Genomic DNA, 57,093 nt, shown 5'->3' with positions numbered 1-57,093 from the left:
ACGGTGGTACTGACCCGTCAGTTTCGCTTTCCGATTTTCCTGAACGGGCATGAGGGCTTTCTGATTGAAGCGGCCGCCGGTCTGCTGGATAACGCTTCGCCGGAAGCGCGTATTGTTGCCGAAGCTGAAGAGGAAACCGGTTTTCGCGTCAGCCATGTGCAGAAGGTGTTTGAAGCCTTTATGAGCCCCGGTTCGGTTACTGAAAAACTCTACTTTTTTATTGCCGAGTATGGCGATCAGCAGCGTAGCGGTGATGGCGGCGGAATAGCGGAAGAGGGTGAAGATATCGAGGTGCTTGAGATCGGTTTCGACCAGGCGTTACAGGCGATTGACCAGGGTGAGATTGTGGATGCCAAGACCATCATGCTGCTGCAGCATCTGCGGCTGAAAGGCATTTTATAAGAGAACGGGCAGAACGCCGTTAATGCGGTCTGCCCGTTAAAGCTTACTGATCCTGCGTCAGGATGCCTTTTACATCGTGCGGTTCGGAACGCAGATACTGTGGCGGAACCTGGACTTTGCCATCCAGCACAGCGGCTGCGTGCCACGGCCAGCGCGGATCGTAGAGAATACCGCGCGCCAGCGCCACCAGGTCAGCTTCACCCTGTTGCAGCAGATCTTCTGCCTGCTGCGGCTCAGTGATTAAGCCGACCGCAATCACCGGAATCGACACCTGCTCACGAATATCGCGGGCGAACGGTACCTGATAATTGGGTCCGACGCTGATTTTCTGATCTTCCGACAAACCACCACTTGAGACATGAATATAGGCACTGTTCAGTGCTTCCAGCTCACGCGAGAAGGCGATTGACTGATTGATCTCCCAGCCGCCTTCAACCCAGTCAGTGGCAGAAATGCGCACGCCTACCGGCACGGAAGCGGGTACGGCATCGCGAACGGCTTTGAAGACTTCCAGCGGGAAGCGCATACGGTTTTCCAGCGAGCCGCCATATTCATCACTGCGCTGATTCGACAGCGGCGACAGAAACTGATGCAGCAGGTAGCCGTGTGCGGCATGAACTTCGATAAGTTGAATTCCCAGACGCACCGCACGCAGGGCGCTGTCGACAAAGGCCTGTTTTACCCGCGCCAGATCGTCAGTGTTCATGGCAACCGGTTTCACTTCATCCGCGCTGTAGCTCAGTGCGGACGGAGCCACGGTTTGCCAGCCGCCGGCTTCAGGCGCAATCTGCTTACCGCCTTCCCAGGGTACGGCACACGACGCTTTGCGTCCCGCATGGCCCAGCTGAATACCAACCGGAATAGAGGAGTAGCGGCGGACATCTTCCAGAACCGTTTTCAGCGCAGCTTCATTATCATCATTCCACAAACCGAGATCGCCGGGGGAGATGCGACCAATATCCTCTACGGCGGTGGCTTCAATAATCATCAGACCTGCGCCGGAAAAGGCCAGCTGGCCAAGATGGATCCGGTGCCAGGCGGTCGCATTGCCCGCTTCAGCGGAGTACTGGCACATCGGCGCAATCACAATGCGGTTATCCAGCGTAAGTTCGCCCAGCGAGACAGTGGAAAAAAGTTGGCTCATGTTATCTCCATGGTTTTATGACTGATGTGACAGGCAATAACTATAGCCGGGGATTTGCCAGGTGGGTGTTTCTTCAACGTGACATTTTATGACGGCGTGCCGGATTCAGGTTACAGATCAACGTAGTCTGCTGTCTCAGACAGGGATTGATCCGTTAACGGTTCAGCCTGGCGCGCTTTGCTGCACACGCCCGGCGAACCGGGATTCTGCGTAACGGATAATGACAATCGCCCGGGTCTGATATTTAGCTACAGGGTGACTGTCAGACCTGTGCCATTCCGACATCGACAAACAGTTCTGCGGCATTGAGTTTGGTGTGCCCGCCTATCCTGATGAACTGCGCAACGGTCACCGGCTGGTGAGTTATCTCTCGCCGCAAACCGGCAAGCCATTTCCGCTTCGGTTCGAACGTCAGGGAGAGAAAATTGAGATCACCTGTGCGCATCGCATTGGCGTCAATGAAAGCAACGCGCATCTGGCCGCGGGACTGGCAGGGCCTGGGATCATTCAGACATTTGATTATTCGCTGTCGTCGATTCTGCGGCAGGGAGAAAGGGTTGAGATCCTGCACGAATGACGTCCTGCGGGTTATCCGTTTCATCTGGTTTATCCGCAAAACCGGCACGTGACGCAACGGTTTCGGGTATTTATCGACTGGCTGGTGGAGTGCTTTCCGGCGCGGGTAGCGGGAGAGGGGAAATCCGGCACCTGAGTGCCGGATCGGAATCAGTTGCCGCGATAGGTAGAGTAACCAAACGGGCTCAGCAGCAACGGGATATGGTAGTGCTCACCGCTGGCTTCCATGTTGAACTCAACCGGGATCTCCGGGAAGAAGGTTTTCTGGTTGTTCTTTTTATAGAAGTCACCGGTTTTAAACACCACGCGGTAGCTTCCCGCGCTGGCCATTTTGTCCTGCGGGAACAGGGCGCTGATGCGACCATTGTTATCGGTGACGCCTGACGCCAGTTTCACCCAGTTATCCTGCTGCTTCTGATCCAGTTCAACTTCGATGCCTGCCGTTGGCTGGCCGGTTTGCAGGTTAAGAACGTGCACGCTCAGTGGGTTTTTAGCGGTAGCAGGCTGAGCTGCGATAGCGGATGCGCCAGAGGTCATCAGTAATGTTGCGATCAAGGCATATGAAGTTTTCATCAATGTTTCCTTTATTGATTGTCTGAAGTCGGGTGACAGTGCAAAGAGAGTAATATGCCTGAGGGCAAAGAGATATTTAGCCGCAGGAAATGTGAAATTTCTGAGAAGAGAGCATGTTTTTTTAGTTACATCATACAGAATCTCTTTCATTCATCAATCAACCCTTATGCGGCTATTGCTCATCAGCAGAAAAAAAGGCGTCAGCTTCGCCGATACTCAATTCAGTCACAAAAGCAGGGCAGTTACCTGCTTAACTCTGCTTTATATGACTTAAGTCAATAAGTTACAGGATCAGCTAATGAAAATAGCCAGAGCGGCGCTGCATCATAAGCAGCGCCGCGCTTTTTTGTCATCACTGTGGTCCTGCTCTGGCATTGCATTGCAGCGCAGACGATCCCTTACAGGCGCTGCCGGGAAGGAACATCAGGCAGCCAGGCATCAGAGTGATGACCTCACATTCAGGACGACAAGTAATGAGAATGAATAAACTGGCGCTGGCCATTATGTTACTGGCTGGCGCTAACGGCGTTTCAACTGCAATGGCGGCAGAGTTGTCAGCTTCTGATCCCGCAGACAAAAGCGTCGTAGGCACCCAACCTGAACCTGCAGCATCCGCTGTTTCACAGCCGGACACGAGCTCGCAACCGCCAGCCATTTCTGATTCGTCAGCCACGTCAGCGACACCAGACGCTTCGGCACTGCAGCAACCCGCTGATTCCGTAGCAACAGCGTCATCCGGACCCACAGCAGCAGAGCAAGAGTCTGTCGCGACTGCGCCAGTCGCTGCATCCGGTTCGGCTCCGGCACCCCAGGAAGCCACGATAGGTGCGCCGGTTCAGTCACAATCTGACAGTAATAAACCTTCACCGGCTGTTAATCCGACAGCTGATGCACCTTCCGCGGCAGAAAAGAGTGAGCCGCATCCGGCGGCAATAGCAGAGCAGCACAAAACGGATGGGGATATCCCGCAGAAACATGCTGAGACTGCAGCCACCGCCGATGAACCGCTGTTTACACCTGAACAGGAAGCCCGTATTGGCGAAATAGCGAAAGCCTTGCTACTGAAGCACCCGGAATTCCTGATTGAAGTCGATCAGAAACTGCAGAAAATTCAGTATGACGAGCAGATGAAAGCGATGACCACTGCGGCAATTCAACATCAGGATGAATTGCTGAATGATAAAACGGTGCCTGCCATTGGGCCTGAGAACGCTAAAGTCGCGGTTATAGAATTCTTCGATTATCAGTGCAGCGTCTGTGCCCGTCAGGCACCCGTCATTCAGTCATTGATGAAAAATAACCCTCAGGTGCGCTTTATTTTTAAAGAGTGGCCGATTTTTGGCTATCGCTGGAAACCCTCTTTTGAAGCAGCCGAAACAGGTTTAAGAATCTGGCAGCAAAAGGGCGGCGATACCTATATGAATTACCACAATGCACTGTTTGCCAGTGGTCATATTGAAGGGGCGCTGACACACAAAGATGTCACTAAGGCGGTTTCTGCAGCGGGTGCCGGTAAGTTAAAAAACAACGATATGCTCGGCACATTGTCGCGCACGGATATCCTGGCGAAAAATTCAGGCTTTCAGGGCACGCCGGGAATCATTGTGATGCCTGTAGCGGGTGCGACCGCAGAGACCGTAACGGTATTCCCTGGTGGCGCAATGGAATCGATGCTGCAGGATGCGATCGATAAAGCTCAGGGTCAGGCCGGTGACTAACAGCGGCATATACAGAATTATCTCGTCAGTTATCAACTGCCGGACATCTATCGACTCGCAGGCGGGCTGTTTTCCGGCGCGAATGGCGTGAGAAAGTGAATCCGGCACGCCTGATCAGCGAGCCGGATGCGTTCAAAAAATTTACCGCGACAGGTTGTAATAAAACCAGACGGACTCAGCAGCGGCAGCGGGATAGGGTATCGATCACCGTTGGCGTCCATGCTGAACTTAACCAGAAAAGTACCATGCTTTTAACTTTTTTAGTCGTTCAGGGGTCGTGCTTAATTGCTGAAAATCGATACAGATAGCAGCAAAGTAGTTTGTTAAGGGCGAAAATAGTCAGAAGGAGTAAAGGCATCACATAAGTAGCGTGCTATTTAGTAGTTTACAATAAAGATTCGCCGTGTCATTGTCGCGCCAACCAGATAGCACACTACTTAATAGCAAGTTAATTGGAGTCCTGTGATGAAAATGAAACTGATCGCCAGTGCATTATTGTTAGCCAGCCAGATGAGTACCGCGTTTGCTGCACCCACTGAAAACAGTCCGCAACCGACCGCAGGCGTGGCCGCTTTCCTGAAGGCGCTCAACAGCGGAAGTGGTAAACCGATTGAGCAACTCCCCGTCAAAGATGCCCGAGCAGTGTTGACGGGTGCGCAGAAGGGCGCAGAACTGCCGCCGGCACAGATTTCACAGAAGATCATCACTATACAGGGCAAGCCTCTGACGCTGACCATCGTTAAGCCCGGGCACGCCAGCAGCACCTTGCCGGTGTTTATGTTCTTCCACGGCGGTGGCTGGGTGCTGGGTGATTTTCCGACCCATGAGCGACTGGTACGTGACATGGTGAATGCATCCGGCGCTGCTGCGGTATTTGTCAATTATCAACCATCACCAGAAGCCCATTTCCCGGTGGCAATTACTCAGGCCTATGAAGCCACTAAATGGGTCGCCGAACATGGCGCTGAAATTGGCGTTGACGGAAAACGTCTGGCGCTGGTTGGTAATAGCGTCGGCGGTAACATGGTGGCGGCGGTAGCCTTGCAGGCGAAACAATTTAAAATGCCGGCCATCCGTTATGATGTGATGCTGTGGCCGGTTACCGATGCGCGTTTCGACACCGCGTCGTATGATCAATTTGCTGACGGTCATTTTCTGACGAAAAACATGATGAAGTGGTTCTGGGATAACTACGCCGTTTCGGAAAAAGATCGTAATAACATCCTGGCATCACCGCTGCGCGCCACGACTGAACAGCTGAAGGGGCTGCCGCCAACGCTGATTCAGACTGCGGAGCTGGATGTGTTACGTGATGAAGGTGAAGCGTTCGGTCGTAAGCTGGATGCAGCAGGCGTGCCGGTTACCGTGACGCGTTACAATGGCATGATTCATGATTACGGTTTGCTCAACGCGTTAAGTCAGGAACCCACGGTCAGAACAGCTATTAATCAGGCGGGTGAAGAGTTGCGTTCGCATCTCAAATAACTGACCGGTCATGAAACCAACCCCGGACCGAATCGTCGTCCGGGATTGGTTTCAGGCAGTAAGTTTGAAGGAATCAGTTCGAAAGCGCAGGGCAGTGCCATTGGTGGAATACCAGGAAAGAACGGAGCAGAATCCATGGCGATAAATGCGCTGTTAATATCTTATTTAACATAATATACATTATGCGATCTTTAGTTCGTAGTTCATTTTGATGCCCGGGCATCGCTGGATTCACAGATTCTGGCTCTTAACGTCCCTTGTCTCGGTCAGCTTATCACATCTATCAAACTGCTCGATTTTCACCACCGGCATCTTTGCCATCCGCCGTCCTTCCAAAGCAAATCACGCTCCGTCATTTTTGGGTGTTCGTTGTGGCCATTAACCTTTCACGCTAAGCGCGTTATTCTCATGACTTTGCACCATAGCACTGCTGCGCCATTCTGCTTTGAAAGAGATTTCCGCTGTTCGGCTTCCTTGTTTAACATCACCGTTTCTGCGCTGCGCCGATTGGAGTCGCCTCTGTGTTTTAACATTCACGCACACTTCTAGCTGATGCCTGATTCATTCACGCCAGCGGTTCTGTTGTTGATGACGGATGTTTGTCATCCTGATGCTCACCGTCCCGCCATCAGGTTTGATAACGAAAATACCGCTCTGGCCATCTCATCCAGAATGTCATGCTGAGCCAGACTCGCCTGACTGCCTGACCTGAATGGCAACGCTACGTGAATTCTGAGACTGCCGCGTGGCCCTTGGGTAGCAGAATTTGTCACAGTGCGTCATTTCAACCTGCGCTTTCTGCACATATCTTCAGCCATTCGTAAAAATCCCTACAGCCACATGACATCAGATTTCATGCACGTTAAAGTTGCTGGCTTCCACTGTTTCAACGACGAGAAAAAATGAAACGCTTATTTGTCTATGGCACGCTCTGTCCGGGCCGTGAGAATGCCCATATCCTGGAAAATATTGGCGGAGAATGGCTGGCCGGTTCGGTGAACGGCACCTTCTATCAGCGCGGCTGGGGCGCAGCGGCTGATTTTCCGGGCATCGTTCTGGATGAGCATGGCCCCGACGTGCCGGGTTATCTGTTTCTCTCCGACCAACTGGATGCCCACTGGCCGATGCTGGATGCGTTTGAAGATGGCTACGATCGCGTCGAGGTTTGTGTTTCTGCCGAGGATAATCGGCAATACAGTGCGTGGATTTATCAGCTCCAGCCGCAGGATAACAGCTGAGTTATTACCGTTGAACGTTTCCTGCATGCACCCTGCTTTCGTGCATTGAGATGCGCGTGCCCTGCTCTTATTGCAGACTTCTGGCGCATCGGGACGCGTTTATGACCTGTATCAACCAGGCGTTTCTGGCTAGAGAATTGAATGCAACAGTCTGAATTAAAAGCGGTATAATGCCTGCGCTTCACGCTCAGGCCATTGCTGGCTATTTTTACCAACCAACCAACCAACCTTTCCACTCAGCTGATCTTATTTTCCTGCCAGACATGATAAACAGGCACGTTGCCTGACTTCTTATCTAAATAAAAGTTAATGTATGATGTAACTAAAACACTACCATCCGCTTTGGTCCCGGCAAGCGCTCTCTTAGCCCCACCAGCCAGCCCTGTTATACCGGGTTAATCTGGCCAGCGCTGATGTGGAAACAGTGATACCCGAATATTAAACAGATGGATTAAGGGCGCAACAGCCACACTCTCCTGTCGGGCGATCGGCTCCAGTCTTAGCAGCAACAGATCCAGCTCTTCCAGCAGATCCTGATGTGGCGCTAACTGCAGCGACTTCATCTTGCGCTTCAGGTATAGCGCCAGCTCGTGAAACATCTGACCACTATCAATCTGATGACTCTCCAGCACCTCACGATAACGTGCGTAGAAGTCATAACAGTTGGCGCCCAGCCAGGTTTCAGTAATCAGATAGCCCCCTACCACGATATCCGGCACCGGATCGAGCCTTTTACGCGGCAGAATGATATTCACCCGGTCGAGCATCCGCGCAATAAATTGCTGCCGTGACAGTAGCGTGGCGGAATTGCGCTCCACCATTTTAATAAACCCTAACAGATCGCGCAGCCCCCGTTGCACCGCTCTTCTGGCGATCCATGACGGCCGTTTGTTGCGAATCAACGCCGTCAGCACCACCGCAAACATAATCCCCACCATCGAGGAGATGGCCGCATTCAGCGTGACGATCAGATTGGGGACATAGTGATGGCTTAAGCCGATAAAACCGGGGATCTGAATGGCGACACTCAGCCCCACCAGATTGGTCGCCGGATTAGCAATGACCAGGCTCAGCAGCATCAGACCGGGCAGCAGTATGATCATCAGCGCCTGTAAGGTATTGGCCTGCGGGATCAGAAAGGCGATGTAGAACAGGCTGACCACCAGCGCAATCATCACCCCTTTCACGAACAGCTTCATTGGCGTTACCGGGGAATCGACACCAGCAAAAAATGAACTGATGATCGCCGCCATTAGAGGTGCATTCGCCCCATCGGCCCAGCCGCTGCCGATCCAGAACAGGCTGGAGAGGAAAGTCGCCAGAAATGCCGTCAGCGCGGACAGGCGTAACAGTCCCTTGTCGATATGCCGGTGTTCCCGGATATTGCGGATCGCCGCCCCATCCCCGTGGCTGTAGAGATCCCCTGCGCGCGCACTGACATTCTCATAAGCATCGGCAATGCGCACAAAGTTAGCCAGCCGCTCCAGCAGCCCGATCAGCAGCAGGCTCTCTTCGGTTGCCAACAGCCCTGCCCGCCATTCGTGTTCCAGGGTTGCCTGACTGGCAGCAATCGCTTCACGCAGTCCGGCAATATCGTTAATCCGGTCGTGATGCAGCCACAACAGAAACTGCTGAAACACGTCGGTGACGCACGGCGGAAAACGAATATTCAGTTCGGCCAGCACACCCAGCCGTGACTCAATCGCGGTCAGTGTCGGCAGCAGATATGTCAGATGCTGATACTGTACGCTGACCAGACGGATGACATTACGCGCCGCTTCGCCCTCATAGACGCAGTGGGTCAGCAGCGTTTCAACATTCAACGGATAACCTGCCATCTGAATCAGGATATCTTCCCGCTCCAGCGATTTGTTCTTTGCCATTCCGCTGATGAGTTCATCACAGAGTTTGCGCGCGTTCTGAAACCAGAGATTAACGCTCTGCCCCAGCAGATGATGCATCGAAACCGGAAACACCAGCCGGTGAACCAGCGTGCTGCAAAGGATGCCCAGCGTAATCTCCTCAATACGTGAAACTACGGTGTTGATGATTGCCGACGGTGACTCCACGTCAGGAAAGCCCATAATCGCCGCGCTGTAGCCGGCCAGCATAAAGATATAGCTCTTCGGCGTGCGGTCATGCAGAGAGAGCCAGAGGCAAACCGTCACCCACAGCGATACGCCCAGGCTGAATAACACTGGCGACTGCACCGTTTCGGGGTAAATCAGCAGAATAAAGATGCCGCCCAGCAGCGTGCCCAGCAGGCGAAACAGCGATTTCGAGACGGTCGATGCTGCATAGAGTTGCGAGGTGACAAACACCGTGGTCAGCGCCCAGGCGGGTTTTTCGAAGTTAAGAATGAGCGCCACAGAGAGTGCGATAAACGCGGCAAGGGAGGTTTTGCAGGCAAACAAAACCGCGTTTTTGGTAAACCATTTCATCGAATGAGAGCAACCAGGAACTTTCTGAGGCGCGTATCCTGACAGAAGCGCCTGCGTTTTACTCTCAGTTAAATTTTACAAATTATTACCGGCCGCCTCAGGCCGGTTAATCCCCTGCTGGCGCACCAGCGCACGGCGCTTATCCAGTAAAAAAGGGCGCAGATAGCCTACCGTGTTCGACAGCAAAATCACCTCTTCAGCAAGCTCAATCCTCAGCATGTCTGTCAGGTACGCTTTGCGCTGAGTCATTCGCTGCCAGAGATCGGGAAAACGACACGCCAGCTCATCACGCAACGCCGCGTCCGCCAGACCGACCGTATCCTCGATACTGCAGCCGCCATAACCTGGCACCGACGGGATAATATCGATCTGCAGCAGCATGCCGCTTTTCAGTGTCACGGCTGAATCGGGATAGATGGGCGAGCTTAGCCACTCCTCGTCAGCCACCAGATGCCCCGGATTAAGATGCCAGCCATACTGCGCTTTCGGCAGCACCGTTTCGATAAGCGAATAGAGTTCGCCGCCAGCGATCCCGATCCGCAACTGCTCCAGCCAGCTGACCACCGCGTGATAATAGGGGATTGCCAGCCGGGTCAGCCAGTCGAATACGTTACACTGTAACTCTGAAGCGTCACTGACCACGTAAGCCGAGCGGCTGGTCAGCCCGCCTTTGTAGCCGGTGGTTAGAGAAAGCTTGTCGCCTGTTGCAATCCGTTTATCAGACGGATAGAGCCGGGCCTGGGCGAAACGATCGCCGGTCGCGGCAATCGTCACCACCGTGTTTGGCTGCCCTTCTGCGTTCAGACGTGCACCTAACGCCTTCTCTGTGACACCCGGCGCTACGCTATCCAGCGCAGCCAGCATCGCGGTTGAAGCAAGATTGGCCCCCGCCTCATAAAACGCCACTTCATCGGCGCAGTTAACGCAGCGTGCACCGTTGTCAGGCGAGATAAACAATCCGGTGGCGTTTACCAGTTGCGCATCGCCGCCCGCTGCATGCGCCGCCGCGGCATAGATGAACTGCGGCAGATCAAACATCCCTGGCTGCCTGCCGGTAAATAACTTCCAGCCCACCAGCCCGGTGCATTCTCCCGCCACAATTCCCGCCTCTGTTAACAGCTGAGCCAGGGGCTGCTCCCCGCGCATGGGCTGGTTGGGCAGAGAAAAGACCGCCGCATGCAGGCAGCGTCCCGGATTGCGGGCAAACGGCACCAGCTTGAGGTTCTCATTACCCATGATATAGGTGAGTTTGCCCTGCTGAGTCACCACCAGCAGCGCCTCCTCGAAGCGCGGAATGAATCCCGCCAGATATTCAAAATTGCTGCCGTGCTCTTTGTCGGCATAGATAATCAGTTGCGCAATCTGCTGCTGCTGCATCCGCTCAATAATGGCGGCCAGACGGCGATGCAGTGTTTCATCAGACATCACAGGGCTGGCAGCACCGGGAAATACTGGCGGTGACGGGATTGTTTCCAGGGCATAGCGATTGGCATCCATAACGCACTCCGGTGGCCAGATTGACGGGGTTTGATTTCCGTTCCCAGGGTAAACCTGAGGATTACCCTGTAGGGTGCCACAATCACACAACTTACTCGTTGCGTGTTATCAAAAGATGGACATCCCCCTGTAACGATTTCGCCTGCCTTGTGCAGGCTTTTTTATTTGCGCTTCGTCGCGCGGCGTACAGTGATAGCAGAAACCCGCGACGGAAAATGGCCGAGATACCGAAACCTATATCTTGCCGGCAGGTGAATCATCAGACCCGGTTTGCAGACAAGCGGTGAGCAGAGACAAGAAAGCCCGCGCTAAGCGGGCTTTCTATGTTATTTGATGGGCACGCCTGCATTCTCGAGCGCTTCAGCCTTTTCGGGATATAACTCCGACGTTCCGGCATTCATAATCACTGCTCCACAGCGGATGCAGTGATCGCCCTTCACATCTGGCACAACGTCCTCCGGATTACCCGTATTTAGACTGACGTCGCGCGTGGCGTACACAAACGCCTCTCCTTCACATCCCGGACACTTCATACCATGACTCTCCTGTTAAGCCTGTCAGATAAGCATAGCCGACAGGCTTTTAGCCATACACAGAAGGAGAGGTTTTTCAGGATATTGCCAGCTCATAAGCGCCATCACTCTTTGTGCCGCAGCCGCTCCAGCATAATCAGTGAATGACTGAAAATGGCGTCGGCGATGTGCTGCGGGAAATCTGGCGGCAAAGCATCGCGCACCGAGACCACCGCCTGGGGAAAGGCCTTAATAAAGAAGTCGAAGATCTGCTGCAAACTGTCACGATCAAAACTGACGCTTTTTGCCGTGGCGATAAAATGGCGCGGGAAGATTTTGTCGATCTCTGTCTTCTTCCCCTTAGTGGCACGCAGACCCATCGCCAGTTTCAGCGCTCGCTTGTTCAGACCGGTGCCGCCCAGTACCGGGTAAGCGGAGATCACATCATAAAAGGGAGTCAGTCGATAACTGCCGCCGCGCTCAATAAACAGTGAGAAGTTCTTGGCGTGACCGTCGGTTGCGCCAATCAGCCACTGAAACACCTGGAACATCATAAAGCGATAGCGATCTTCGATGGCGTTGCTCGATCCCATCAGTATCTGCATGATCTCCGCAATGCCCGGCCCGCCATCCGACTCATATTTGGTTGAAGATGGCAGTCCCAGCGCCTGACAGAAATCCTCCTGCGGCAGGCGGATCAACCGGGTTTTATCGCGTGACCAGCGGCGGTCGAAACGTTCTACCGCCAGGGCGCGCATCTGTCCGGCACGGATAATCGTTGCCTGCGGCACATCGATACCGAGTGCACGGGCCAGCGCCAGACAGAGATACTCATTCTCCACACTTTCGCGCATATCCAGCGTCGCGGTCGGCTGTTTAATCTCTCCGATCGGCAGCTTAATGATGTGCGAGGTGGGCGTGGCACCGGCAGGAATGCTCCAGCCTTCATCGGTCAGCAGCAGTGCAGTTTTCTCCTGCGCCCCCGCGACCGAGATGCGGAAATCGGTCTCTTCACGCAGCATCCCCAGCGGGATATCTGACTGATAGGCCGACAGCACGCTTTCAAGCCGGGTTTCATCCAGCACTTCATAGCGGGCCTGCAGTGCGGGCAGTGGCATATCGGGCGGCAGCAGCATGGTTGCCCCGACGCTGTCACGTCCCACTTCCTGCAACAGATCAAACGGCTGACGGGATTTAATCTGGTAACGCGCCACGATTCTGTCGCGAATCAATGGGCTATCCGGCAGCAGGTTATCGAAGAAGTTAATCACGGCGTGTGAGGTTATCGTCTTAACCTGCAACGGCATCGAAAGTGACAGCGGCCTGGAGAGCGGATTACTCAGCCAGGCGGTATCATACTGAAACTCATGAGCGCCGTTTCGCTGGCGGGTGAGTACGCCTATCCGCTCGCCGTTCATCCACGCAATCAGCCTTTGCATTACCACTCATCCTCATCATGCAGCTGAGGCGCACTGGCCTCCTCTTTCTCCTGAACTTCCAGACTCAGCTCCAGCGACTGTAACAGCTTAAACAGCGTTGCCAGCGAGGTGCTGTCAGGGGCATTTTCAAAGTGAGAGATGGTAGCCTGTTTCAGGCCGACCTTTTTCGCCAGCTCACTCTGGGTCCAGCCATTGCGCTGACGAATGAGCTTTAGCCGGTTTGCCAGCTGTAGCGGGCTGTATATCATGGGGTGACTCCTTCTGGATCACAGGCTGTAAGCATAGCGCAGGTATATTATCCTCGATAGGGTATAAAATACTATTTATCCCCTGCACAGGATAATAATCACTTTATACCCTTTAGCGGATAATTGGGCAATTATCCTTTGAAGGGGATAAACCGGAACCACGATTAAAAGAGGACGAGGATGAGCACATTTACCCTTACCCATCAGGTCAACGACGACGATAGGGAAGAACTGCTGGCAGGACTGGGGGCTTACAACCGGCAATTTATCAGCCGCGATAACTGGGGACCGCTGTCGGTTTCTCACAGGGACGAACAGGGAATGTTGCGCGGGGGAGTGATCGCCGCACGCATAAGGAAACTGGCTCTGTATCGATTATCTCTGGGTGGACGAAACGCTCCGTGGCAGTGGTCTGGGCAGCGCACTGCTGGAAGCCGCAGAGCAGGAGGCGGAAAAGATGGGATGTCTCTATGCGCTGGTGGATACCTTTAGTTTTCAGGCCCTGCCGTTTTATCAGAAACAGGGTTATCAGCCGCAGATGTCCCTGCCCGATTTTCCGCAAACCGGTATGCAGCGTCACTATCTGACCAAAACGCTACGGCCTGAGGCATCACGCTGACCGCAGCGCAATCAGCGTGACAGGGTCACATAATTATAAACCGGCAATGCGCCGCAGATCTGCTTCGGCACCCGGTGCCACGGCCAGGACCTGCGCGCCTTTAGTGATGCGATCGCCATCGGTGTTAAACGGGTGGTACCAGCCGCCCGCCTCTTTCACCAGGCAGTAACCCGCCAGGCAATCCCAGGCGTGCATATAGGGTTCGTAGTAACCCACGACCCGACCGGCGGCAACCCAGGCCAGCATCAGTGCGCCGGAACCAATACGGATAAAGTTACCGCCTGCCGTCAGCAGCGCTGCCACAATCTCGCCTACCTGCTGCGGGCTGACATAGCTGTTGGCACCAAAACCGGTAACGTGGTTTTGCAGCGTGCGTGTGGGATCGACCTGCAGACGATGACCGTTGAGCGTCGCGCCCTGCCCCAGTGCCGCCATGTAGCACTCCTGATAGGTCGGCGCGAAAATCACCCCGATGACGGGCACATCGCCGCGCAGCACCGCGACGGAAACACACCAGCTCGGCATCCCATTGAGAAACGGACTGGTGCCATCGATCGGATCAACCACCCAGGTGTAGTCAGACTCTCCCGCCTGCAGTCCCGACTCCTCACCCAGAAAGCCATCATCGGGAAACGCATCCCGTATACGGCTGGCGATAAGCTGCTCCACTTCACGGTCAGCAATCGACACCACATCCTGCAAATCGTACTTGGTCTCCACCACCAGCGTCTCGCGACGGTTGAAGTAAGATAACGCCGTCGCGCCACCTTCACGGGCAACGGCTTCCGCTAAAGCCAGACGCGCCATTATTTCATCATGCGATTCCATGCGAACTCCTTGAGTTAGTCAGATTAACGGGCAATCAGGGCAAGGCCCTGCGGCTTGAAGTTGACGCCAACTGTGGTGGCGAGCGGCAGACGCTGTTCCATCTGCGGATCGATAATGAACAGCGCGCCCAGTTCGGTGGCGACTTCATATTCGATATGGTCACCCAGCCAGGTGCTGTGAATGACCTCCCCCTGTAGCGCCCCCTGACCGTCGCCGGACAATGTAATAAACTGCGGTCGCACCGCCAGCTGAGCACTGCCGGTTTTTGCACCGGCACCTCGTACCCGGAAGCGCTGATTACCCAGGCGGACCAGCGCGTCGTCCGCATCCGCCTCTTCCACTTCACAGGGCAGAATGTTCGCCTCTCCCATAAAGTCCGCGATAAAGACCGAATTGGGTGAATGGTAAAGCGTCTCCGGCGCACCCTGCTGGGCAATATCCCCCTCTTTCATGACAATAATCTTATCGGAGACTGCCAGCGCCTCCTCCTGGTCATGGGTCACATAAACCGCCGTAAACCCGAGCCGCTGCTGCAAATCGCGGATGTCGGTGCGCACCCGACGGCGCAGACGCTCATCAAGGTTCGACAGCGGCTCATCGAGTAGCAGCACCTGCGGTTCCAGCACCAGCGCGCGGGCGACCGCAATACGCTGCTGCTGTCCGCCAGAGAGCTCCGACGGCAGCCGCTGCCCCTGACTTTCCAGACCCACCAGCCTCAGCCCCTCGCGCGCTCTGTCCTGCGCCTCGCGTTTGTTCATGCCCGAGGAGAGCAGCCCGTAGAGAATATTGTCGATGGCGTTCATATGGGGAAACAGCGCGTAGGACTGAAACACCATCGCCACGTCGCGCTCGTTGGCGGGCAGATGGGTGACATCTTTGCCGCCAATCAGAATCCGCCCCGCGGTGGGATGCTCCAGCCCGGCCAGCAGTCGCAGCGTGGTGGTCTTGCCGCAGCCGGACGGCCCGAGCAGCGTCACCAGCGTACCCGGCTCTACGGTGAGCGACAGATCCGGCACGGCAGTAAAACCGGCAAAACGCTTTGCGACATGTTCAAACACCACCGATCCGGCGTTAATGGTCGTCATACGGCTCTCTCCTGAGTCAGAGTGGATGCAGAGGGTGCGGCAATAATCACTGCCGGTTGGGTTGCACGACGCAGGCGACGTTCGCCCACCAGCAGCTGGAAGAGGCCAATGATCAGCAGCATCACCACTATCAATACCGAGGAGTAGGCAATCGCCACGCCATACTCACCGTTCTCCACCAGCCCGACAATGTACGAGGTCGCCATGTTGTACTGGGCGCTGACCAGAAAAATCACCGCACTGATAGAGGTAATGGCCCGCACAAAGGCGTAAACCAGCGCGGCGCTGATAGCCGGCTTCAGCAGCGGCAGCACCACTTTGCGCAGGGTGCGGAAACTGTTTGCGCCCAGCGTCAGTGAAGCTTCATCCAGGCTTTTATCCAGCTGGCTCATCGCCGCAATACCACCACGCACGCCGACCGGCATATTACGGAAGACAAAGCAGGCGATCAGGATCATCGCGGTACCGGTGATCTCCAGCGGCGGCAGGTTATACGCCATCACATAGCTCACACCAATCACCGTGCCGGGAATGGCAAAGCTCAGCATCAGCATGAATTCAAAGGTCTGACGACCCGCAAACTTCTGCCGCACAATCAGCCAGGCGGTCAGCAGTCCGACAATGGCCGTGAGCGGCGCGGCAATCAGGGCGATCTCCAGCGTGGTCCAGAAAGAGCTCCAGGCGACGCCGCTCCAGACCAGTTGCCCCTGATTAACGCTGACGCTAAAGGCGCGGATGTAGTGATCCAGCGTCAGGTTGTTATTCAGCCCCCAGGACTGCACAAAGCCGCCAATCATGATCATGCCGTAGATCAACAGGGTGAACAGACCCCAGGGTATCACCATGCCATAGACGCTGTAGCGCACCGGACGCGGCAGCATCACATGACGGCCGCCATCGCCTTTGCCGGTGACAGTGGCGAAGCTTTTGCCGGAGAGCCAGACGCGCTGCACCAGAAAAGCGGCCAGGGTGAAGCCCAGCAGGATCATCGCCAGCACCGCCGCGCGACTCGGGTCGTTCTGTGCGCCCACCACGGAAAAGAAGATCTCCGTCGACAGCACGCCGTGACTGCCGCCCAGCACCATCGGGTTACCGAAATCGGCCATGCTTTCGATAAAGCTGATTAAGAAGGCGTTGGCCAGCCCCGGTGCCATCAGCGGCAGCGAGATGCGGGAGAAGGTGCGCCAGCGGCTGGCGCGCAGGGTCTGTGACGCCTCCTCCAGTGACGGACTGACGCCCTCAACCACGCCAATCAGCACCAGAAAGGCGATGGGGGTAAAGGAGAGCACCTGCGCAATCCAGATGCCGGTCATGCCATAGAGCCAGCGGCCCGGCTCGATGCCGAACAGCGTCGCCAGCGATTCGGTGACTACGCCAGAGCGGCCAAACAGCAGGATCAGCGCCAGACCGATGACAAACGGCGGCGTGATAATCGGCAGAATGGTCAGCATCCGCAGCGCTTTTTTACACGGCAGCGAGGTGCGCGTCGCCGCCAGTGCAAACGCCAGTCCCAGCAGCGTAGCGCCACTGGCCGTCATCAGCGCCAGTCCCAGCGTGCGCCAGGCGGTGCCGCAGGTGCTACCGGTAAAACAGCCGAGGCTCCAGATGGCGGGATCCTGCATATTGGCAATCAGTCCGTCCGGTCTGAAGCTGCCATCAATATCCTGCACCGAGGCGACAAACAGACTCAGCACCGGATAGAGCACAAAGGTCGTGACCAGCGCCACCAGCAGCACAATCGATGCCACCACAAAGGCATCGCCTTTCAGCACGCCGCGCTCCGCCAGGGCAAAGGCGAAAATCAGCAAAAATATGGTCAGCAGCAGCAGCGCACCCGCGCCCATCGCCGGTTGTCCCTGCGCCAGCGGGCCGGCGAGGTTCTCCAGCCATAACCAGTTCCAGCCACTGAAACCGATGGCATGCCCTTCCAGCACCAGAAACAGAATGCCGCAGGAGCTGAACAGCAGCAGCAGCGTGCTGCGGGTGCGACCCGGGGGTAGAAAGACGCTGGCAGCAGAGAGCAGCCACAGCGCCACGGCGATGCCCAGCCAGCTGTGTAACGCGAGCTGCCCCAGCGCAGGCGCATTGGTCTCATCACCCCATAAGCTGAACAGCCAGTCACCCGAGAAGAAGCCCTGCTCCAGGCTATACCAGGGCAGCAGCGTCAGCGCGATGGCGCCCGCCAGCAGCGCGCCGGTTAAGCGACGATTGTGCGCATTCATAAATCACCTCGATCAGGAAGCGGACACCAGGCTTACGCCACCGCGGTCTGGCACAGACCCGACCCAGGTGGCCGGGGTGCACCACCGTTATTGTGCGCTGGCACCAATCTCTTTATCCCAGCGGCCCAGCAGCGCTTTGCGTTTTGCTGAGTCACCATAGGTTTTAAAGTCATAATCGATCAGCCTGATGTTCTCGAAGCGCGGTGCATATTCAGAGATCTCCGCCTTGCGGTTAGAGGGCAGCTGGAACGATTTCGCCTCTTTCATATGCGACTGAGCTTCAGCGCTGAGCGCCCAGTCATACCAGGCTTTGGCATTGGCCAGGTTTCGTGCCCCTTTGATGATCGACATCGAACCAATTTCATAGCCGGTGCCTTCACAGGGCGCGACGGGCTTAATCGGGAAGCCATCCACTTCCATCGCGACGGCATCATGCATAAAGACAATGCCGATGGTGGTTTCACCGCGCGCGGCGGCTTTGACCGGTGCCGAGCCGGACTTGGTATATTGCGAGATGTTGGCGTTGAGCTTCTTCAGGTAGTCAAAGGCTTTGTCTTCGCCCATGATCTGCACCAGCGTCGCCAGGGTGTTATAGGCCGTGCCGGAAGAGTTGGGATTGGCGATCTGAATCTCGCCTTTAAAGCCAGGGTCGAGCAAATCCGCCCAGCAGGCAGGCACTTTCTGCTTTTTCTCCGCCAGCAGTCTGGTGTTATAGCCCCAGCCCAGCGCACCGGCATAGACGCCCACGGTGCGATAACCGGAGATTTCCGCCACTTTTTGTGACCAGGGCTGTTGCTGATCGAGCAGTGGCGATTTATAGGCCTGGGTCAGCCCCTCTTCGGCGGCCTGCATATGCGGATCGCCGGTACCGGCCCACCAGATATCAGTACGGGGATTGCGTGCCTCGCTGCGGATACGGGCATAGGCTTCACCGGCAGAGAGCCGCACCATGCTGAGTTTAATATCGGGATGGGACTGGCTGAACAGCGTGGTCATCTGTTCGCACACCACCACATCGGCTGAGCAGATCATATTAAGATTGCCCGCCGCCGAGGCAGCAAACGGCATCATAGGGCAGACGATTACAGCAGCGAGCAGAGAGGAATAGCGCATGATGTTCTCCTGGGCTGGATGACGCAGACGCGCCAGCTTTTGCACATGTGTGCAAACATGTGTGCAGATTAGTACGGCGGCCATGCTGCAGTGTCAATTCAGTTGTTAAGCAATTGTCAGTCGCTGTCACAAATTTGAAACCTTTCGCCCGTCTGTATTTTTTGCACAGCCTTGCAACTTCAGGCAAACTCAGTGCAGACAATGTAAGGCGAGGAGAGAACATGCAGCAGCTTAAGGCGGTGGTGAGTGCACAGGATGTGGCTGATCGGGCGGGCGTCTCCCGCTCAGCGGTCTCCCGCACCTTTACACCAGGGGCCAGCGTGTCAGATGCTACCCGTCAGCGGGTGATGAAAGCGGCGGAGGAACTGGGCTATCACGTCAATCATCTGGCGCGCGGCCTGGTGCGCAACCGCAGCGGCATCGTCTGCTTAATTGCCTCCGAGGTGGACACGCCCTACCGTGCCAGCCTGGTGCGCTGGATGACCCAGTATCTGCAGGAAGCAGGAAAAGTGGCGATGCTGATTAACACTGACCGATCCGATGCGCGCGTTTCCGCCGCGCTGCAGCAGGCGATTAATTTTCGCGCCGACGCTTCGATTATTCTCTCCGGCATGCCGGACAGCGGCATTACCCGGCTCTGCTACAAACATGGTCAGCATCTGGTGCTGATTAACCGCGACGAGTCCCTGCCCGGCACGCTCAGTATCAATCCCGACTCTCGCCCCGCCGCAGAAATGGCGGTTAACGCGTTTGTACGGGCGGGATGCAGTCGCATCGCCTTTGTCAATTCACTGGCGGGAACGCCGAGTCTGCTGAAGCGCGAAGCGGATTTTCTGGCCGCCGCGCAGAAAGCGGGCGTCACAGTCCAGGTGGAGCAGTTCGGCACCACCTCTTACGAAAGCGGCCAGATTCTGGCCCAGCGTCTGCTGACGCGTAAAGTTCGCCCTGACGCGGTTTACTGTGCCACCGACCTGCTCGCCTGCGGCTTTATGGATGAGGCGCGTCACCGCTTTGCCCTGCGTATTCCGGACGATCTCTGCATCATCGGACACGATAATATCGCGCAGTCGGGCTGGGCCTCTTACAACCTCACGACCTTTGCGCAGCCGGTGGAACAGTTCGCCCGCGACGCCATTGCCTGGCTGGTGGAGACGGAAGCGCAACCGGAGACACTGATGCCCAAAAATGAACAGCAGCAGGAGCGCAGAATATATCCGGTAGATGTGGTCTGGCGCGGTTCGGTACGCGGCGGTTAACCACCCTGCTTTATTTTCTGCCGCTATGTGATTACGCCCTGAAATAATCCACAACCGTTCTTACGCTTCGCTTTAAATATCTCACCCCTGCACTGAAAAATAATCGGACGCTACTGCACAGTGTGCCGATTTTCTGTCTACGCTTTATCTGCATTATTAAGTTCTTCTGGTTTTAACTGCTCAATGAATCAGCAGTCAGATGTGACAAATATCACATTTGTGCCAGGCTTAATGTCTCAGATAACTCTGTTCAAGGAGCATACAATGGCTACACCAACTAACAAGACGCTCGATCTGGATCAATTTCCTAAACCTCCTTTTGAGGACCAGCCACAACAGGCGCCAGGCCTGGCCAGCAAAATGATCCCAGTTCCCGATCACGGTGAAACCAGCTATCGCGGTACGGGCCGACTGACCGGCCGCAAGGCGCTGATCACCGGCGGCGACTCCGGTATTGGCCGCGCGGTGGCTATCGCTTATGCCCGTGAAGGCGCAGATGTGGTGATTAACTACCTGCCGGAAGAACAGCCCGACGCCGATGAAGTGATTAAATTAATCGAAGCGGAAGGCCGTAAAGTTTTTGCTATTCCGGGCGACATTCGTTCTGAAGAATTCTGTCAGCAACTGGTTAAAGAGGCAGCCGATAAATTAGGTGGCCTGGATATTCTGGTTAATAACGCCGGTCGTCAGCAATTTAATGAGTCCATCCGAACCCTGAGTACGGAAGATTTTGACGCGACGTTTAAAACCAACGTTTATGCGATGTTCTGGATCACCAAAGCGGCGCTGGAATATCTGCCACGTGGTGCGTCTATTATTAATACCTCGTCCGTACAGGCGTTTAAACCCAGCGATATTCTGCTCGACTATGCGCAGACCAAAGCGGCCATCGTCGCCTTTACCAAGTCCCTGGCGAAGCAGCTGGGTGGCGACGGTATCCGGGTTAACGCCGTCGCGCCAGGGCCATACTGGACCGTGCTGCAGTCCAGTGGCGGACAGCCGATGGAGAAAGTGAAGCAGTTTGGCGCCGACTCACCGATGGGCCGTCCGGGCCAGCCGGTTGAGATCGCCCCACTCTACGTTACCCTGGCCTCAACCGAGAGCAGTTACTCCTCCGGGCAGGTCTGGTGTTCTGATGGCGGCACCGGTACGCTGTAATCTCACTCAGGTGGCCGCATAATGCGGCCATTTTTTTGTCCCGCTTTTGCCCCGCTTAAGAAACCTCGCCACCGTGATATAAGGAAGCAGATTATGGAAAACCCGATCTTTCATTCGCCGGTCAGAAAAGAGGGCTTTGCGGGCCTGGGTGATTATGCCGCCATTGGTGAAGGCCGTTCAGTCGCGCTGATTGCGCCGGACGGTTCCATTGACTGGTGGTGCGCGCCCAATCTCGACGCAAAGCCCCTGTTTGATCGCCTGCTTGATGCCGGACTCGGTGGCTACTTCCAGATTGTCCCGCGTGCGCCTTATCAGGTCTCACGCCGCTACCGCGATAACAGCAACGTGCTGGAAACCCGCTTCGAAACCCGTGATGGCACCGTGCTGCTGACCGAATCGATTAACAGCACGCTGGCGGGCCGTCTGCCCTGGTGCGAACTGGCTCGCCGCATAGAGGGCGTCAGCGGTGAAGTGGAATTAGCGATCACCCTGCGCTTCGGCACTGCCGCCGAAACCCGTTCACCGTGGGTGGCCGATAATGAGAAAGGCAAGGTGTTTCACATCGCGGAGATCATGGCGATGTTGCGCACCAGTGAAGATATTCAGATCACAGAGCTGGATGACGAGCAGGTCTGCGCCACGCTGCGCACCGCTGCCGGTTCCCGCTCGCTCTGCGCGCTGCTGATTACCGAGAAAGAGCCGCTGGCGGTGCCGCCGCTGGAGGCTATCGATCAGCGGATTGAAACCAGCCACACCGGCTGGACCAGCTGGGTGGAGAGCCTGAGTTATGAGGGCAGCTACCCGGCGCTGGTGAAGCGCTCTGCCCTGTCGCTGAAGTTTCTCTGGTACTCCCCGACCGGCGCGCTGGCTGCTGCTGCCACCACCTCGCTGCCGGAGGGGATCGGCGGCGAGAAAAATTATGATTACCGCTACGCCTGGGTGCGCGACGCCTGCCTGATTATTAAAGCCTTCGTCTATCTCGGAGCGCTGGAAGATTGTAAGGCGGCCTTTTCCTGGCTGTCGCAGACTATCATGCGCCACGGCGTCAGGCTGCGCGCCTGCTATGCCCTGAATGGTGATGAGGTCCCCGCCGAGCGTTATCCGCCGCTGAGCGGCTATCAGAACTCTCAGCCGGTGCGGGTCGGCAATAATGCCCGTGACCAGCTGCAGCTCAGTATGTATGGCGACATGCTGGTCACCGCGCAGCATTTTATCGAGGCGGGACACGTGCTTGATATCACCACCTCGCGCATGCTGGGCGAGCTGGCGAACTGCTGCGCCGATCACTGGCGGCAGAAGGATTGTGGCATCTGGGAACTGCCGGAGCTGCAACACTACACCCACTCCAAAATGGCCTGCTGGATGGCGCTGGATCGGGCGGTGGCGCTGGCAGAAAGCCAGCATATCGAACCGACCTGGCTGGGGCGCTGGCAGCGGGAACGTGACCGTATCCGCGACTGGATTGAGTCGCACTGCTGGTCAGAGCAACAGCAGGCTTATCTCTTTTACGCCGGCAGTGACGATCGCCTCGACGCATCGCTGGCGCTGGTTCATGGCTACGGCAATGCGGTCAACCCGCAGCGGATGCTGTCGACCTACCGTGCGATCCGGCAAAAACTGGGTGACGGCAGCGCCATGCTCTACCGCTACAGCGGGGTCAGAGAAGAAGAGAGTACCTTTCTCGCCTGCGCCTTCTGGCTGGTGGAAGCCTGGGCAGAGATGGGTGAGACGGATGAGGCAGAACAGGCGATGCAGGAGATCCTGGCTACGCTGAACGGCCACGGTAACGTCGATATCTTCAATGAGATGTATGACGTCCGCAGCCAGAGCTGGCGCGGCAATATGCCGCAGGGGCTGAGTCATCTGGCGCTGATCTGTGCGGCGCAGGCGCTATCGGAATCGCAGGCACCAGCGTGATGTGAGATGTTGCGGTAAGGAAAGTGGCGAATCCGCGCCCTACTGCAGCCGGAAACGCGGATCGAAGAAAAATGGCTCCACCACCACCTTACTGATGATGCCAGCCGCTGCCGGATGACGGGGATTGAACAGCGCATTCCACTCACCGGTCAGCGTGCTGGGTACCTTCAGCACCAGGCCGTTATCCGGGCTGGCAAGCCAGTCGTCACCGATCTGCCGCGTGGACGATGGTGCAGGATCGGCCTGCCAGTCATCGGGGAGTGCCTCCAGCGAGAGCTCGGTAATCAGCGATTCAGGTACGCTAATCGACAGCATTGAGTAATCGTGTGACAGATCCTGAATGGTGAGATGAACCAGCGCCTCAAGTACACAGAGCGCCCGGCTTGATCCCATATAGACACAGACCGTTCCCACAGAATTCCAGCGCCCCCCGTAAGTGCGGGCACCAAAACCATCAAAGGCGCTCATCGCATACTCACTCTTCACCAGGCGAAAGAAACGTACCGCCATCAGGTAATCACGCCATGCTCAAGCTGGCCAATCAGGTTAATCACCGCTTCTGCCCCCGCCACCGTGGTGGTCATCTCCGCCGGTTTCTTACCGCCCAGCGCTTTGGCGGGCGTTTCCAGCCACTGCACCAGACGCTGCCTGTCGTCGCGAAACAGTTTGCTGGCGGCAGAGAGGACGCGGATCAGCATGTAGATTCGTCCGCTCTGATCGGGCGAAAAAGTCTGCTGCGGATCTTTGACTTTGCGGTTGTAGGTGGTGCGATCAATGCCCGCCAGACGGCACAGCCAGCCCTCGTCAAAGGTGGACAGCGACGCCGTGCGTTTCAGCACGCCGCTGCTGAACCCGACCGCAATACGCTGGTGCGCATCCGGCAGTGTTTCCGGCAGATTAAGGGCATGCAGCAGCGAATTGTCGCGACGATGCTGAGCGGGTGTGTAGATGGCGATAGACATAGCAGCCTCCTGTTCATTTGATTTTTATTTTAGCGCAAATGAACAGGCGGTACCAGCTTTACCCTGCCGCTGAGCAAGCCTGATGCCTGTTACTCAGGCCTCTCCTGCTGTAACTCCTGCAGAATCTGCCACGCCGCCTTTATACGCAGCGGATTAGGGTAATTCTTGTTGGCGAGTATCACGACGCCGCTGTTCTTCTCAGGAATAAAGGCGATATAGGCACCAAATCCATTGGTTGCACCGGTTTTATGCACCCAGCTGGCGCTCTGTGACGGCCCGACCGGATTGAGCAGCGTCGCCGGGCGGGGTTGCAGCGCAACACCATTATCGCTGTCGCCCATCAGCGTATCGGCAGTAACCGGCCAGTCGTAGATCTCCCAGCCCAGTCCCTGAAACAGAGTGCCGACTTTGAAGTAGCGCGCCTGCGCGGTGCGAATGGCATTACGCAGCACGGCATTCCCCGAAGAGAGGCGGTTAGGATCCACATTCGCCTGCATAAAGGTGAGCATGTCACGCGCGGTGGATTTAACGCCGTAGGCTTCTGCATCCAGCATGCCGGGTGAAACCCGTACCGGCTGGCCATTTTTATAGCCCCAGGCGTAGTCCAGCATCATTGAGGGCGGCACGGTGATATAGGTGCGCGTCAGACGCAGTGGCTGAAACACATTTCGCGCCATCGCCTGCTCATAATCACCCTTCACCATCAGCGAACCAAACAGGCCGATGCTGGCGTTAGAGTACTGCCGGAGCGTGCCGGGCGCTGCTTCTGGCTGCCATTCCTGATAGAAACGCAGCAGCGAAGCCTGATCGGTGACGTCATCCGGCAACTGTAAAGGCAGGCCGCCCGCGGTATAGGTCGCCAGATGCAGCATCCGCACCGGACGCCACTGCTCACCGGTCAGCTGCGGCCAGTACTTCTGCACCGGATCGTTAAGGCGTATTTCGCCGTTGCGGATCATGACGCCGGCCAGGGTGCCGGTAAAGGTTTTGCTCACGGAGCCCAGCTCAAACAGCGTGTTTTCCGTGACCCGGCGGCGTGATTCGAGATCGGCCACGCCGAAGTTCACAAACTGCGCCCGGCCTTTGTAAAGCACCGCCACCGACATGCCGGGGATCTCCTGCTGCTCCATCAGCGGTTCGATCGCGGCTTTAACCAGAGAAGTAACCTGCTGTGAAGAGAGATCGGCAGCGACACAGCTGGCAGAAAGTGAGAACAACGCGAGATAAAACAAAGACTTTTTCATTGGCAACTAAGGGATTCTTCACTGAATTAAATTATTTACACTGGTCGGCACAGGCCTGCACGCACATCTGAGCCTGAGAACTGCAGCCACCGTTGTCCCGGGTGTTGCAGTGCGATTGTTCTGTGTAGCAGTTGGTCTGACAGGCGGAGACATCGCAGCGGGCAGCGACGGGCGTCAGCTGTGCCAGGGGCGCGCGGGCCGGAAAAAGCGGTGCGGGCTGAGCGAAGGCGCTGCTGCCCAGTAATCCGGACAGCAGCAGGCTGATGATCATTTTCATAAGAGTTCTCCAGAGGGACGCTGCACTAAGTATGGCCAGTCTGGCGCGCCCCGTCAGAGAAATCTAATCAAATTGAGACCACAGGGGGATGTTGAGTGACATTAATCACGCCACGGCTGTAGATATCGTTGAGCCGGGCAATGTAACGCTGGGTGTCATGCTGATCTTTGATGCGCAGAATCGCCGCCTCACCTTTCTCCTGCAGCATCTCAGGACGTTCGATAATAGCGAGCAGTATCGATTTCAGCCCCTCCACCAGCGACTGGCGTAGCTGCGTTTTCTGCTCTGGCGAGGTTATACTGTATTCACGGTCAGCGTTAAGCGGACTCGCAATCACCCAGCCTGCGCTGGCAGGATTAATCTCTGGCAACGCGCGCACGTTGCTGGTGATCACCGGACAGCCGTTAGCCTGCATCTCCAGTACCGAGAAACCGTACGTCTCCTGCCAGGTTGGTAGCAGTCCGGCATCGCTCTGGCGGAACAGCTGCATCAGGGCGCCGTTATCCATCTGCGAATGATGCGTGAAGCAGCGATAGCGTTTGATGCGGTTCTCAATGCCACTATAGAACATCTCATCATCCTGGAACTGGCGGTGCGCCACGTTACGACGCTTGGCGAGATCGCCAATCAGCTGCACATCCAGCTGCGACTCTTCCAGTTTACGCTCTTCAATCAGCTCACTGATCGCCAGCACGACTTCAGCCCCGCCTTTGCGGTAAAACTCGTTACCGGCAAAAGTCAGTTTCAGAATACCGGGCTGACGCGGCGCTTTCTGCTGGATAAACAGCTTCTGCGGCGGATGCAGCACCAGGGTTTTACGGCGGATTTGCTGGGCAATATCCGGCCTGAACAGTTTCATCTGAATGTTCAGGGTGGCATCTGAGATGGCAATCAGCCCCAGGCAGTTATCTTTTAACAGATAAGGAATGAGGCGTTTCAGCTCGGGGTTATCCTGCTTGGCGACGCCCGCCACCGGCAACACACGCGGCAGCTCCGTTTCAAACGACGCGACCCACTTCTGAGGGGTTATCGCAACTTCATTGAACAGATGCAGGATGTCAGCCCGCGATGCCCCTGAAAAAGGCACAGGCTGAAAGACAAAGGTTTTATTTTTTTTGAGCAATCGGGTTCGTAGCGGGTTAATAAAGTAGAACAGATTGCTCTTTTTCAGATTGATATATTCGTTATCCGGATTAACTAAGATATTACGCTGCTCCGGATACTGGTTATTCGTGATTCCAATTTTCATGTTCGCCTTCCAGAGTCCTTGTGTCCGGAGTGATCTATATCACGTGATCGTGACTGTCGTGTCTGAGCAATATCCTAAAAGCCCGTAATGACGCGGTCTGAACGCTTTTGCTAATGATTGCGCACGGTGCTAAAACAGTCATAGTTGTGTCTGGTTATGAATTTTCATTTTTTATTAACAGGTGTGTTTAACTGTGTCAGGCCAAGCCCTTATTGAATATAACGATTATTTTTCGGAAAATATTTGCGCCAGTTGTTATGTAAATGTTTAATTAATTGTCAGGAATATTAACCATCGGCCGAAGGCTTTAGTTAATAATTTTTAAAGTAATAAGAATGACCATGCTGAAAAGTGCCCGGCGCGTTCCACTGGCTGATGATTATCACAAACACAGACGGGCGATAATGAAACAAATGATGCAGCACGGTTAAAGCCGCCCCCTTTTTGCACGCCCGTTTGCCACAATTCAGTGCATCAGCTTAAGAAGCAGTCGGGTGACAGATGCCCCATCCACAAATTAAATATATGATTTATAATATTATTTAAATCATAAACCCTACAGCCACCTCTCTGGTACAAAAGTTGCAAGAACTGACGTATGCAGACAGGAGAGCAATATGAAAGCAATCGTGATTGGTGGCGGTATTGGCGGCATGAGTAGTGCCATTGCGCTGGAGAAATCCGGAATTGACGTTGAGGTCTTTGAAGCCGTAAAGGAGATGAAGCCCGTCGGCGCGGCGATTTCCATCTGGCCCAACGGTGTTAAATGCCTGAATGCGCTGGGCATGAAAACCGCGCTGCGTGAGCTGGGCGGGAACATGGCCTATATGGCCTATCACGATGGCAACACCGGCGCGCCCCTGACCCGCTTCAGTATGGCGCCGCTGGTGCAGCAGGTTGGCGAATATCCCTGTCCGGTGGCGCGGGCTGAACTGCAGGCGATGCTGATTGATACCTTCGGGCGTGAACGGGTGCAGTTTGGTAAGCGGGTGATCCAGGTCGAGCAGACCGGCAGTGGCGTGATTGCCACCTTTTCCGACAACACTCAGGCCACCGGCGATTTCCTGATTGCCGCCGATGGCACCCATTCAGTGATCCGCGAGTATGTGCTGGAGCAGAAGCTGGAACGACGTTACGCCGGTTACGTTAACTGGAATGGCCTGGTCACTATAGATGAGAGGATTGCGCCCGCCGATCAGTGGACCACCTTTGTCGGTGATGGCAAGCGGGTGTCGCTGATGCCGGTCAGCGGCAATCGATTCTACTTTTTCTTTGATGTGCCGCTGCAGAAGGGACTGCCGCAGGATCGCAGCACGGTGAAAGCGGACTTAACCGGCTATTTCCAGGGCTGGGCGGAGCCGGTACAGCAGCTTATCGCGGCAATCAATCCTGACACCACCAATCGGGTTGAGATCCACGACATCGAACCTTTCAGCCGCTTTGTTAAAGGGCGCGTGGCCCTGCTGGGCGATGCTGCTCATAGCACCACGCCCGATATCGGCCAGGGCGGCTGCGCGGCGATGGAAGATGCCGTGGTACTGGCCTCGACGCTGGCTTCTCATTCACTGGGTATTGAAGATGCACTGCTGCGCTATCAGGCGCGACGGGTTGAACGGGTAAAAGATCTGGTGCTGAAAGCGCGCAAACGCTGTGACGTCACCCATGCGCGCGATCCGGCGATCACGGCAGAATGGTATGACTCTCTGAAAAGCGAAACCGGTGAACGGGTGCTGGCCGGAATGTGCGAAACCATTGAAGGTGGCCCGCTGGGCTAAAACCAATCAAAAAGGGCTGTCAGCGTGACTAAGGCCAGTCAGTTAAGCGACAAATGATAGCCAGTCTGGTGCCGGACAGGGGCTGGCGGTCCTCGCGCCGCTGCGCGGTTCCTTCACTTCATTCCTCTGCCTGACGGAGGGCCGATCCCCGAACGGTTCGTCGGCACGCCGTCAAAGCCGAAGGTACCGCGTGAGCGGCGCGAGGACCGCCCGGCAGCAGCAGAGGTGCGCTGGCCCGCACTGCGACTCGCTCGCCCGGAAAAAAAGCTGCCACGTTTGACCGTGACAGCCTTTACAAATCTAATCTTAACTGACCAGCATTAGTCAGCGTGACAGCCCTTTTGGTTATGACTCCGCCAGACCGCGATTTTTCAGCATGGGCTCAAGCTGCGGAGGCCCGCCCCGCCAGCTTTCATACAGTGTTTTGAGATCGCTGCTGTTCCCCCGCGACAGAATTTTCTGTCGGAAGAGGTCGCCATTCTCACGCGTCAGTCCGCCCTGTTCCGCAAACCACTGGTAGCCATCGTCGGCGAGCATCTGCGTCCAGATATAGGCGTAATAACCTGCTGCATAGCCACCGCCCCAGATGTGCTGGAAATAGCTGGAACGATAGCGCGGCGGCACCGCCGTCAGCGCCAGATTATCGCTCTGTAACGCCTGCTGCTCGAATCCCTCCACGCTTTGCGGCGCGGAATCACGGTTAAGGCTGTGCCAGTGTAGATCCAGCAGCGCGGCAGCCAGCAGCTCGCTCATCTCATAGCCTTTGTTGAACGTGGCGGCCCGGACGATTTTTTCATGCAGCTCAGCGGGCATCAGCGCCTGAGTCTGATAGTGGCGGGCGTAGTTGCGGAACACCGCTGGCTCACTGGCCCAGTGCTCGTTGATCTGCGAAGGAAACTCAACGAAATCGCGCGGGGTTTCCGTTCCCGACAGGCTCGGATAGCGCTGGCTGGCAAACAGACCGTGCAGCGTGTGACCGAACTCGTGAAACATCGTGATAACGTCGTCCCAGCTCAGCAGCGCCGGTTCACCGGCTGGCGGTTTGGTGTAGTTACAGACGTTGTAGATCACCGGTTTGCTGTCGAGCAGCGTGGACTGGTTGACGAAGTTGCTCATCCAGGCACCGCCGCCTTTGCTGTCGCGCTTAAAGAAGTCGGTGTAAAACAGCGCCAGCGGAGTCTCATCGGCGTCAAAAATCTCATAGACCTGGACGTCGGGATGGTAAACCGGCAGATCCTGTCGCGGCGTGAAACGGATGCCATAAAGCTGCGTCGCTGCCCAGAACACGCCATTCTGCAGCACCGAGTTCAGTTCAAAATAGGGTTTAATCTGGCTCTCATCCAGATCGTAACGGGCACGCCGCACCTGTTCGGCATAAAAACGCCAGTCCCAGGCCTGCAGGGTAAAGTCGCCCTGCTGCTGGTCAATGGTCTGCTGAATAGCCGCCGCTTCACGCTCCGCGCGACCGCGTGCGGCAGGCACGATGTTATGCATAAACGCCAGCGCCGCCTTAGGCGTTTTGGCCATCTGATCCTGCAATTTCCACTCGGCATAGCTGGCAAATCCCAGCAGCCGCGCCTGCTCGGCCCTGACCTGCGCCAGACGTAATACCAGCTCGCGGGTGTCGTTCTCATCGCCTTTTTCAGTGCGCGTCACGCCCGCCTTAAACAGCGCTTCACGGGTTGTGCGATCGGCCAGGCTCTGAAGTGCGGGGTGCTGGGTGGTGTTTTGCAGCACCAGCAGCCAGCGCTTTTCCAGCCCGCGTGCCTGCGCTTCCGCCTGCGCCACCGCCAGATCGGCCGGTGAGAGTCCCGCCAGCTTCTGCAGATCATCGACGACCAGCCCGCCCGCTTTAGTGGCGGCCAGCAGTCTGTTGGTGAAGCGGGTACCGAGGCGAGCCGCTTCCTGATTCAGGGTCTTAAGCTGCTGTTTCTGCGCTTCCGGCAGATTGGCCCCCGCCAGCTGAAAGCGCTGCCAGATCACCTCGACCAGCCGTTTTGATTCGGCATCCAGTTTAGCGCGCTGCAGATAGACCGCATCGAGCCGCGAAAACAGTGGACGGTTAAGCATGATGTCATCATTGAGCGCGGTGAGCTGAGGCGCAATCTCCTCATCCACCTGCTGCAGATATGGGCTGGTATGCGCCGAGGTCATGGCACTGAACACCAGATTCACCCGGTTGAGCAGTTGTCCGCTCCTCTCCAGCGCCTCATAAGTGTTGAAAAAGCTGGGCGCGTCGCTGTTCAGTGCGATCGCCTCAATCTCCTGACGCTTCTCCTCAATGCCCGCCTGCAGTGCGGGCAGGAAATCCTGCTCCTCAATCTGGTCAAAAGGAGGGGTCTGGTAAGGCAGTGTGCTGACGCTAAAGAAGGGATTCTGACGGGCGTTCATGGTTCGCTCCTGGTGGGCATCGCAAAGTCTTATCCTGACAGGTTGCCGCGCAGGCGACAACTCAGGCGACGTGCTGCTGATAAACGCTAATGATTTCACCGGCAATCGCCACCGCAATCTCGGCGGGCAGCTTGCCTTTGACGTCCGGCAGGCCAATCGGACAGCGCAGGCGCGCCAGCGGTTCGCTCGCGACGCCCTTGCCAGCCAGCCTGTAGCGGAAACGCTGGTTTTTCGTTTCAGAACCGATCACCCCGGCATAGCGGAAATCGCCGCGCTTCAGCACCGCCTCGCACAGTTCGAAGTCGAGGGGATGATGATGGGTCATGATGATGAAGTAGCTGCCTGCGGGTGCCTGTGCTACGCAGTCGAGCGGATCGTCCGGCTGCAGTGTCACCACGCCAGCGGGAACGTGGCTGAACTGCGCCGGACGACTGTCGATCCAGTTTATATGACAGGGTAACGTTGACAGCAGGTTGACCAGCGCCTGTCCCACATGGCCTGCGCCAAAAAGGTAGATCTCCGGCTGCGCCTGCAGCAGCGGCTCAAACAGCAGCGTGGTTTTGCCGCCGCAGCACTGGCCAAGCCGTGCGCCCAGGCTGAAATCCTCGGTGTGTGGCGCGGTCGCCCCGCGCTGCAGCATCGCCCTGGCCTGGGCGATGCACTCAAACTCCAGATGACCGCCACCGATGGTGAGATAACTCTCCTGCTGCGTCACCACCATTTTGCTGCCGCTGTCGCGCGGCACCGAACCGTGCTCACTGAGCACGGTGATTAATACGCAGCTCTGACGTTTTTCACGCAACTGATGCAGCACGCCAATCCAGTCATGATAAATCATCAACCCCTCCCGTCAGGCGCTGCACGCCCCAGAAGATGCGCTCCGGCGTGGCGGGCGCGTCCAGCAGCGGGTGCTGGCGGTAATCGGAGACGCTGGCGACCGCATCCTGCAGGGCACACCAGGCGGCGATGCCCAGCATAAACGGCGGTTCGCCAACGGCCTTGGAGTGGAACACCGTGTCTTTAGGGTTTTTGCGGTTCTCCACCAGCGTGACCCGCAGGTCCGCCGGAACGTCGCTGATGGCAGGAATTTTGTAGCTCGCCGGGCCATCGGTCAGCAGCTGGCCTTTATCACTCCACACCAGCTCTTCGCAGGTAAGCCAGCCGACGCCCTGCACAAAGCCACCTTCAACCTGGCCGATGTCGATGGCCGGATTCAGCGAGGCGCCGACGTCATGCAGAATGTCGGCGCGCAGCAGGCGGGATTCGCCGGTCAGAGTATCAATCACCACTTCACAGCAGGCTGCACCGTAAGCGTAGTAATAGAACGGCGTCCCGCGACCCGCGACCCGGTCGTAATGAATCCCCGGCACGCGGTAGTAGCCGGTGGCGGAGAGCGGCACCTGATTCAGCCACGCCAGCTTCGCCACCTCGGCGAAGGTGTAATGTTTATCCCCGGCGCGCACCACGCCGTTACGGAAGCTCACCGCCGACGCGTCGCACTGGTGTAGCTCGCAGAGCATGGCGGTCATGCGGTCGCGCAGGATCTCAGCACCATTCTGCGCCGCTTTACCATTGAGGTCAGCCCCGCTGGAGGCCGCGGTTGGCGAGGTGTTGGGCACTTTGCCGGTGTCGGTGGCAGTGATCTGAATTTTATCGATCTCAATCTGCAGCACTTCGGCGACAATCTGAATCACCTTAGTGTTCAGGCCCTGGCCCATCTCGGTGCCGCCGTGGTTAAGCTGCACCGTGCCGTCGGTGTAGATCAGGATCAGCGCCCCCGCCTGATTGAGAAAGCTGGAGGTAAAGGAGATGCCGAATTTCACCGGCGTCAGCGCCAGACCGCGTTTCAGCAGCGGACTGCGGGCGTTAAATGCCTTAATCTCCGCGCGGCGAGCCTGGTAGTCGCTGCTCTGCTCCAGCTGTTCAGTAATCTCATCCAGCAGGTTATCCTCTACCTGCTGGTGGTAATGGGTGATGTTGCGATCCTGCTTGCCATAGTAGTTACGCTTGCGCAGCGCCAGCGGATCCAGCCCGCGCTCACGGGCGATGTGATCCATGATCTGTTCAATCGCCACCATGCCCTGTGGCCCGCCAAAACCCCGATAGGCGGTGTTCGAGGCGGTGTTAGTGCGGCAGCGATAGCCGGTTACCCGCGCATCCCCGAGGTAATAGGCGTTATCGGCGTGGAACATGGCACGATCGACAATCGATCCGCTAAGATCCAGCGAATACCCGCAATTTCCGGCCAGATCGATTTTGATGCCGCACAGACGCCCATCCTCTTCAACGCCCGCTTCGTAGCGCACAAAGAACGGATGGCGTTTGCCGGTGACGCGCATATCGTCGCGGCGTGAAAGCCGCATCTTCGCCGCCCGGCCGGTCTGGCGCGCTACGATGGCGCAGAGACAGGCGACACCGGCCGCCTGCGTCTCTTTACCACCAAAGCCACCACCCATCCGGCGCATATCTATCGTCACCTGATTCAGGCTGATGCCCATCACTTCCGCCACCAGTTTCTGCACTTCGGTGGGATTCTGGGTTGAGGAGAAGACCTGCAACTGCTGATCTTCTCCGGGAATGACCATTGCCGTCTGGGTTTCCAGATAGAAATGCTCCTGGCCGCCAATGTGAAACGCCCCGCTGACCCGATGCGGCGCACGCGCCAGGGCCGTTTCCACATCACCGCGCTGGTGAATGTGAGGTTCCTGCACAAAGCTGCCCTGAGCCAGCGCCTGTTCCACATCCAGCAGCGGTTCCAGCACCTCATATTCAATTACCGCAGCGGCCGCACCAAGGCGGGCAGCCTCGGGGGAATCCGCCGCCACCGCGATCACGATCTGTCCCAGATACTCCACTTTGTCATGGGCCAGCAGCGGGTCGCCCGGCTCCAGCGGCCCGACATCATTGATTCCCGGCACATCCTGCCAGGTCAGGACGCTGACGACGCCGGGAATGGTATAACAGGGCTGCACATCAATATGCAGGATGCGCGCATGAGCATACTCACTCAGGCGCGGACAGAGATGCAGCAGACCCGGCAGCTCGGGCTTGTCATCGATAAAACGCGCCTCGCCGGAGACATGTTTTTCCGCGCTCTCATGGCGGTTACTGCGACCGACGCCGCTCTGTAAATCAGCGGCATACTGCGCCTTAATGACCTCTTCGTTGAGTTCAGGACGGTTATGAGACATAGCGGGCCACCTCGATACAGGTTATTTCGCCGTTGTGGCGATGCCAGTAGCGGCGCAGCAGGTTGCGCGCGACCTGCAGACGATAGTCACTGCTGGCGCGGAAATCGGAGAGCGGCTGGAAGTCCTCTGCCAGCGCCGCGGCTGCACGTGACACCGTCACGGCATTCAGTGGCTGACCGATGAGTGCCTGTTCACAGTGACGGGCACGCTGCGGTGTGGCCGCCATGCCGCCAAAGGCGATGCGGGCATTGCTGACCACGCCCTGTTCAATCTGCAGATTAAAGGCGGCGAACACGGCGGAGATATCATCGTCCAGCCGTTTGGATACTTTCCAGGCCACAAAATCAGGTGACACCGTCACCTTATCGATTCTAATAGCACGAATAAACTCCCCTTTTTCGAGTCGGGTCTGGCGATAGCTAGTAAAGAACTGATCCAGCGGCAGGCTGCGCTGCTGCTCACCGCGCTGTAACAACAGGCTGGCGTTCAGGGCCAGCAGCGCCGGCGAGGCGTCGCCAATGGGGGAAGCGTTGCCGATGTTGCCGCCTAATGTGCCCTGCAGACGGATTTGCAGCGAGGCAAAGCGTTGCAGCATCTCGCTGACGCCGGGAATGCGGCTGGCAAGAAATTCGCTGACCTGCTGCAGCGAAGCCCCTGCGCCCAGCAGGTAGTGGTCATCAAATTCGCTGCAGACTTTGAGCGCGGCAACCTGCTCCAGCGCAATCAGCAACGGTATTCTTTTATGCTGCTGGGTAATCTGCAGGCTGAGATCGGTGCCACCGGCAATCAGCCTCGCCTCCGGATGCGCCAGATAGATCGCCGCCAGCTGAGCCGGGGTTTTTGGCAGGAAGCAGCGGCGGCCCTCACTCCCTAATTCCTGCATCTCCGGGGTTGCCAGCGCCTCAAGCCGCTGCACGGTTGCTGCGGCACCTTGATCGAACTGGTCTGTCACCGGCTGCGAGCAGAGCTGTTCGGCCGCCGCCATAATCGGCCGGTAGCCGGTGCAGCGACAGAGGTTGCCTGCCAGCGCAGTTTCTGCCTGATGGCGATCCCAGCCCGAAGCGGTTTTTTGCAGGCTGAACAGCGACATCACAAAGCCTGGTGTGCAGAATCCGCATTGCGAACCGTGGCAGTCGACCATCGCCTGCTGCGCCGGATGCAGTGCGCGGCCGTGACGCAGATCCTCAACCGTGATCAGCTGCTTACCCTGTAACGCGGAGACCAGCGTCAGGCAGCTGTTAACCGTTTCATACTGCATCGTTCCCCCGACGGCTTTGCCCAGGGTCACGCTGCAGGCGCCACAGTCGCCAGATGCACAGCCCTCTTTGGTGCCAGGGCGTTGCTGACGGGTGCGCAGGTAGTTGAGCACCGTGAGGTTGGGGTCGAGCGTGTCCTCGCTGACCAGTTGGTTGTTTAACAGAAACTGGATCATGCGGCTTGCTCCTGTGCGTCGCGCTGCCAGACCGGACGACCGGCAACCCAGGTCTGGGCAATATTGCGGTCGTCGCCGAGCGTCATTAATACAAACAGTTTTTCCCAGATATCTTTGCTGTTGCCGATGCGCAGTTGCTGCAGAGCAGAAACCGCCGGATCCAGCACCACAAAGTCCGCTTCTTTACCGACGTTGAAATTTCCGATGACGTGGTCGAGATCCAGCGCACGCGCCCCGCCCAGCGTGGCGTGATAGAAGGCTTCGGCCGCGCTGAGCCGGTAGTGCTGCAGCTGGCCCACCTTGTAGGCTTCGCCCAGGGTCTGCAGCATATTAAAGGTAGTGCCCGCCCCGACATCGGTGCCGATCCCCACTTTTACCCCCTGCTGCCAGCTGCGTTTCAGGTTAAACAGGCCGCTGCCGAGAAACAGGTTTGAGGTGGGACAGAAAGCAATGGACGAATCGGTATCGTGCAGACACTGCCATTCGTTCTCTTCCAGATGCAGACAGTGAGCAAAGACGCTGCGACGGCCGGTCAGCTGGTGATGATGATAAACATCCAGATAGCCTTCACGCTCCGGGAACAGTTCTTTGACCCAGGCGACCTCCTGCGGGTTTTCGCTGAGATGGGTATGCAGCCAGGTATCCGGGAACTCCTGACGCAGCTGCTGCACTTTTTCCAGCAGCTGTGGGGATGAGGTCGGCGCAAAGCGCGGCGTCAGGGCGTAGCTCAGGCGTCCACGCTGGTGCCAGCGCTCAATCAGCGCCCGGGTCTGCTGGTAGCTCTGTTCCGGCGTTTCGGTCAGGTTGTCGGGCGCATTACGATCCATCATCACTTTCCCGGCAATCAGCCGCATGTTCAGCGCTTCGGCGGCGCTGAACAGCGCCTCCACCGATTGCGGATGAACGGTGCCAAACACCAGCGCGCTGGTGGTGCCGTTGGAAAGCAGCTGATGCAGGAAAAAAGCGGACATCCGCGCAGCATGATCGGGACAGTGATACTGCGCTTCAACCGGGAAGGTGTAGTGATTCAGCCACTCCAGCAGCTGTTCGCCAAATGCGCCAATCATCTCTGTCTGCGGATAGTGAATGTGGGTATCGACAAAGCCCGGCACGATCAGTCTGCCGCGCAGGTCGATGACCGGATGCCCCGCCAGCATCGCCTCGCTATTCTCCCAGCTATCCAGCCCCACTACGCATCCATCACGCAGCAGCAGCACCGCATCCTCAAGATAGCGGGCCTGGCCGGCCAGGTCATCGGGACGATCCACCACGCCGGTAAAGTCAAAGAAGCTGGCGCGTATCGCCGTGTCGGTTGCTGAAAGCATGGGCAGTCCTTTCTGAAAGCGCGATTTAATATCTGCAGATGATTATCTGAATAATTCTTTGCAACCTGCGTGCCAGAATTGAAATAGCACAAATTCCTTAGATATCAGTTAAATAAGTCAAAAAAAAGAATTTGCGCAACAAAGTGGCCTCAGCTTGCTTAGCAACCGTTTGCGGAGCAAATGCAAACGGTTGCTACTCAATATTGCGCACCCTGATCATTTTGAGTATGGCGGGTTACCCGCAAACCTGCCCTTTAACGGTGCAAACTGCCCTGAAAAGGCGCAGCTGGCTACCCGTTAAAATCCGTTTACAGGTCAGGCCGTTTTTCCACGCGCAGAAGCGGAAATGAAATGCTATGGTGAAGCCATCGACTCTGAAAATGGCATAAGGAACAGTGAGATGATTATTTTTGTCACCGGTGCAACCGCCGGTTTTGGTCAAAGCATCACCCGCCGCTTTATTGAGAATGGTCACAAAGTGATTGCCACTGGACGACGGGCTGAACGTTTAAAAGCGCTGAAGGATGAACTGGGCGAGAATATTTATACGGTACAGCTCGATGTGCGTAACCGCGCCGCCATCGAAGAGGCGGTGGCGCAGTTACCGGCGGAATGGCGCAATATCGACGTGCTGGTCAACAACGCCGGTCTGGCGCTGGGCGTCGAACCGGCGCACAAGGCCAACGTCGAAGACTGGGAAAACATGATCGACACCAACACCAAAGGCCTGGTGTATATGACCCGCGCCCTGCTGCCACAGATGGTGGAGCGTGATGTCGGTCATATCATCAATATCGGATCGATTGCCGGCAGCTGGCCCTATGCCGGTGGCAACGTCTACGGCGCCACTAAAGCCTTTGTACGCCAGTTCAGCCTGAATCTGCGCACTGATTTACACGGCACCGCGCTGCGCGTGACCGACATTGAACCGGGTCTGGTCGGCGGCACAGAGTTTTCCAACGTGCGCTTTAAGGGCGATGATGACAAAGCGGGTCAGGTCTACGAAGGGGCTACCGCCTTAACGCCGGAAGATGTGACAGAAGCCGTGTACTGGGTGGCCACACTGCCTAAGCATGTCAACATCAATAGCCTTGAGATGATGCCGGTCAGCCAGACGCTGGCGGGGCTGAAAGTGCATAAACCTTAAATCCCTGCAGCGCCAGCCCTCACGGCTGGCGTTACCCGCGTCCCCAGCCCATCACGATAATTAGCATGCCGCTGAATGCGATCAGTGCCCCGCTCCAGTCCCACACACTTAACTTCACGCCATCCACCACCCGCAACCAGAGCAGCGCGGTAAGCACATAGACGCCACCGTAGGCGGCATAAACCCGGCCGCTGGCAGCGGGATGTAGCGTCAGCAGCCAGACAAATAGCGCCAGACTTGCTGCCGCAGGGAGTAGCAACCAGGCTGAGCCGCCTTTTTTCAGCCATAACCACGGCAGAAAGCAGCCGGTGATCTCCGCCAGCGCGGTAATAAAAAACAGCAAGGCGGTTTTAATCAGCATCCTTACCTCTCCTTAACGTAAACAAACGACTCACTGCTGGTGAGCAAAGAAACGGCGATGATATACTAAGAGCCAGGCCCATCAGGCTGTTTTATTTGTCCGTCTGAACCTGGGCAGTGCTCATCATCCTCACGTACACCCTGTACGCACCGGTTGTTATGCGCTGTCTGAGTCCAGACTGTCTGCCTCAATGACCCCTGATGAGCCAGGCTCTAAGCATGCCCGCTGCAACCGCTGTCGTGGATGGCGATGTTTGCGTTAACTAAAGGATAGTGTGATGAAAAAAATGATCCCTGCCGTGCTGATGGTTCTCCTCTCCACTGCGGCATTCACTGCCACTGCGAATACTAATCGTCTGATTATCGAAGATGGCAGTTCCGCGCTGAGCAATGAAGCGGCGCGCCAGGATAAAGAGCAATGGAATGACACGCGCATGCTGCGCAATAAAGTGAACACCCGCGTCGAAAAAGAGTTTGATAAAACCGATCGCGCGTTTGATACCCGCGACAAGTGCGAGCAGAGCCTCAATCTCAACGCCTACTGGGAGCCCAACACCCTGCGTTGTCTGGATCGCCGTTCCGGTCGCCCGGTAGCGCCGTAAATTTGAGCTATAGTAATGACGGACGACTAACATAAGGAAGACGTGATGAAGCTACAGAGGGTTTTGTTAAGCGCGGCGTTATTTGCTCTGCCGCTGATGGCGCAGGCATCCTGTGAATCGGTAAAAACCGAAATCAGCCAGAAAATTATTCAGAACGGTGTGCCTGAGTCGGGTTTTAGTCTCGACATCGTCGCCAACGATCAGGTTGATCAGGCGGGTGGTCAGGTCGTCGGACATTGTGAGAACGACACACAAAAAATTGTTTATAAGCGCTCAGGCAGTGACAATGAAGCCAGCGTACCTGCCAGTGCCGGCAGTTCGCAGGACTCACCTGCTCAGTAGTTCTGTTCAAATCAGGGCGACATCCTGTCGCCCTGCCTGTTAGTCCGCCTGTTCCGGCCGCTGACGCGGCATCATCCATGCCACACCCACCGCAAACAACGCAATCACCAGTGCCACCACGAACACCCAGTGCAGTGAGGCGGCAATGGCTGCTGTCATCTGCTGCAGGGTTTCCGGCTGCAACTGCTGACGACTGGGTTCGGACATAATCTTCTGCACCGGATCCTCGACCTGCGGCAAACGCCACTGCAGATTGAGATTCAGCACCGCGCCCATGATCGCCGTCCCTACCGCCGACCCGATCATCCGGCTGAACATAATTGAAGCGGTACAGATGCCGCGAATCTGGTAATCCGCCTGGTTTTGCACTGAAACCAGGAACGTGGTGCTGGTCATCCCCATGCCGGTACCGATCAGAAACGCCGTAAAGCCAGCCTGATAGAGTGAGCTTGCGGGCTGTAAAAACAGCAGCAAGGCACTGCCGGTCACCAGCAACAGCGCCCCGAGCTGGGCGGTGAAGCGGTAGGAGGTGTGCAACATCAGTCTGCCGCTGAGGGTGCTGGCCAGCGGCCAGCCAATCGACATCATCGCCAGCACACTGCCCGCCTGTAACGGTGAACCGCCGCTGATCCCCTGAATCCAGGTGGGCAGAAAGGCGCTGATGCCCATCATGGCCGCCCCGATGATGAGGTTGCCCGCATTGCCCGCCACGATAAGCCGGCTGCGCCAGATTATCAGCGGAAACAGGGGTGCCGCTGAATGCCGTTCGTGGCGCCTGAGCTGCCAGCCAGCGAACAGTGAGAAGATCAGAAACGGCACCAGCCAGACGCCCAGCTGTTCCGCCTGCAACAGCGCAATCAGCAAGGCCGTCACGCAGAGCATCAGCCAGCCGCTGCCCGCCAGGTTCAGCGGCTGCGATTTCTCCTCCTTCTGGTGCGACGGTAGCCAGCGCCACAGCATCAGCATGCTGATCAGGCCGATGGGCAGATTGACCCAGAAAATCACCGACCAGCTAAAGTGCTGTACCAGCCACGCGCCGGTCAGCGGCCCCACTATCGCCGCTACCCCCCAGACGCTGGAGAGCCAGCCCTGCACGCTGGCGCGTTCGCGCGGCGAATAGATATCCGCCACGATGGTGGAGCTGAGCGGCATGATCGCCCCCGCCCCCAGGCCCTGAAACGCCCGGAACAGGATCAGCCAGGTCATGGTATGAGCAAAGCCACACAGCACCGACCCCGCCAGAAAAATCGACGTGCCGACAAAAAACATCGTTTTGCGACCCACCATATCCGCCAGCCGCCCATAGAGCGGCACGCTGACCGCCTGGGTCAGCAGATAGATCGAGAAGACCCAGCCAAACTGCGAAAAACCGCCGAGGTCAGCAATGATGGTGGGCATCGCGGTGGCCACAATAGTGACTTCTATGGCCGCCATAAACATCGCCAGCATGCAGGCGATTAAGATCCAGTGGCGATGTCCGGTCTGGAGTTGTGCGCTTTCAGTCATAGGGTTCCTTTTTTAATCTGCAAGGCTAGCTGAAAAACAGACCATGCAGTTTCCCGCGCGTGCGCATTTTCCGCGTCCTCTGTGACAGTGTCACCAGAAGTCGATGAAAATTTTTTATTGTCGCATTAGCCCAGCGGCTACGCGGCTTTAACACCATTTTAACCTGTTTCTATCTCTCTGATTTGTGGCTTAAAAGCTGGCTTGTGCAATAAAGGGCTGCTATAGCATTACACCATCTTATTCAGTATTCACTGAAAAAGAGTGGGTAAACAGTCATTTTATCTACATTTTATCGCAGTTTCGGTATTGGGCGCGGCGGCAATTTTTGCCGTACCTGTCGGGCTGTTTATGGTTGTTATAACAATTGAGATCGTAATCAGGGAGATTCTCCGATGCAAAATGCTTCACTGGCCCGACGCGCCGGTCTGGCACTGCTTGCAGTGGTCACGGTGATCGCGGTGCTGATCTGGGGCCTTGGCTGGGATCAGCTGGTCGCACGTAAAGTCGATCTGCTCTATCTCGGGCAACAACACCTCTTCTTAGTCTTCTGGTCAATGCTGTTCGCTCTGCTGGTCGGTATCCCCAGCGGCATCCTGCTAAGTCGCCCGTTTGCACGTCGCTGGGCAGAGTACGTGATGCAGATTTTCAATGTCGGTAACACCCTGCCACCGCTGGCGGTACTGGCTCTGGCGATGGTTATTATCGGGATTGGCGACCGTCCGGCGCTGATTGCGCTGTTTCTGGCTTCGCTGCTGCCTATCGTCCGCAATACCTTTTCTGGTCTGAGCGCGGTTCCCCCGTCGCTGATTGAAGCGGCCAACGGCATCGGCATGACCAAATGGCAGCGTCTGCGTCAGGTGGAGCTGCCGAATGCCTTGCCGGTCATCCTCTCTGGCGTGCGCATCGCCACCGCCATCAATGTCGGCACCGCCCCACTGGCGTTCCTGATTGGCGCCAGCAGCTTTGGCGAGCTGATCTTCCCGGGCATCTATCTGAATGACTTTCCGACGCTGATACTCGGCGCCGTCGCCACTGCACTGGTGGCACTGGTACTGGATATGATGCTGGCCGCGCTGGGCCGCTTTCTGAGTCCGCACGCCGCGGCCTGACCACAAGGAGCTTTGCAATGCTAACGCGTTGGATTAAGAAAAGCGTTGTCGCGCTGACCGCGACACTGCTGTTAAGCCAGACGGCACAGGCTGCTGCACCGCTGGTGATGGCGACCAAAAGTTTTACCGAGCAGCATATCCTGTCAGCAATGACGGTGCTCTGGCTGCAGAAGAAAGGCTTCGAGGTGGTGCCTAAACGCAATATCGCCACCACCATTGGCCGTAATGCGCTGCTGAATAAGCAGATTGATATGGTCTGGGAATATACCGGCACCTCGCTGATCATCTTTAACCATATCAACCAGCCGATGTCTTCACAGCAGGCGTATGAGACGGTGAAAAAGCTGGATGCCAGACTGGGGCTGGTCTGGCTTAACCCGGCACCAATGAACAACACCTATGCCTTTGCCATGACCCGTGAACGGGCCGAAAAAGAGGGCATCAGTACCATGTCGCAGCTGGTTGCGAAGATTGAGCAGGTGCGTAAAACTGACCCGGATCATAACTGGCGACTGGGTCTGGACCTGGAGTTCTCGGGTCGTTCAGACGGCATGAAGCCGCTGCAGAAAACCTACAACCTGACGCTGGATCGCCCGCAGATCCGCCAGATGGACCCGGGCCTCGTCTATAACGCGATTCGCGATGGATTCGTGGATGCCGGTCTGATCTACACCACCGATGGCCGGGTTAAGGGCTTCGACATGAAAGTACTGGAGGATGATAAGCACTTCTTCCCAAGCTACAACGTGACGCCGGTTGTGCGTCAGGATGTGCTGGCGAGCCATCCGGGGCTGGATACCGCGCTTAATCAGCTTTCTGCGCAGATCACCGATGAGGCGATAACGGAGCTGAACAAGCGGGTCGATATCGATCATCAGTCACCGGAAACCGTGGCGCGTGATTTCCTTAAATCCAAAAACATGCTGTAAGGAGGCACTGTGGATACCCTTCACTACATCATGGATAACTGGAGCACCCTGCTCACCCTGAGCTGGCAGCACAGCTGGCTGGTGCTGGTCGCGGTCGGACTGGCAATTGTGATTGGTGTGCCGCTTGGTATTCTGATCGTGCGTGTAAGATGGCTGGCAACGCCGATTCTCGGTATCGCCACTGTGGTGCTGACAATTCCCACCATTGCGCTGTTTGGTCTGATGATCCCGCTGTTTTCACTCATCGGTCAGGGCATTGGCGCGCTGCCGGCGATTACCGCCGTGTTCCTCTACTCGCTGCTGCCGATTGTGCGCAACACCCACACCGCGCTGGAGAATCTGCCGGACGGTCTGCGTGAAGCGGGTCGTGGCATCGGCATGACGTTCTGGCAGCGCCTGCGCTGGGTTGAAATCCCAATGGCGCTGCCGGTGATCTTCGGTGGCATCCGTACCGCCGTGGTGATGAACGTTGGCGTCATGGCAATTGCCGCCGTGATTGGCGCGGGCGGTCTGGGCCAGCTGCTGCTGGATGGTATCAGCGGCAGTGATATTCGTATGTTGATTGCCGGGGCATTGATGATCTGTCTGCTGGCTATTTTTCTTGACTGGCTGCTGCACCGTTTGCAGCAGGCGCTGACTCCAAAGGGGATTCGATAATGATTACGCTGGAAAACCTGACGAAAACCTTTACCCAGAAAAACGGCACGACCAATAAAGCCGTTGATAACGTCAGCCTGCACGTGCCAGCCGGTGAGATGTGTGTGCTGCTGGGCCCCTCGGGCTGCGGGAAAACCACCACGCTGAAGATGATTAACCGTCTGATTCCCGCCACCAGTGGCCGGATCCTGATTAATGGTGAAGATACCAGCACACAGGACACCACCACCCTGCGTCGCAACATTGGCTATGTTATCCAGCAGATTGGTCTGTTTCCCAACATGACCATCGAGGAGAACATTACCGTGGTGCCACGCATGCTGGGCTGGAACAAAAAGCAGTGCCACGAGCGGGCTACCGAGCTGATGAGCATGGTTGCGCTGGATCCCACCAAATTCCTGCATCGCTATCCGCGTGAGATGTCAGGCGGTCAGCAGCAGCGTATCGGGGTGATTCGTGCCCTGGCGGCGGATCCACCGGTGCTGCTGATGGATGAGCCGTTTGGCGCCGTTGACCCGATTAACCGCGAAGCGATCCAGAACGAGTTTCTCGACATGCAGCGTCAGCTGAAAAAAACCGTGATGCTGGTGAGCCACGATATTGACGAGGCACTGAAGCTCGGCGATCGCATTGCGGTATTTGGTCAGGGTAAAATCGTGCAGTGCGCCAGCCCGGATGAACTGCTGGCAACTCCTGCCAATGAGTTCGTCGGCTCGTTTGTGGGTCAGGACCGTACGCTTAAGCGCCTGTTACTGGTGCAGGCGGGCGATGTGACCGACCAGCAGCCGACCATCACCGTCCGCCGCTCTACTCCGCTGGAAGAAGCCTTTGGCACCATGGATGAGAACGATATGCGATCGATTACCGTGGTCGATGAGGATGGCAAACCGCTGGGCTTCGTGAAGCGTCGTGAGGCGCGTAACGTCAGTGGCCGCTGTGAAGAGCGACTGCACACCTTTAAGGTCACCGGTAAAGCGGAAGAGAACCTGCGCGTGGTGCTGTCAAAACTCTATGAGCACAACACAGTCTGGATGCCGATTGTCGATGAAGAGGGTCGCTACAGCGGTGAGATTTCGCAGGATTATATTGCGGATTACCTCAGTTCCGGTCGTACCCGCCGTCGTCTGAATCCATAATTTCGTCACCTAAATGGGTCTTACAGGCCCATTAAAAGAGCTCTAATACCCAGTTCCGAGTGAATCATGCCGCAACTCATTAGCTAAACGCGCAGGGAACCGGGTCAGAAGAGGAAAGCGTCCCGCGCCAGGACGGCGCGGGCCGAGCGTGCCACGGATGGCGGCTTTTGCGACTTTCTGATCTGACCCTGTTCCCTTCGCAGACTCCATCTTAAAGCCAGTTAAGTCACGGCCTGTCCTGTCTGTCAATTCAGGTAGTAGCTCAGGGAGCATACGCCTGTAGCAAAGACGCAAAAGATGCCATCCATGGCATGCTCAGCGCGGCCCATCCCTGGTCCGCGATGCTTTGATACAGGCGTATGCTCCCATCGCTTTGGATTTTTGAGCCGTATGTGAGAGATACATCGGCTCTTCTGCTTTTTAGCTCTCCGTCAGCGTTTCCGCCTCAACCTCTTCCACCACAGGCGCCTCGTCCGGCAGCACCATGTTCAGCACAATCGCCAGAATACCGCCGGTCGTCACAGCATGACCAAACAGACTGTTAATCAGCGGCGGGAACTGCTTCAGCACATCCGGCACCGCCTCCACGCCCAGACCAATACCAAAAGCGATCGCCACAATCAGCATCTCGCGGCGACCCAGCGGCGTCTGGGTCATCACCCGGATGCCCGCGGCGACCACGCTGCCAAACATCACGATTGTCGCCCCGCCCAGCACCGGCGGCGGGATCTGCTGCAACAGGGAGCCAATAAAGGGAAACAGCCCCAGCAGCGCCAGCATGATTCCCAGCAGCATACCGACGTAACGGCTGGCGACGCCGGTCATCTGGATAACGCCATTGTTCTGCGCAAACGTGGTGTTGGGAAAGGCGGAGAAAACCGCTGCCAGCACACAGCTCAGGCCGTCGGCGACAATGCCACCCTGCAGCCGCTGCTGAAAAGGTTTGCCGGTGATCGGCTGCTGTGAAATCAGGCAGTTAGCGGTAAGGTCGCCGACGGCTTCAATTACCGCGATCACTGACACCAGCGCGATCGGCAGGAAAATAGTCCAGTCAAAGGCAAAACCAAACCGGAAGAACGCGGGCAGCACCAGCCAGTTGCTCTCCGGCGCAACATTAAGTTGCAGATGACCGGTCAAGGCCGCGGCAACGCATCCCACCGCTATTCCGGCCACCACCGCCACCAGCCGCGCCCAGCGATTTCGCGAGCGGTTCAGCGCCACGATCACCAGCAACGTCAGCGCCCCCAGCGCCAGATTTCCCGGCGATCCAAAATCTGTGGCGTTGTGCCCGCCCGCCCAGTCGGTAATGCTGACTTTTATCAGGCTGATGCCAATCAGGGTGATCACCGTGCCGGTCACCACCGGCGTCAGCACTTTGCGCAGCGAGCCGACGCAGCGGCTAATCAGAATCGGAATCAACGCCGCCACCAGGTTACAGCCAAACAGCATCGCCATAATCTCTTCCGGCGAACCACCGCGCCCTTTCACCATCAGACCACCCGAGAGGATTACCCCCAGAAATGCGAAGCTGGTGCCCTGCAGACAGATCATGCCCGCCCCGATGCCATAAAAGCGTCTGGCCTGCATAAACGTGCCTAAGCCGGAAACGAACAATGACATGCTGATCAGATAAGGAATATAGGCCTGTAACCCCAGAACGGAGCCAATAATCAGCGGCGGGGTGATGATTCCCACCACGCTGGCCAGCAGATGTTGCAGTGCGGCGAAAAACGCCGGGGCGGGGCCAATGCGGGCTTCAAGCCCATATAACAAACCTTTCTCGTGCGAGTGCGACATGATGGGGCTCCAGCTCAGTGTGATAAGCGGAGTTAATGCATTTTCTGCGCCATGACGCCACGATTTCGCGATATCCGAGCCAGGTCTTTCAATTATAAATAGAAATAGTTAAAGACAGCCGACAACAAGCCTGAAACTTTAGGCTCACTGCCGACTCAGATGACTTGGTTTGTTTCATAATCAGGCGATCTTTGCACTCACAGCGTGCAGACTGTTCTGCTCCAGCAGAGAAATATCGATGTAAGGCGTCAGATCGCGCTGTTCCGCTCGTGGCAGATAAGGCAGCTCGCCCAGCAGCGGCGCTGTGATTTTTTCACGCAGAATCTCAATAATGTCGCTGTACTGCGCCAGTCCCGGATTAATGCGGTTGGCTACCCAGCCCACCAGTGGCAGTCCATCCTGCGCTATCGCTTCTGCTGTTAACAGGGCGTGACTGATACAACCCGACTGGATACCGACCACCAGCACCACCGGCAGTTGCTGCTCAACGACCCAGCAGGAGAGCGGACGTCCGTCGTTCATCAGGCTGCGCCAGCCGCCAGTGCCCTCCACGACCACGCGATCGGCCTGCTGCGTCAGGCTGCTTAAGCCCTGTGTCAGCAATGCGTAATCAATAATCTGGCTCGGATGGGTGCAGATCTCCTCTTCCTGAAAGGCCAGCGGATTGATCGCCTGATAGGGTAAATCGATGGATGAAGCGCTTTGCAGAACCTGTGCATCTTTGTTACGCAGGCCGTCAGCGGTTTTGACCGCGCAGCGCGCGACGGGCTTGTACCCGACGGCACTGAGCCTGGCCTGGATAAAACTTTGTAACAGGGCGCGTGACACCACCGTTTTGCCCACTGCGGTGTCAGTGCCGGTAACAAATAGTCTGTTCACTCAACTTCTCCTCTCGAACCGTTGTGGTTAATCGGTGATTAACCTTGCTGCGAACAGGCATTTTAAGGAATGGAGGATGAGAACAGATTGCGTTAGCGCAAGATTAGGCCCGCTTAACCTTGCAACAGTTTCACTAACAGGTGTCCGTTATAGAGCGCGTCCTTGATCAGCGCTGCGCCGCCTAACGTTCCCGGCTCGCTAAATTCGGTAGGTGCCAGCTGGATACTCGCGCTGTAGGCCGGGAGTGATTGCTGCAGAATGGTGTTGCTCACGGCCGGAAACAGCACATCCGCGGCGGCATTCAGGGGGGAACCGATAAGAATATGTTGAGGATTGAAGATGTTGACCATCATCGCCAGAATCCGGCCAACATGGTGACCCACGCTGGCGATGGTGTCGCGCGCCAGACGGTCGCCAGACTGCGCCGCTGCGCACAGCGACTCCAGCGTCAGCGGCTGGTTATTGAGCAGGCTGTCGGGCTGGGCCGGCAGACGCTGCGCCGCCAGCGCCAGCAGACTGCCGGTGCTGGCTACGGTCTCCAGACAGCCATGATTACCGCAGTAGCACTGCTGACCATACGGGTCGATCTGAGTATGCCCGATCTCGACCAGCGCCCTGCCACTTTTATGCAACAGCTGACCGCCACTGATCACCCCGGCTCCCACGGTTTCATCAATCACAATCTGAATTACATCCTGCGCACCACGTGAGGCACCAAACAGCGACTCCGCCAGCGTCCAGGCTGAAATGTCGTGCTGCACAAACACCGGTAAGCCGGTTCGCGCCGCCAGCGCATCGCCCAGCGGCATATCGCGCACCTCATAACCCGGTAGCCGATGCACCACACCTGACGCGGCGTTGATCAGCCCTGGCAATGTAATGGCAATGGCCGTAAGGCGTTCCAGCTTCTTCTGATGACGAATAAAGAAGGCATCAACCTGTTCAATCAGCGCGGTAAGTAACGGCTGAGCAGACTCATCAGGCAGCGGCAGGCTCTCCTCCACCAGTTCCTTGCTGCTGAGATCGCGCAGCGTAAACGTCATGGCGCCGCGATGCAGGCGAATAGCCAGATAGTGCCAGGCGTCGGTATCCAGTATCAGGCCTATCGCCGGACGTCCACGACTGCCTGGATCCTGAAACTCGGTCTCCTGCACTAAATGTGCGTCCAGCATTTCACGCACAATTTTGGTAATGCTGGCCGGAGCAAGCTGGGCACGGCGGGAAAGCTCGATACGCGAAATGGGACCATAACGGTCAATTAATCGATATACGACACCTGCATTAGTCTGTTTGATCTGGTCAATGTGGCCAGGTTGACTGTCCGGATTCACAACCCTGCTCCCGGTTATTTTCGCGCTTCTAAATAAACATGCGCCATGGTGAGCCAGATCCGGCGACAGCGTCAAATATTTGATTAGAAATGTGATTTATCGCACAGATTGATGCGGTGTTGCCCGCGCATCAGGGCCGGTTTCGCCGCAGCAACGCCATCATGTTTTCCATCTGCGCATTTATTTCGCGTCCGGCTGACCAGACCAGCCACAGCTCTGAAATGGCATCCTCTTCCGTTAATGGTAACCAGACCAGATCGGCCAGCCGCGCCCGACGAAATGAGGCAGGCAGAATGGAGACGCCTAACCCGGTTGCCACCAGCCCCAGTATGGTCATCGCCTCACCCACTTCCTGCGTAATAAAGGGCTTGATATGGTAGCGGTGCAGCAGCGCCAGAATATCGCTATAGAGCGCGGTTCCGCCCTGAGGATCAAAGAAAACAAAAGGTTCCGCCGCCAGGGCGGTGACAGAGATTTTATCAGCGTCAGCCAGCGGATGCGCCTTATGCACCACGGCATAAAGCGGCTCACTCAGCAGCAGCTGATGACGCAGATCGGCGGGCAGCGGCGTGTTGCGCATCACGCCGAGATCGAGCCGTCCATCATGAAGCGGCGCCAGCTGCTGGCGGGTATTAATCTCCTGCATCTGAATATGTACCTGCGGCCAGCGCTGACGAAACCGGAATAGCGCGTCAGAGACCACGGCGGTAAACGGGGCCGAGGAGGTAAAGCCAATCCGCAGCTCCCCCTCCTCACCACGATGCAGCCGGGCGGCGCGATCGGCCGCCTGCTCAACCTGCAAAAGAATCGCGCGGGCGTCACTCAGCAGTTGCTGTCCGGCAGCGGTAAGCTGCACGCTGCGGTTAGTGCGATTGAACAGCCTTGCGCCCGTTTCTGTTTCCAGCTGAATAATCTGCTGGCTGAGCGGCGGCTGAGAAATGTTCAGACGCTGGGCCGCCCGCCCGAAATGTAACTCTTCCGCCACCGCAACAAAGTAGCGCAGATGACGCAGTTCGATATTCATATCTTAAACGTCTCATTTGAGATTATTAATATATTAGACATCATAATGCCGCTTTCCTAAGCTGACGACAGGTTTTCTAAATTTGAGGAAAATGTGTGAGTCGCTCAATACAGGCTGTCACAGTGGATGAGAATGCGGTCTCTGCGCCGCCAGAGTCTGTTGCCGCTTCAGGTCATATCCGCCGGGATTCGCCACAGTTTATGCGCGTGACGCTGGCGCTTTTCTCCGCCGGGCTGGCGACCTTTGCCCTGCTCTACTGTGTACAGCCGATTCTGCCGGTGCTGTCACAGCAGTTCGGTATCTCTCCGGCAACCAGCAGCCTGTCGCTCTCCATCTCGACCGGCCTGATGGCGCTGGGCCTGCTGGTAACCGGGCCGCTCTCTGATGCTATCGGTCGTAAATCGGTGATGGTCACAGCCCTGATGCTGGCCGCCATCTGCACGCTGATCTCGGCTACCATGAACAGCTGGCACGGCATTCTGATTATGCGGGCGCTGATGGGGTTGTCGCTGAGTGGCGTGGCGGCGGTCGGCATGACCTACCTCAGCGAGGAGATGGATGCACGCGTCGTCGCCTTTTCCATGGGGTTATATATCAGCGGTAACTCGATAGGCGGGATGAGCGGTCGACTGCTGAGCGGTGTACTGACTGACCTCTTCTCATGGCGACTCGCCGTGGCGGTAATCGGCTGTTTTTCGCTGGCCTCGGCGCTGATGTTCTGGAAGATTCTGCCTGCGTCGCGCCATTTCCGGCCCATTACGCTGCGTCCGCGTAATCTGCTGATTAACTTCCGGCTGCACTGGCGCGATCCGGGCCTTCCCTGGCTGTTTGCCGAAGGATTCCTGCTGATGGGAGCCTTTGTCACCCTGTTTAACTATATTGGCTACCGTTTACTGGATGCGCCCTGGCATCTCAGCCAGGCCGTGGTCGGACTGTTATCAGTGGTCTACCTCACCGGCTCCTGGAGTTCGCCTAAAGCGGGCGCGCTGACCAACCGGTTGGGGCGGGGACCGGTGATGCTGGGTGCTACCGCCATCATGCTGCTGGGTTTGCTGATTACCGCCTTCAACTCCCTCTGGCTGATCCTGCCTGGGATGATGCTGTTCACCGCCGGTTTTTTTGCCGCCCATGCGGTTGCCAGCGGCTGGATTGGCCCCCGGGCGCGCCGGGCAAGAGGCCAGGCCTCTTCACTCTATCTGTTCAGCTACTACGTGGGTTCCAGCGTCGCGGGTACGCTGGGAGGCGTGTTCTGGCATAATTTTGGCTGGTTCGGGATTACGCTGTTTATCAGCGTCCTGCTGATCCTGGCGTTACTGATTGCCTGGCGTCTGCACAGTAAAAAACTCTGAGAATGTCTTCTCTTGCCAGGCCTGACTTCTCCTGCGGGCCTGGCGGTTTATCACAATAAACGCGCTATTCAGAGCCACAGCAAACAAAATGCAGGTTTCCCGCTATAATCGTTTTTATTGTAATAATTCATCTGCTTTGCCTTTTAACACGGCAACAAGGAACGCCTGTGGCTCTCTACTACTACGTCAATAAACAATCAGGATATAACAATAATCATGTGGTTCATGCCGCAGGCTGCCCCCATCTTCCCGACATCGATAACCGGATGTTTCTGGGCAGTTTTTACCATGTGAATGCCGCCATCCTGCAGGCTAAAAAATATTATGCTGGCGCAATCGGCTGTGAAAACTGTTGTCCGCTCAAAAATGTTGACCAGCAGGCCACCCAGCTCAGCGTGGCCCTGAAGCACACCCCGTCTTCGCGTTAATCTGATCCACCTGGTAAGGTGAAAAAATTTTTACCGCTGCGCTAATTTGTTAAGAATTAGCGCTGTTTTCCGTTATGTTAATCTTCCTGATTCTCTTTAATGGAATGCACAATGCGGGATAAGTTTGCGCGCGCTCAGATAGCCCTTCACTGGCTCACCTTTTTACTGGTAGTGACGGCCTACGCCACCATTGAACTGCGCGGTTTTGCACAGCGCGGATCCTGGCAGGGTTATGCCATGATCATTACCCATTTCAGCGCCGGCGCGACCATTCTGGTATTGATGCTTGTCCGCCTCTTGTTACGCACCCGGCATCGCACACCGCCCATTACTCCCGCTCCGCCGCGCTGGCAAACCGGGCTGGCACATCTGACCCATACCCTGCTCTATGCCCTGTTTATCACTCTGCCGATCCTCGGCCTGACATCGCGTTATCTTAAAGGTCGGGAATGGTGGCTGTTTGGCATCAGCATGCCGGTCGCGCCTGAACCTGACTTTGATATGGCAGATATGCTGATTGGCTGGCATGAAACTCTGGCACCGCTGGGTTACTGGCTGATCGGGCTGCATGCTGCTGCCGCACTGTTCCATCACTATCTGCTCAAAGACAATACTCTGCTGCGAATAATGCCCGCCCGTCGTCGCGGTCAATAACCTCAGGCTATCGCCCTGTGATGGGGCGATAAAAAAATTTCAGCATTAAAAGGCGTTTATAAGGTTTCTCTTCCCGCTTTATTCACTACAATGGTCAGTAATTTGTGACGCAGGTCACTTTCGCTGGATGTTTCTGCCGCATCCGATTCGCTGTACTGACTGACTTGACTCCTCATGCAACCAACTACTGTTTCACGTAAAACTGCCTGGCTACGCGTGGTATTGCTGGCCATCGCCGCCTTTGTGTTTAATACCACCGAATTTGTGCCGGTTGGCCTGTTATCCGACATAGCTGCTGACTTTTCAATGCAGACGGCTGACGTCGGGATCATGCTGACCATCTATGCCTGGGTGGTCGCACTGCTCTCACTGCCGCTGATGCTGCTGACCCGCAATATCGAGCGTCGACTGCTGCTGGGCGTGCTGTTCCTGATCTTTATCGTCAGCCACGTACTTTCTACCGTTGCCTGGGATTTCCGGTCGCTGATGGTCTCACGGGTGGGTATCGCCCTGTCTCACGCGGTGTTCTGGTCGATCACCGCCTCTCTGGCGATTCGCGTCGCTCCGGCCGGTAAGAAAACTCAGGCGCTGAGTATGCTGGCAACCGGTACCGCGCTGGCGATGGTGCTGGGCGTGCCGATTGGCCGTGTGGTGGGTCAGTATCTTGGCTGGCGTACGACCTTCGGCGCGATTGGCCTCTCGGCGCTGGTGCTGATGATTATGCTGGTACGTATCCTGCCGCGTCTGCCGAGTGAACATACCGGCTCGCTGAGCAGTGTGCCGATGCTGTTTCGCCGTCCGGCGCTGGTCAGCATGTATCTGCTGGTGACGCTGGTCGTTACCGCGCATTACACCGCTTACAGCTATATCGAACCCTTTATGCAAACCGTGGCCCATTCCAGTGGCAACTTCACCACCCTGCTACTGCTGCTGTTTGGCTCTGCGGGCATTGTAGGTAGCGTACTGTTCAGCACACTCGGTAATAAGTTTCCCTCCGGGCTGCTGATTGCGGCCATCGCGCTGATCACCCTGTGCATGGGCCTGCTGATTTTTGCTGCCGTTCGCCCTGCGGCTATCTCAACGCTATGCGTTGTCTGGGGAATGGCGATGATGATGATCGGACTGGGTATGCAGGTGCGGGTGCTGTCGCTGGCACCGGATGCCACGGATGTGGCGATGTCGCTGATGTCCGGTATCTACAATATCGGTATCGGCGCGGGTGCGCTGCTGGGTAATCAGGTCAGCCTGCATCTGAGCATGGCGGAAGTCGGCAATGTCGGCGGGATGATTGGCCTGGTGGCATTACTCTGGTGTGTTTATATCTTCCGTCGTTATCCACAGTTACGCAGTAACGGATAATAAAAAAAGGCTTCAGATAAGCGGGTTATCTGAAGCCTGTTCAGGGTTATTTACCGCTCACTTTATCTATAAAGAACGGCTGTGCCATGCAGGTTGTTGCTGCCAGAGGTCGAAGTGATGCGGAAAGACTTTGCTCCTGCATCGCTGGCCTTTTCTGACAGTTGCTGCTCCAGCGAAAGCAGATTAGTACTGCCCGTTGCGCTGATGACACCGATTTTTTGCTGATCCAGCGGTGTGCTGCTGACCTGCTGGGCCGCTACGCTGGCAAATGACAGACCGCTTAGCACCGCCGCCACGACCATCATATTGATACTTTTCATAACGAACCCCTTCTCACTTATTCTGTTGAAAACCAAAATTACTGATAAATCACAGCCGTGCCGTGCAGTTTGTTCTGGCCGCTGGTTGAGGTGATGCGGAACGATTTCGCACCCGCTTCATCCGCTTTAGCACTCAGCTGCGCTTCAACAGAAGACAGATTGGAGCCGCCCAGTACAGAAATGGTGCCAACTGGCTGCTGATTAACAGGTTCGCTGGTCACCAGGTCAGCGGCAGACGCGCCAAAAGTCAGAGTAGTCAGTGCCAGTGCTGCCAGGGTGGTTTTGATGTTTTTCATAATAATCTCTCTATTCAATATTGAAATTCGGTTGGTCTGAATGGGTTGCCACTATTTAATTAATGACCGTTAAACAAATGATAGACCCCGATACGGTTTGTCGTCAACATTTATTTAATGAGCGTTATATTATTCGCGAAGTGGCGTGATTATGGGCTTCAGCCTCATTTCTGACTTAACCTAAGGGGCTGTAATAATGTGCTGGCGCACAAAATGGCAACCCCTGTCGGCGGCATCCACGCCAGGCCTTGCACATTTTTATAATGATCGGTAATTTAATAGGGTGTTTTACTGTCAGTGAGGGTGTATGAGTCAGGTTCAGGATTGCGATGTAAAGAAATGCCGCGGCCGACCAAAAGTGTTCGATCGCGAAGCAGCGCTCGATAAAGCACTGACCCTGTTCTGGACGCACGGTTACGAGGGAACTTCTCTGGCCGATCTGGTGGCCGCAACCGGCGCGAAAGCACCGACCCTCTACGCCGAGTTTGTTAATAAAGAGGGGTTGTTTCGCGCGGCGATGGAGCGCTATGTGGAGAAGTTCAGTGCATGGCGTGAAGCGGCATTGGGCGATGACCAGTTACCGGTGGATCGGGCTATTGAAGCCTATTTACGCGCCACCGCGGCCTGTTTTACCGAACGTGACTCTCCCGGCGGCTGTTTCTTTATCTGCACCTCGACCGCCCTGTCGGCGGCTTCAGCAGAGATTGCCACCATGCTGCAACAGCAGCATCAGTCGCAGGAGCATGTGTTAAAAGATTTTCTGCTGGCGCGTCAGCAGCGTGGCGAACTGAGTGCTTCAGTAAACATTCCCGCGCTGTCACGTTATCTGAGTTGTATGCTGCAGGGCATGTCGGTGCGGGCGCGTGAAGGCGTTGAGCGTGACGATCTGGAGAGCATTATTGATACGCTGATGGCGATGTGGCCGACACTGACCGGCTTGTGTCAGGCTAAGCGTTAAAAATATCAGGGCGGCGATGCCGCCCTTTTCATCTTTTATTCCCGATTTTATTCCAGAAAGAAAACCGGTTTTAATGGCTCACTGATCGGGCTGTTATCTGCATTCGACGGCATCAGATCTTTCATTGATGCCCACCAGCGCTGACAGACCTCTGTTTCCGCCACCGCGTTCCAGCGCTCCTCAGATTCAATCTCAACGCTGGCGAACAGCAGATGCCGCTCGGCGTCCAGCCAGATGGCATAGTTGTGCGCGCCGTGCGCTTTCAGGGTTTCGGCCAGTTCAGGCCAGATCGGTGAGTGCCGACGCTCATACTCTGCATGGCAATAAGGATTCACCTGCATCACAAAGGCTTTACGCAGCATTAGCAGGCCCTGCATCCAGCGCCGGTTGCCACGGCGTCACACCAAAGCGCTCACCCAATGCAACCAGCTGTTCTGTGGTGATACTCTGACGAATACCGCCCATCGACAGCACTTTGACGATCACTTCTGAGGATTTCTCCGCCGTATCAATCAGACCAAAAGTCTCATCGAGTGTCGGGCCCGTGCCAAAGACACCGTGGAATGGCCACATCACCAGGGTATGTGACTGCATCTGCCCGGCGGTCGCGGTGCCGATTTCATCGGTGCCGGGCACCATCCAGGGTAAAACACCCACACCATCCGGGAACACCACCAGACATTCGGTACTCCCTTCCCACAGCAGGCGGGTAAAGCGGGCGGAATCCATCTCAACCACATAGCTTAAGGCCATAAAGTTGGTAGCGTGACAGTGCATGATCACCCGGTCTGCACCCTTGCTGACCACTTTACGCACCGCATGAGACTGAAAGTGTGACGCCAGTTCAGAGGTCGGCAAACCGCCATTCGACAGGCCCCAGTGAATTTTATAAGAGAGCCCTTTGTCATCGACCTGCAGCAGTGCCAGACAATCCGCCGGATCCAACTGGACATTACGCATGAATTTTCCTGACCCGGTCACCAGAAACCAGTCATTCGCCAGCGCTGGCGCGGGTTGTGTCAGCTCAATACAGCGCGGTTCCTGGCAGAAATCAGCGGCAAAAGGTTTAACCTCCTCTTCCAGCAGACGCAGGCTGACGTTACCGCCGTTACGTTCGTCCCAGCCCTTCAGCCACATATCGCTGGTAGCTTTGACCATTCCCTTAACAAACCCGGAAGAAAGAATGCTTTGCATAGTGAAATCCTTAACGTTGGCTCAAAATCTGTTGTTCATAATGGCGGACGTCGCCTAACCAGCTGGCATCAGCCGGGACGTCATGGCGCAGGCACCAGGCTTCCCATACCGCCTGCCACGGCAATGATTTTTGCTCTTCCAGCAGCGTAAGCCGCGCGGTGTAATCGCCCTCGTTCTCGGCCTGGCGCAGACGGTCGGTTGGCTCCAGCAGGGCACGCAGCAGCGCTTTTTTGGTGTTACGGGTGCCGATAACCCAGGCAGCAATCCGGTTGATAGAGGCGTCGAAGAAATCGAGTCCGATATGCACTTTGTCGAACAGCTGATGGCGGACGATCTCACTGGCGATCGCCTGAGTTTCATCATCCAGCAGCACCACATGGTCGCTGTCCCAGCGCACCG

52 protein-coding genes and 2 pseudogenes (2 of these 54 only partly in view) are annotated in these 57,093 nt (G+C 56.4%); 22 read left to right on the top strand and 32 right to left on the bottom strand.

What is annotated here, in order from left to right; translation table 11 throughout:
* Nucleotides 1–402 carry the 3' portion of an NUDIX domain-containing protein gene (locus ACR8BN_RS09765; protein WP_434746869.1) on the top strand. Its footprint begins 183 nt before the window's first position, so 402 of the gene's 585 nt are visible here — the last part of the coding sequence; its start codon lies off the left edge, out of view; its stop codon occupies nt 400–402.
* A gap of 43 nt (nt 403–445) precedes the next feature.
* Here ACR8BN_RS09765 and ACR8BN_RS09760 read toward each other — a convergent pair whose 3' ends face one another.
* Complete coding sequence (locus ACR8BN_RS09760; RefSeq protein WP_336998767.1) at nt 446–1,546, bottom strand: NADH:flavin oxidoreductase/NADH oxidase; 1,101 nt, start codon at nt 1,544–1,546, stop codon at nt 446–448.
* Between the two features lie 310 nt (nt 1,547–1,856).
* Between ACR8BN_RS09760 and ACR8BN_RS09755 the strand changes: the two are divergent.
* A pseudogene (locus tag ACR8BN_RS09755) lies at nt 1,857–2,258 on the top strand (LysR substrate-binding domain-containing protein); the annotation flags it as partial.
* Between the two features lie 14 nt (nt 2,259–2,272).
* Here the strand turns inward: ACR8BN_RS09755 and uraH are convergent.
* Nucleotides 2,273–2,695, bottom strand: a complete 423-nt coding sequence (uraH, locus tag ACR8BN_RS09750) for a hydroxyisourate hydrolase (RefSeq protein ID WP_031592308.1) — start codon at nt 2,693–2,695, stop codon at nt 2,273–2,275.
* Between the two features lie 473 nt (nt 2,696–3,168).
* On the opposite strand from uraH, the gene ACR8BN_RS09745 reads away from it, so the two are divergent.
* The 3 genes from ACR8BN_RS09745 to ACR8BN_RS09735 all read left to right on the top strand — a co-directional run bounded on the left by ACR8BN_RS09745 (nt 3,169) and on the right by ACR8BN_RS09735 (nt 7,136).
* Complete coding sequence (locus tag ACR8BN_RS09745) at nt 3,169–4,413, top strand: thioredoxin domain-containing protein (RefSeq protein ID WP_434746868.1); 1,245 nt, start codon at nt 3,169–3,171, stop codon at nt 4,411–4,413.
* 465 nt (nt 4,414–4,878) lie between these two features.
* A complete protein-coding gene (locus tag ACR8BN_RS09740; RefSeq protein ID WP_434746867.1) occupies nt 4,879–5,898 on the top strand; it encodes an alpha/beta hydrolase in 1,020 nt (339 codons plus the stop codon).
* A gap of 902 nt (nt 5,899–6,800) precedes the next feature.
* A complete protein-coding gene (locus ACR8BN_RS09735) occupies nt 6,801–7,136 on the top strand; it encodes a gamma-glutamylcyclotransferase family protein (RefSeq protein WP_039386593.1) in 336 nt (111 codons plus the stop codon).
* A gap of 395 nt (nt 7,137–7,531) precedes the next feature.
* On the opposite strand, the gene ACR8BN_RS09730 is transcribed toward ACR8BN_RS09735, so the two are convergent.
* The 5 genes from ACR8BN_RS09730 to hipB form a co-directional block, all read right to left on the bottom strand.
* Nucleotides 7,532–9,577: an FUSC family protein gene (locus tag ACR8BN_RS09730; RefSeq protein ID WP_031592300.1), complete on the bottom strand. Its 2,046-nt coding sequence runs from the start codon at nt 9,575–9,577 to the stop codon at nt 7,532–7,534.
* A 75-nt stretch (nt 9,578–9,652) separates the two neighbouring features.
* A complete protein-coding gene (locus ACR8BN_RS09725) occupies nt 9,653–11,074 on the bottom strand; it encodes a M24 family metallopeptidase (protein WP_434746866.1) in 1,422 nt (473 codons plus the stop codon).
* Between the two features lie 326 nt (nt 11,075–11,400).
* The gene (locus tag ACR8BN_RS09720) at nt 11,401–11,607 is read right to left on the bottom strand and encodes a type II toxin-antitoxin system MqsA family antitoxin (protein WP_010244885.1); all 207 of its coding nucleotides are present in this window, start codon (nt 11,605–11,607) and stop codon (nt 11,401–11,403) included.
* 104 nt (nt 11,608–11,711) lie between these two features.
* Complete coding sequence (locus ACR8BN_RS09715; protein ID WP_434746865.1) at nt 11,712–13,025, bottom strand: type II toxin-antitoxin system HipA family toxin; 1,314 nt, start codon at nt 13,023–13,025, stop codon at nt 11,712–11,714.
* A complete protein-coding gene (gene hipB, locus ACR8BN_RS09710; RefSeq protein ID WP_022625644.1) occupies nt 13,025–13,273 on the bottom strand; it encodes a type II toxin-antitoxin system antitoxin HipB in 249 nt (82 codons plus the stop codon). Before hipB ends, ACR8BN_RS09715 begins: the two co-directional genes overlap by 1 nt.
* Nucleotides 13,274–13,453: 180 nt before the next feature.
* Between hipB and ACR8BN_RS09705 the strand changes: the two are divergent.
* Nucleotides 13,454–13,892: pseudogene (locus ACR8BN_RS09705) on the top strand (GNAT family N-acetyltransferase).
* A gap of 33 nt (nt 13,893–13,925) precedes the next feature.
* On the opposite strand, the gene ACR8BN_RS09700 reads toward ACR8BN_RS09705, so the two are convergent.
* The 4 genes from ACR8BN_RS09700 to ACR8BN_RS09685 form a co-directional block, all read right to left on the bottom strand.
* On the bottom strand, nt 13,926–14,720 hold the full coding sequence (locus ACR8BN_RS09700; protein ID WP_434746864.1) for an inositol monophosphatase family protein: 795 nt from the start codon (nt 14,718–14,720) through the stop codon (nt 13,926–13,928).
* Between the two features lie 23 nt (nt 14,721–14,743).
* On the bottom strand, nt 14,744–15,805 hold the full coding sequence (locus ACR8BN_RS09695; protein ID WP_434746863.1) for an ABC transporter ATP-binding protein: 1,062 nt from the start codon (nt 15,803–15,805) through the stop codon (nt 14,744–14,746).
* Nucleotides 15,802–18,027 (bottom strand): ABC transporter permease, encoded by a 2,226-nt coding sequence (locus ACR8BN_RS09690; protein ID WP_434746862.1) that lies wholly within the window; start codon nt 18,025–18,027, stop codon nt 15,802–15,804. The genes ACR8BN_RS09695 and ACR8BN_RS09690 overlap by 4 nt, the downstream gene beginning before the upstream one ends.
* 87 nt (nt 18,028–18,114) lie before the next feature.
* Nucleotides 18,115–19,140, bottom strand: a complete 1,026-nt coding sequence (locus ACR8BN_RS09685) for an ABC transporter substrate-binding protein (protein WP_134159935.1) — start codon at nt 19,138–19,140, stop codon at nt 18,115–18,117.
* Between the two features lie 221 nt (nt 19,141–19,361).
* On the opposite strand from ACR8BN_RS09685, the gene ACR8BN_RS09680 reads away from it, so the two are divergent.
* The 3 genes from ACR8BN_RS09680 (at nt 19,362) to ACR8BN_RS09670 (ending at nt 23,471) form a co-directional block, all read left to right on the top strand.
* A complete protein-coding gene (locus ACR8BN_RS09680) occupies nt 19,362–20,396 on the top strand; it encodes a LacI family DNA-binding transcriptional regulator (protein WP_434746861.1) in 1,035 nt (344 codons plus the stop codon).
* Between the two features lie 264 nt (nt 20,397–20,660).
* Entirely contained in the window at nt 20,661–21,554 is an 894-nt protein-coding gene (locus tag ACR8BN_RS09675; RefSeq protein WP_010670164.1) for an SDR family oxidoreductase, read from the top strand.
* A gap of 93 nt (nt 21,555–21,647) precedes the next feature.
* Nucleotides 21,648–23,471 (top strand): glycoside hydrolase family 15 protein, encoded by a 1,824-nt coding sequence (locus tag ACR8BN_RS09670; RefSeq protein WP_031592363.1) that lies wholly within the window; start codon nt 21,648–21,650, stop codon nt 23,469–23,471.
* Nucleotides 23,472–23,510: 39 nt separating this feature from the next.
* On the opposite strand, the gene ACR8BN_RS09665 is transcribed toward ACR8BN_RS09670, so the two are convergent.
* The 5 genes from ACR8BN_RS09665 to ACR8BN_RS09645 all read right to left on the bottom strand — a co-directional run bounded on the left by ACR8BN_RS09665 (nt 23,511) and on the right by ACR8BN_RS09645 (nt 27,203).
* Entirely contained in the window at nt 23,511–23,981 is a 471-nt protein-coding gene (locus ACR8BN_RS09665) for an RES family NAD+ phosphorylase (RefSeq protein ID WP_031592364.1), read from the bottom strand.
* Complete coding sequence (parS, locus tag ACR8BN_RS09660; RefSeq protein ID WP_010244850.1) at nt 23,981–24,433, bottom strand: type II RES/Xre toxin-antitoxin system antitoxin; 453 nt, start codon at nt 24,431–24,433, stop codon at nt 23,981–23,983. The genes ACR8BN_RS09665 and parS overlap by 1 nt, the downstream gene beginning before the upstream one ends.
* 89 nt (nt 24,434–24,522) lie before the next feature.
* Nucleotides 24,523–25,677: a class C beta-lactamase gene (ampC, locus tag ACR8BN_RS09655; protein WP_434746860.1), complete on the bottom strand. Its 1,155-nt coding sequence runs from the start codon at nt 25,675–25,677 to the stop codon at nt 24,523–24,525.
* Between the two features lie 31 nt (nt 25,678–25,708).
* A complete protein-coding gene (locus tag ACR8BN_RS09650; protein WP_022625634.1) occupies nt 25,709–25,954 on the bottom strand; it encodes a hypothetical protein in 246 nt (81 codons plus the stop codon).
* A gap of 67 nt (nt 25,955–26,021) precedes the next feature.
* Nucleotides 26,022–27,203, bottom strand: coding sequence for a glycosyltransferase family 4 protein (locus ACR8BN_RS09645; RefSeq protein WP_039388651.1), 1,182 nt, complete (start codon nt 27,201–27,203; stop codon nt 26,022–26,024).
* A gap of 617 nt (nt 27,204–27,820) precedes the next feature.
* Here ACR8BN_RS09645 and hpxO point away from each other — a divergent pair.
* Nucleotides 27,821–28,978, top strand: a complete 1,158-nt coding sequence (hpxO, locus tag ACR8BN_RS09640; RefSeq protein ID WP_039388653.1) for an FAD-dependent urate hydroxylase HpxO — start codon at nt 27,821–27,823, stop codon at nt 28,976–28,978.
* 345 nt (nt 28,979–29,323) lie between these two features.
* Here hpxO and dcp read toward each other — a convergent pair whose 3' ends face one another.
* The 5 genes from dcp to guaD form a co-directional block, all read right to left on the bottom strand.
* Nucleotides 29,324–31,369, bottom strand: coding sequence for a peptidyl-dipeptidase Dcp (gene dcp / locus ACR8BN_RS09635; RefSeq protein ID WP_434746859.1), 2,046 nt, complete (start codon nt 31,367–31,369; stop codon nt 29,324–29,326).
* Nucleotides 31,370–31,430: 61 nt separating this feature from the next.
* Nucleotides 31,431–32,207, bottom strand: a complete 777-nt coding sequence (gene xdhC, locus ACR8BN_RS09630; protein WP_109650402.1) for a xanthine dehydrogenase accessory protein XdhC — start codon at nt 32,205–32,207, stop codon at nt 31,431–31,433.
* A complete protein-coding gene (gene xdhB, locus ACR8BN_RS09625; protein WP_134159920.1) occupies nt 32,194–34,560 on the bottom strand; it encodes a xanthine dehydrogenase molybdopterin binding subunit in 2,367 nt (788 codons plus the stop codon). Before xdhB ends, xdhC begins: the two co-directional genes overlap by 14 nt.
* On the bottom strand, nt 34,550–35,992 hold the full coding sequence (gene xdhA / locus ACR8BN_RS09620; RefSeq protein ID WP_434746858.1) for a xanthine dehydrogenase small subunit: 1,443 nt from the start codon (nt 35,990–35,992) through the stop codon (nt 34,550–34,552). Before xdhA ends, xdhB begins: the two co-directional genes overlap by 11 nt.
* Nucleotides 35,989–37,317 carry a guanine deaminase gene (gene guaD / locus ACR8BN_RS09615; protein WP_031592373.1) on the bottom strand — a complete coding sequence of 443 codons (1,329 nt, stop codon included), beginning with the start codon at nt 37,315–37,317 and terminating at the stop codon, nt 35,989–35,991. The genes xdhA and guaD overlap by 4 nt, the downstream gene beginning before the upstream one ends.
* 400 nt (nt 37,318–37,717) lie before the next feature.
* Between guaD and ydfG the strand changes: the two genes are divergently transcribed.
* A complete protein-coding gene (gene ydfG, locus ACR8BN_RS09610; protein ID WP_010244822.1) occupies nt 37,718–38,464 on the top strand; it encodes a bifunctional NADP-dependent 3-hydroxy acid dehydrogenase/3-hydroxypropionate dehydrogenase YdfG in 747 nt (248 codons plus the stop codon).
* A 31-nt stretch (nt 38,465–38,495) separates the two neighbouring features.
* On the opposite strand, the gene ACR8BN_RS09605 is transcribed toward ydfG, so the two are convergent.
* Nucleotides 38,496–38,822 carry a YnfA family protein gene (locus tag ACR8BN_RS09605; protein WP_031292947.1) on the bottom strand — a complete coding sequence of 109 codons (327 nt, stop codon included), beginning with the start codon at nt 38,820–38,822 and terminating at the stop codon, nt 38,496–38,498.
* Between the two features lie 280 nt (nt 38,823–39,102).
* On the opposite strand from ACR8BN_RS09605, the gene ACR8BN_RS09600 reads away from it, so the two are divergent.
* Both ACR8BN_RS09600 and ACR8BN_RS09595 read left to right on the top strand, forming a co-directional pair.
* Nucleotides 39,103–39,426, top strand: coding sequence for a DUF1283 family protein (locus ACR8BN_RS09600; RefSeq protein ID WP_010244816.1), 324 nt, complete (start codon nt 39,103–39,105; stop codon nt 39,424–39,426).
* A gap of 45 nt (nt 39,427–39,471) precedes the next feature.
* The gene (locus ACR8BN_RS09595) at nt 39,472–39,768 is read left to right on the top strand and encodes a DUF1161 domain-containing protein (protein ID WP_010244813.1); all 297 of its coding nucleotides are present in this window, start codon (nt 39,472–39,474) and stop codon (nt 39,766–39,768) included.
* A 39-nt stretch (nt 39,769–39,807) separates the two neighbouring features.
* Here ACR8BN_RS09595 and ACR8BN_RS09590 read toward each other — a convergent pair whose 3' ends face one another.
* On the bottom strand, nt 39,808–41,274 hold the full coding sequence (locus ACR8BN_RS09590) for an MDR family MFS transporter (protein ID WP_434746857.1): 1,467 nt from the start codon (nt 41,272–41,274) through the stop codon (nt 39,808–39,810).
* Nucleotides 41,275–41,666: 392 nt separating this feature from the next.
* On the opposite strand from ACR8BN_RS09590, the gene ACR8BN_RS09585 reads away from it, so the two are divergent.
* From ACR8BN_RS09585 to osmV, 4 genes are read left to right on the top strand one after another with little or no spacing between them, the layout of a single operon-like run.
* Nucleotides 41,667–42,383: an ABC transporter permease gene (locus ACR8BN_RS09585; RefSeq protein WP_031592378.1), complete on the top strand. Its 717-nt coding sequence runs from the start codon at nt 41,667–41,669 to the stop codon at nt 42,381–42,383.
* Between the two features lie 17 nt (nt 42,384–42,400).
* The gene (locus ACR8BN_RS09580; RefSeq protein WP_010244805.1) at nt 42,401–43,312 is read left to right on the top strand and encodes a glycine betaine ABC transporter substrate-binding protein; all 912 of its coding nucleotides are present in this window, start codon (nt 42,401–42,403) and stop codon (nt 43,310–43,312) included.
* A gap of 9 nt (nt 43,313–43,321) precedes the next feature.
* Nucleotides 43,322–43,969, top strand: coding sequence for an osmoprotectant ABC transporter permease OsmW (osmW, locus tag ACR8BN_RS09575; RefSeq protein ID WP_010244802.1), 648 nt, complete (start codon nt 43,322–43,324; stop codon nt 43,967–43,969).
* Entirely contained in the window at nt 43,969–45,105 is a 1,137-nt protein-coding gene (gene osmV, locus ACR8BN_RS09570; RefSeq protein ID WP_031592380.1) for an osmoprotectant ABC transporter ATP-binding protein OsmV, read from the top strand. Before osmW ends, osmV begins: the two co-directional genes overlap by 1 nt.
* A gap of 420 nt (nt 45,106–45,525) precedes the next feature.
* Here osmV and ACR8BN_RS09565 read toward each other — a convergent pair whose 3' ends face one another.
* The 4 genes from ACR8BN_RS09565 to ACR8BN_RS09550 all read right to left on the bottom strand — a co-directional run bounded on the left by ACR8BN_RS09565 (nt 45,526) and on the right by ACR8BN_RS09550 (nt 50,136).
* Nucleotides 45,526–46,902 carry a nucleobase:cation symporter-2 family protein gene (locus tag ACR8BN_RS09565; protein WP_010670178.1) on the bottom strand — a complete coding sequence of 459 codons (1,377 nt, stop codon included), beginning with the start codon at nt 46,900–46,902 and terminating at the stop codon, nt 45,526–45,528.
* A 180-nt stretch (nt 46,903–47,082) separates the two neighbouring features.
* Nucleotides 47,083–47,781, bottom strand: coding sequence for a dethiobiotin synthase (bioD, locus tag ACR8BN_RS09560; RefSeq protein WP_039388680.1), 699 nt, complete (start codon nt 47,779–47,781; stop codon nt 47,083–47,085).
* A gap of 113 nt (nt 47,782–47,894) precedes the next feature.
* The gene (gene mlc / locus ACR8BN_RS09555) at nt 47,895–49,112 is read right to left on the bottom strand and encodes a sugar metabolism global transcriptional regulator Mlc (protein ID WP_010244790.1); all 1,218 of its coding nucleotides are present in this window, start codon (nt 49,110–49,112) and stop codon (nt 47,895–47,897) included.
* A 130-nt stretch (nt 49,113–49,242) separates the two neighbouring features.
* Nucleotides 49,243–50,136 (bottom strand): LysR family transcriptional regulator, encoded by an 894-nt coding sequence (locus ACR8BN_RS09550; RefSeq protein WP_010670180.1) that lies wholly within the window; start codon nt 50,134–50,136, stop codon nt 49,243–49,245.
* Between the two features lie 95 nt (nt 50,137–50,231).
* Between ACR8BN_RS09550 and ACR8BN_RS09545 the strand changes: the two genes are divergently transcribed.
* The 4 genes from ACR8BN_RS09545 (at nt 50,232) to ACR8BN_RS09530 (ending at nt 53,926) form a co-directional block, all read left to right on the top strand.
* Nucleotides 50,232–51,485, top strand: a complete 1,254-nt coding sequence (locus ACR8BN_RS09545; protein ID WP_425024374.1) for an MFS transporter — start codon at nt 50,232–50,234, stop codon at nt 51,483–51,485.
* A 167-nt stretch (nt 51,486–51,652) separates the two neighbouring features.
* On the top strand, nt 51,653–51,913 hold the full coding sequence (locus ACR8BN_RS09540; RefSeq protein WP_031592383.1) for a hypothetical protein: 261 nt from the start codon (nt 51,653–51,655) through the stop codon (nt 51,911–51,913).
* A 111-nt stretch (nt 51,914–52,024) separates the two neighbouring features.
* Nucleotides 52,025–52,567 (top strand): cytochrome b561, encoded by a 543-nt coding sequence (gene cybB / locus ACR8BN_RS09535; RefSeq protein ID WP_425024375.1) that lies wholly within the window; start codon nt 52,025–52,027, stop codon nt 52,565–52,567.
* Between the two features lie 174 nt (nt 52,568–52,741).
* Nucleotides 52,742–53,926 (top strand): sugar transporter, encoded by a 1,185-nt coding sequence (locus ACR8BN_RS09530; protein ID WP_010244774.1) that lies wholly within the window; start codon nt 52,742–52,744, stop codon nt 53,924–53,926.
* A gap of 62 nt (nt 53,927–53,988) precedes the next feature.
* Here the strand turns inward: ACR8BN_RS09530 and bhsA (ACR8BN_RS09525) are convergent, their stop codons facing one another.
* Together bhsA (ACR8BN_RS09525) and bhsA (ACR8BN_RS09520) are read right to left on the bottom strand one after the other, a co-directional pair.
* Complete coding sequence (gene bhsA / locus ACR8BN_RS09525) at nt 53,989–54,246, bottom strand: multiple stress resistance protein BhsA (RefSeq protein ID WP_010670183.1); 258 nt, start codon at nt 54,244–54,246, stop codon at nt 53,989–53,991.
* A gap of 38 nt (nt 54,247–54,284) precedes the next feature.
* On the bottom strand, nt 54,285–54,542 hold the full coding sequence (gene bhsA / locus ACR8BN_RS09520; protein WP_425010769.1) for a multiple stress resistance protein BhsA: 258 nt from the start codon (nt 54,540–54,542) through the stop codon (nt 54,285–54,287).
* Nucleotides 54,543–54,849: 307 nt separating this feature from the next.
* On the opposite strand from bhsA (ACR8BN_RS09520), the gene ACR8BN_RS09515 reads away from it, so the two are divergent.
* Nucleotides 54,850–55,500, top strand: a complete 651-nt coding sequence (locus tag ACR8BN_RS09515; protein WP_062757681.1) for a TetR/AcrR family transcriptional regulator — start codon at nt 54,850–54,852, stop codon at nt 55,498–55,500.
* 47 nt (nt 55,501–55,547) lie between these two features.
* On the opposite strand, the gene rhaM is transcribed toward ACR8BN_RS09515, so the two are convergent.
* The 3 genes in view from rhaM to ACR8BN_RS09500 are tightly spaced (at most 10 nt apart) and all read right to left on the bottom strand, a layout consistent with a single transcriptional unit that may run on beyond the window.
* The gene (gene rhaM, locus ACR8BN_RS09510; protein ID WP_010670186.1) at nt 55,548–55,862 is read right to left on the bottom strand and encodes an L-rhamnose mutarotase; all 315 of its coding nucleotides are present in this window, start codon (nt 55,860–55,862) and stop codon (nt 55,548–55,550) included.
* Nucleotides 55,852–56,694, bottom strand: coding sequence for a rhamnulose-1-phosphate aldolase (rhaD, locus tag ACR8BN_RS09505; RefSeq protein ID WP_434746856.1), 843 nt, complete (start codon nt 56,692–56,694; stop codon nt 55,852–55,854). Before rhaD ends, rhaM begins: the two co-directional genes overlap by 11 nt.
* Before the next feature lie 10 nt (nt 56,695–56,704).
* Nucleotides 56,705–57,093: the 3' portion of an L-rhamnose isomerase gene (locus tag ACR8BN_RS09500; protein ID WP_434746855.1), read on the bottom strand. The gene runs 868 nt beyond the window's last position; only the last 389 of its 1,257 coding nucleotides appear in the window; its start codon lies beyond the right edge, outside the window; its stop codon occupies nt 56,705–56,707.

The sequence above is a fragment of the Pantoea sp. Lu_F5_004 genome (genome assembly GCF_051136245.1).
Taxonomy (GTDB): Bacteria; Pseudomonadota; Gammaproteobacteria; order Enterobacterales; family Enterobacteriaceae; genus Pantoea; species Pantoea agglomerans.
Note: the sequence above shows the minus strand (reverse complement) of the source record. Positions and strands in the feature narration are given on the sequence as shown.

Bases quoted from the DNA above. Each gene is read 5' to 3' on its own strand.
- ACR8BN_RS09760 (WP_336998767.1), bottom strand. From the start codon at position 1,546: ATGAGCCAACTTTTTTCCACTGTCTCGCTGGGCGAACTTACGCTGGAT.
- uraH (WP_031592308.1), bottom strand. From the start codon at position 2,695: ATGAAAACTTCATATGCCTTGATCGCAACATTACTGATGACCTCTGGC.
- ACR8BN_RS09745 (WP_434746868.1), top strand. From the start codon at position 3,169: ATGAGAATGAATAAACTGGCGCTGGCCATTATGTTACTGGCTGGCGCT.
- ACR8BN_RS09740 (WP_434746867.1), top strand. From the start codon at position 4,879: ATGAAAATGAAACTGATCGCCAGTGCATTATTGTTAGCCAGCCAGATG.
- ACR8BN_RS09735 (WP_039386593.1), top strand. From the start codon at position 6,801: ATGAAACGCTTATTTGTCTATGGCACGCTCTGTCCGGGCCGTGAGAAT.
- ACR8BN_RS09730 (WP_031592300.1), bottom strand. From the start codon at position 9,577: ATGAAATGGTTTACCAAAAACGCGGTTTTGTTTGCCTGCAAAACCTCC.
- ACR8BN_RS09725 (WP_434746866.1), bottom strand. From the start codon at position 11,074: ATGGATGCCAATCGCTATGCCCTGGAAACAATCCCGTCACCGCCAGTA.
- ACR8BN_RS09720 (WP_010244885.1), bottom strand. From the start codon at position 11,607: ATGAAGTGTCCGGGATGTGAAGGAGAGGCGTTTGTGTACGCCACGCGC.
- ACR8BN_RS09715 (WP_434746865.1), bottom strand. From the start codon at position 13,025: ATGCAAAGGCTGATTGCGTGGATGAACGGCGAGCGGATAGGCGTACTC.
- hipB (WP_022625644.1), bottom strand. From the start codon at position 13,273: ATGATATACAGCCCGCTACAGCTGGCAAACCGGCTAAAGCTCATTCGT.
- ACR8BN_RS09700 (WP_434746864.1), bottom strand. From the start codon at position 14,720: ATGGAATCGCATGATGAAATAATGGCGCGTCTGGCTTTAGCGGAAGCC.
- ACR8BN_RS09695 (WP_434746863.1), bottom strand. From the start codon at position 15,805: ATGACGACCATTAACGCCGGATCGGTGGTGTTTGAACATGTCGCAAAG.
- ACR8BN_RS09690 (WP_434746862.1), bottom strand. From the start codon at position 18,027: ATGAATGCGCACAATCGTCGCTTAACCGGCGCGCTGCTGGCGGGCGCC.
- ACR8BN_RS09685 (WP_134159935.1), bottom strand. From the start codon at position 19,140: ATGCGCTATTCCTCTCTGCTCGCTGCTGTAATCGTCTGCCCTATGATG.
- ACR8BN_RS09680 (WP_434746861.1), top strand. From the start codon at position 19,362: ATGCAGCAGCTTAAGGCGGTGGTGAGTGCACAGGATGTGGCTGATCGG.
- ACR8BN_RS09675 (WP_010670164.1), top strand. From the start codon at position 20,661: ATGGCTACACCAACTAACAAGACGCTCGATCTGGATCAATTTCCTAAA.
- ACR8BN_RS09670 (WP_031592363.1), top strand. From the start codon at position 21,648: ATGGAAAACCCGATCTTTCATTCGCCGGTCAGAAAAGAGGGCTTTGCG.
- ACR8BN_RS09665 (WP_031592364.1), bottom strand. From the start codon at position 23,981: ATGGCGGTACGTTTCTTTCGCCTGGTGAAGAGTGAGTATGCGATGAGC.
- parS (WP_010244850.1), bottom strand. From the start codon at position 24,433: ATGTCTATCGCCATCTACACACCCGCTCAGCATCGTCGCGACAATTCG.
- ampC (WP_434746860.1), bottom strand. From the start codon at position 25,677: ATGAAAAAGTCTTTGTTTTATCTCGCGTTGTTCTCACTTTCTGCCAGC.
- ACR8BN_RS09650 (WP_022625634.1), bottom strand. From the start codon at position 25,954: ATGAAAATGATCATCAGCCTGCTGCTGTCCGGATTACTGGGCAGCAGC.
- ACR8BN_RS09645 (WP_039388651.1), bottom strand. From the start codon at position 27,203: ATGAAAATTGGAATCACGAATAACCAGTATCCGGAGCAGCGTAATATC.
- hpxO (WP_039388653.1), top strand. From the start codon at position 27,821: ATGAAAGCAATCGTGATTGGTGGCGGTATTGGCGGCATGAGTAGTGCC.
- dcp (WP_434746859.1), bottom strand. From the start codon at position 31,369: ATGAACGCCCGTCAGAATCCCTTCTTTAGCGTCAGCACACTGCCTTAC.
- xdhC (WP_109650402.1), bottom strand. From the start codon at position 32,207: ATGATTTATCATGACTGGATTGGCGTGCTGCATCAGTTGCGTGAAAAA.
- xdhB (WP_134159920.1), bottom strand. From the start codon at position 34,560: ATGTCTCATAACCGTCCTGAACTCAACGAAGAGGTCATTAAGGCGCAG.
- xdhA (WP_434746858.1), bottom strand. From the start codon at position 35,992: ATGATCCAGTTTCTGTTAAACAACCAACTGGTCAGCGAGGACACGCTC.
- guaD (WP_031592373.1), bottom strand. From the start codon at position 37,317: ATGCTTTCAGCAACCGACACGGCGATACGCGCCAGCTTCTTTGACTTT.
- ydfG (WP_010244822.1), top strand. From the start codon at position 37,718: ATGATTATTTTTGTCACCGGTGCAACCGCCGGTTTTGGTCAAAGCATC.
- ACR8BN_RS09600 (WP_010244816.1), top strand. From the start codon at position 39,103: ATGAAAAAAATGATCCCTGCCGTGCTGATGGTTCTCCTCTCCACTGCG.
- ACR8BN_RS09595 (WP_010244813.1), top strand. From the start codon at position 39,472: ATGAAGCTACAGAGGGTTTTGTTAAGCGCGGCGTTATTTGCTCTGCCG.
- ACR8BN_RS09590 (WP_434746857.1), bottom strand. From the start codon at position 41,274: ATGACTGAAAGCGCACAACTCCAGACCGGACATCGCCACTGGATCTTA.
- ACR8BN_RS09585 (WP_031592378.1), top strand. From the start codon at position 41,667: ATGCAAAATGCTTCACTGGCCCGACGCGCCGGTCTGGCACTGCTTGCA.
- ACR8BN_RS09580 (WP_010244805.1), top strand. From the start codon at position 42,401: ATGCTAACGCGTTGGATTAAGAAAAGCGTTGTCGCGCTGACCGCGACA.
- osmV (WP_031592380.1), top strand. From the start codon at position 43,969: ATGATTACGCTGGAAAACCTGACGAAAACCTTTACCCAGAAAAACGGC.
- ACR8BN_RS09565 (WP_010670178.1), bottom strand. From the start codon at position 46,902: ATGTCGCACTCGCACGAGAAAGGTTTGTTATATGGGCTTGAAGCCCGC.
- ACR8BN_RS09550 (WP_010670180.1), bottom strand. From the start codon at position 50,136: ATGAATATCGAACTGCGTCATCTGCGCTACTTTGTTGCGGTGGCGGAA.
- cybB (WP_425024375.1), top strand. From the start codon at position 52,025: ATGCGGGATAAGTTTGCGCGCGCTCAGATAGCCCTTCACTGGCTCACC.
- ACR8BN_RS09530 (WP_010244774.1), top strand. From the start codon at position 52,742: ATGCAACCAACTACTGTTTCACGTAAAACTGCCTGGCTACGCGTGGTA.
- bhsA (WP_010670183.1), bottom strand. From the start codon at position 54,246: ATGAAAAGTATCAATATGATGGTCGTGGCGGCGGTGCTAAGCGGTCTG.
- bhsA (WP_425010769.1), bottom strand. From the start codon at position 54,542: ATGAAAAACATCAAAACCACCCTGGCAGCACTGGCACTGACTACTCTG.
- ACR8BN_RS09515 (WP_062757681.1), top strand. From the start codon at position 54,850: ATGAGTCAGGTTCAGGATTGCGATGTAAAGAAATGCCGCGGCCGACCA.
- rhaM (WP_010670186.1), bottom strand. From the start codon at position 55,862: ATGCTGCGTAAAGCCTTTGTGATGCAGGTGAATCCTTATTGCCATGCA.
- rhaD (WP_434746856.1), bottom strand. From the start codon at position 56,694: ATGCAAAGCATTCTTTCTTCCGGGTTTGTTAAGGGAATGGTCAAAGCT.